The organism is Caballeronia mineralivorans PML1(12) (genome assembly GCF_001028175.1).
Classification (GTDB): domain Bacteria; phylum Pseudomonadota; class Gammaproteobacteria; order Burkholderiales; family Burkholderiaceae; genus Caballeronia; species Caballeronia mineralivorans.
In genome coordinates, this window is sequence record NZ_AEJF01000246.1 from 1 (window position 1) to 57,516 (window position 57,516).

The following is a 57,516-nucleotide window of genomic DNA, read 5'->3' on the forward strand; positions in this document are numbered from 1 at the left end:
GATCTCGACGCGGCCGAATGGCATATTCCCGGTGAACGCATGAAGATGCGGCATGACCACATCGTTCCACTTCCCCGGCAAGCGCTGATTGTTCTGCACAAACTAAAAACAATAACGGGCGATAGTGCCTATGTTTTTCCGTCTCCGGCCAAACAGAAAACACCGCATCTACACCGTGACGCCCTCAGCAAGGCGCTGCGCGATATGGGATTTCAAGGCAAGCACGCAACGCACGGCTTCCGGGGCATGCTCCGCACCGTCGGCCGCGAGCGCCTGGGCATCGATATCGACGTGCTCGAAGCGCAGTTGGCCCACGCGAAACGGGGCGACGTGCAGAAGGCCTATGACCGCACGACCTTCGATGAGGACCGCCGCCGAGTCATGCAGGAGTGGGCTGATTACGTCGACAGTTGTGTACGAGGCAAAAGGTGACGAGAAACCTCACTGACTGAGTATCAATATCGCGCCGACCAATGTGGACCTTGCGAACCTGCTAGCCAATGAACTGGACCAGTTTCGAGCAGCGCATCCGGAACGCCGGGTCGCGCGAGGAGGCGGCCAATTCCCAAGGTGTTTGAGATGGCCGAGGCGATCGCGATCGGAGCACGCTGGGCATCTCGCGCCCTGTGACCGAGCAGAAGTGCGTCAGCCATTTTTGCCGGGAGCCTGGTGAGCTGGTGAGAAACTTCGTACTCCTAGACTCGATTTGTTATGAAATCGAGCCAAACAACTGCCGAAATGAAATCGTACAGACGTGGCATACCAGCCGGTATAGCAATGAACTGGCCACACGCAAAAGTATGGGGTGCACGTCTAGCCGCGGTTCCTGCTGTCTTGGGTCCCCGATAGATGGCATTGGTGGCTTTGATAAGTCGCGAAACTTGAAGGCGCATACCAGGCACAACTGGCGAATTTTGCCCGGTAAATGGCCGCGCCTCTCGCAACTGCCTCGTCAATAGTCACGTTCAATTGGATTTGCATTATCGACACGCCTCTACTCTGTGCTGTTCCATCGTTCGCGGAGGCGAGAGAGCTATGACACCGACTGATGCCAGCGAGGTTGTACAGACAATTGCGACGGAGACGAATACTTCGTCTGAAACGGTTTCCAAGCTCTACGCGGACACGTGGGCCGAGTTTGCGGAAGGTGCGAGAATTCAGGACTTTGTGCCCCTGTTTGTCGCCAAGCGTGTTCGCGCGACAATCAAGGCCGGTCTGAAACAGCCTCATTAGACGGAGACGGTTGGCGAACCCGGGTCAAAATGGCCTCTGCAGCCGACTGGCCAAGCGGTTTCAATCAACTCTGAGAAATTGAGGATGCGATAGCGATTGCGAGGGCCTCGCAAGGAGGCCCCCAGTTCTACGTATAAGGTTGGTGGTGGCACGTATTATGCTAAAGGACGAGCAGGAAAGTGAGGGTGATTTCTCTCGGTCATACTTCGGAATTCTTATCAATTATACGAAAAGAACACGGCATTTTTAGCAAAGCCTCAGCAACGGTACCGGTAACCCTTATCCGAAGCGAAGGCATTGCCCCGCGCTGATTGAGGTTAAGTGGGGAGGCCGCCGAGTGATGCTCAACAAGACGTCCTGGAGACCTTCCCGCCGTTTGCGTCGCGTTTGCGAAAAGCATTCACCGCTACTTCGTTTGATCTCATTGTCCGCCGTATAAGCTTTGTATCCGGTCCATCTCGCCGGACTGACGCGCGCGCAGATACTCTTGATACACCTGCTGTCTTGTCTTTCCAATCGGCGAACCCGCGTCACTTCTGCTCGCGTCAGAAACACCGCCTACGGAGGGCGTCGCCGATTCCTGGGAGACTGGCGACGGTTGCGGTGCCACGGTCGCATCTTGCGCCTGGGCGTGTCCGAACACGAGGACGACGGCACTGGCCGCCATGATTCGAAGCGTTTTCATTTCCGAGAACTCCATAAAAAGGATTGGCACGGCCCATTGAAAGATGGCGAAAAAGCGGTTTTACAGCGCTGTGCGCAGAAACCGAGCTGGCGTTTTATACGGAACCCTTCACGCAATGTTGCGACTGAGCTGACGGGGCCGCCATCGACGCCAGATGAAGAAATCAATAATTTTTGTGCGGCAAGACCGCGTTCGAGGAATGCGGAAATACGCGTCTGACCGAGCGCACCGGTCTGACGGTGCGATGGTGGAAGTCGCCACTCGCGAATATCGGCTGCCGCCCAACGCACAAAAGAAGTGCGCTAGCTGACGAGTTTCCTACACCGGGCAAAGGGCCACGCTGCTGCGCGCTCAGTTGACTATATTAAGAAAAAGAAAGGTCCACCTCCACCGTTTGATGGAGACGCGCAAGGAGTGAAAAAGCGCACTTTGCGAGTATTCGACGGTGATGTAAGTCCACTCGGAGTTGAACGAGTGGCCGCTTCACCAATGCGGAGACTGGGATGTACTCAGCCAACGAGGCGGCAAGGCTTATTGCATCGGCGTATGACGCGGCGCTCGAGCCGGGTCGCTGGCCCGACCTCCTCCGGCTCATCGCCGACCAAATCGGTTCGCCCGTCGCTCGGCTGTCACTAGAGAACTCAGGTCCGCGCGTCGAGCTGCTGGCCTGGCTGGGGGCCGAGGCCTCGTTCACACGCGCCTACGAAAACCACTTTGTCGAACTCGACCCCGTGATGCAGGCCGTCAGAGCCACGGTACCTGGCACCGTGGTGACCGAGGGAGCGGTATCCGGCAGCACGCTCGAGCGGAGTGAGTTCTATCAGCAGTGGGTGCGTCCACAAGGCCTGTACAAGGCCACTATGACGAAATTCTTGCACGAGGGTGATTCCCTTGGCGTGCTCGTTTGTGCGTCCCCGCAGAAGTCCGACCGGAAGACTGGCTCGGATGGACCACGCTTACTGCATCAACTCGCACCACATTTGCAGCGTGCCATGCAGGTGCACCTGCGTATTGGTCAACTCAGCAACGAGCGGCGCGCAGCTATTGAGGTGCTGGACCTGTTGACGCCCGCTCTTTTCGTGGTGGATGCATCGACGCGCATCAAATTCGCAAACCGGGCGGCTGAGGCGCTGTTAGCGCGCGCGGACGGCGTCCAATGCAGCCCTCGCGGCTTGTGTGCATTAACCCCGGCACGGACGAACAGGCTTCGTGCGCTAGTGGCTCAGGCTGCAGGCGTCGGACACGATGTTGAGGTCGGTGGCGCAATGACAATTGAACGCCCCTCCTTGAAGCGCGCATACCAGGTGCTGGTAGCGCCGCTTACCGCGAGGACAAGCTGGGCGGCCGTCGTGTCCCACGGGCCTGCGGCGGTCGTCATCGTTATCGACCCGAACTCGGCGGTGGTGAGCGCCGAGGAACAAATTAGAGCGTTCTACGGACTGACGCGCGCCGAGGCTCGAATCGCCTGCGCGGTGGGAAAAGGCGACGGTATAAGCGCGGTCGCCGAGGCGCTTGGCGTACTGCCGTCAACGGCTCGCACGCACCTGCACCACGTTTTCCTAAAGACGGGGGCGCAAGGCCAGGCCGAGCTTGTCCGGCTAGTCGACCAGACGGCATTCATTCGGCGAGGCAACGATACGGACCACATCGTGACGCAGGAAATGATGAGGAAGGAAGGCGGTTGACGTGAGTTGCGATGACTCACACGCGTTCGTCGATGTCGACGGCGGCCGCGGGTTCTGTCGCAATAAGAACGGTGGACAGAGAAATATCGATATAATAAGGAATGCTTATTTTACTAACGAGTAGAACTGCTCGGCGGGAGTCTGACCGCTACTGCTGTTTTGCATCTGCCCTTTCACAAATTTCATCAAACTCTCAGGCCCTCAGGTTGTCCCGAACATCCTAGCGCATGCTTATTGCGACACAACCTTCGGGACGGAACTGACGATCTCACACCGCGCTTGAACAGCAACTTTCAATGTCGGGTGGGCTCAACTGAAACTGGAAACACCAGCACGCTGCGCAACTATGACGACCGCAGGCGGAAACGATGACTGTGATAAAGCCGTTTGCATTCTTCATTGCGGCGATTTACTTGGCCATCTCAGCAACGTGCCGACGCCCCGCTAATGCCCCGGCATCAGCGTGTCCACACATTGAGCGTAGACAACGATCACTTGCGGTGACGCGAAGTTGATCTGCATATCGCTGGTGAAGAACCCGAGGACATCCCGCCGGCCGTGCGCGATGTCGTCGGCCTTCACGAGTCGGCACGCGAGATCGGCGGCCATTCGACTTAATTTTATCCGTAGGTGCCAGTCGGCGTGATGATCGTGGCGGCGTAGCCAGGTCCTCGTGCTCTCGACAAGATGGTCGACCCGCAACCATGCTCCACCGGTGCGAAAGGCGACGATCTCAGATAACGTGAGGAAGCAGAGCAGCTCTGCTTTCAGCTCCAGGCGGTGCATTTCACAACTCGTAGTATCGTGCGAGCCTGGCGATCGTGCATAGTCGCGCACAGCCGAAGACGTGTCATTTACCTGCATGTTGCAAACGAAACAGCCTGAAGGAGTAGCGGGCAGCCTGCGTGCTGTACGAACCAGCGACGACTTGCCCGCCGGATCGCGTCATGGACTTGAAACGGGTGTACTTCAGGCCGTTTTTCGACGTGGGCGCACACCAACGGCGCTCTTTGTCTTGTAGGTGACACCGTGCTGCTCAAGGTATTCGCGAATCAGTTGCCGCACCACCTGTGAGGGCGTCAAATCCTGCGCGGCGCACAGTTTTTCGAACGCTTCCTTCTTCACAGGATCGATCAGAATCGTGAGTCGAGCGCTTTTTGTTTCCATGACAGGGGGCGAAGTCCAGATATGTTAATTGAATTATAATACATCGTGTAACTCGAGTCATCTTCGTGGCGCCAGCAGCGCACAGCGGTGACCAATCCCGTGCGCTTGCTGCGCTCAGCCGTCGATCTGCTGGCTCAAACAACGCGTGGCGACGGCACCCTAAAGCTCTGCCCCCGCATGCAGAAAATCCTGTCCAGCCAGGGTAATCGAGACACCGCCTCGTCCTGGTCTCGGGACGGATACCAATCCTGCCTTAAGCAGGTCCTGAGCGACCGACCAGTTCAGGGAGGGGGCGTCGCGGCCGTATCGCTGATGGGCCAGACGCTCAAGAGCCCAGACGGCCGAATGGGTCACGGCGCTGCTTTCGTTGTCGCTTCCTGCTGTCATCTCCTTCCTCGGGAATGCGGCTGCTCAAAAGGCCGGGAACGTGCCTGCCGACATCTGCACAAAGCAGGCGAATGCGCTCAACACGTCTGCCCATATCTGTTCCAGTTAAATCGCTTGCCGTACTCGATGCGCGTGGCCGTAGCATGAAGGTTCACTGCGTGTCCGGCTGCGAGCCCGCGCGCCCGGTCGAGCATGACTGCAAGCGAAGGAAGTCCGTCGGTGTCGCCCTTCCACGCAAAAACGGTGACATTGTGCTGACTGCCCTCCGACGGGGCCAGGGTCACCGCGTTGGCGAAGACTTCCCTGAGCGAGCGCAAGTAGCGATGGAAGTCCGGTTCATCCGTGACCAGATTGGCCACCAGCATGCCGTCATCGCTCAACCGTCGACGACAGGCTTCATAGAACGTCCTGCTGCCCAGCTCGGCGGGCAGGCCATCGGCATCGTAGCCATCGACCAGCAGAACGTCGGGCCGTTGATCCGGAACCAAAACCGTAACGTACTTCGCACCGTCCGCACAAATTACCGTAAAGCGTTCATCATCACGCGGCACATGGAACTGGTCGCGCAGCGCGATCACCTGCGGATTGATTTCGACGGCGGTAATGGTAGTGTCCGGCAAATGGCGGTAGCAGTATTTCGCGAGCGAACCGCCACCCAGACCGATCATCGAGATGCGCCGAGGGGACGGCCGGAACAGCAGGAAACCCATCATCGTGCGCGTGTACCCCAGGGCAAGGGCGTAAGGATCGTGCAGCAACATGGTGCTCTGGACCCCGCGTGCATCAAAGTACAGCGAAACAATCTGCTCGTTCTGTATGACCAACGGCTTGTTCAGAATTCTCTTTCTCTTCTTGGGCATAATTGAGCGCAAATTATTGCGGGGCCGATCGACGGATGCGCGCGTAGTGTCTTACCAGGATCAGATCAGGAGGATTCCTGTGCACGCAGAATGGCCGAAAGCGCTTCGAGCGCCACTACTTCGTCGGGACCCGTTGCCAAGATGCGCACAAGCGTGCCCGGCTTCGCCCGCAACGACATGACCGACATGACATCCTTAGCGTTGACGGACCGGCCGTTCGCCATGCAGACGATATCGCTCACAAACTGGGCGGCGGTTACGGCAAGCCTTGCTGACCCGTGTCCGTTCAATCCCGATCGCCCGCCTACCTGAATCAATGCCTCCACCAACCCGCTCCCTCGTGCGTAATCCGTGTCAGGGCTCCGAGCCCCTTCTGGTCCTGTTCAATGCATGGAACGTGCGACAACCTGGGCGAAGAAAGCGCGCAGCAATGGGTCCCACGTTTCCTCCCTCAACCCGATGTCGGCAGTATCGAGCCGTCGCATTTGCGGATCCAGATATACCGCGCGAAGCGATTTTGGGTGAGGCGGACCGCGAAAGAATTGACCGTCGTCGTCCAGAAACAGACAGGGCCTTTGCCTGCATCGCGCGCCGAATAACGAGGGTGCGTCCTGAACATGACGCACCGATTCCTTCTGATAAACGAAGATGACGTTGATCCCGCACTCTTCCAGGCAGTCGCAGATATCAGAAAACCGGTACAGCATCTGAAATCCGCGTTCGCCCGCTTTGCCCACACCGACGACAATTAGTCCACGACGGCCTATCACATCGCGTAAAAACAGGTGCGTGTAGTCGTGGGACAGTAGCGGAACACTCGTATCAATCACATCGATCTCCCCGCCAAGCGTTGGTGAACGCTCTGTTTCGCTCGATCTGATCACTCTGATTCGATGAACAGGAAGCAGACCAGTTGATTCTGGAAATTAGTATTGTAACGTAAATTAATTATGATTCTATTATCATACTATGTGTATCAAAAGCCAGTAACCCACTCCTCACCCCGACTGCGATTCCGCGCGAGCGAGGCGCGGATCGACTTCTGCGCAGCCGGTCGCGCTTGCAGCACGTGCGTGCGCGATAGATTCAATCACGTCCCGCGCCAGATCGAACTCGCTCATCTTGTCGAAGAAATAGTTGGCTCCGGCCGACAAACAGGCTTCGCGGACCATCGCGCTCGAATAGTTGGTTAGCACTATCGTGATGACCGGCTGCCTGCTTCGCGCGAGGCCTGCGAGGACGTCCGAGCCGCTGCCGCGAGTCAATCGCAGATCCAAAATAACAACATCTGCGTCCGTGGATGCAATGCCGCTCAGGGCATTGCCCGCCTCCTGTGCCTCTCCGACGATCTCAACTCCCTTGATGGCCCCGATAAGCGCCGCGATCCGCTGTCGAACCAGGGGCGAGTCCTCAACCAGAAAGATTTTCAGCATGGCACAGGGCCGTGCGCGTTCATGCATCTAAGTTCCTTCGTTCACACGTCGTTACAACTGTCGTACTAGCGGTCAAGCCGGTAGATCTGGCCGCGCAGATCATCAATCAACGGCACGATCGCCAGCACGATTAACAGTCCTGCCAGGGGAATCGTTGCCGCGTATCCAATGTGCTTGAATCCCATCGCCCCCGTGACGCCACCGATGAAGAACACGGTCAGCATCGTCCCGTGTACTTTCAGCTTCGCCCGATTCGCGAGCACGAACGGCTCGGCGGCGTCGACCCTGGAGGAATTCCAGTAGAGGAGCTTGCCGAGCTCGATGCCGATATCCGTCACGATGCCCGTCATGTGGGTGGTACGAATTTCCGCATCGGATAGCTTCGTGATCATCGCGTTTTGCAGCCCCATGATGAAGCAGAGGAGCACGACCGTTGTCGGCACGAACAGGGGCTCCCACAAGGCCAGATGGCTGCCGAGCAGACCGAAACACAGGAGCAGGCCAGCTTCGATCAACAAGGGTGAAGCGTACTGACTGTTCAGTCGCCTGCGTCGCCCCCAATTGACGAGCACTGCGGAACAGGCGGCGCCAAGCAGGAACGAGATCAGCGATCCGGCGCCCGCAAGGACGAGCGCAACGTCTCCCAGTGCGGTCTGGTCCGCAATCGCAGATACCACGCCGCTCATATGGGACGTGTATTGCTTCACCGCGAGAAATCCGCCGGCGTTGGTCGCACCTGCCACGAACGCGAGCGAAAAGCCAAGCTGCCTGTTGGCCTCAGTGCTGCGATCCTTTCCCGTCAAGGTCCGGAAATAGTGTGCTGGCATCAAGTATCGACTCGTGTGTTCGCGGGCTCGAAGCGCTCGGGCGTAAGCAGGGACCGGTGCAGCAAGCTGGTTTTCCGAAATTCCACACGCAGGGTGAAACCCTGCATTCCCGACGCCCCGAACGAACCCGATGGGTTCTTCGCGAATGCCGACGGATCATCACGTGTGGAATCAGGTCAATAAAGCTGCTAGGATGATAACGCAATTATCATCAACTGGTAACTTGATACCCCTAGCGAAGAACTCCCTCCAGGAGGTGAGTAATGCACGGGGATGCTGCGGTTGCGCAGGCAGCGGCAACAATGCGGGGTCGGCTTGTTTCGTCCCGGTAACCCATGGGACGTCAGTCGCCAGTCGCGCCATATTGAGGAGAAGTGCCATGCCGTTTGACGACACGCTTGAAGAGCACCGGATCGCGGGCGTCTCGTTGCGCAATGGGATGCATACGGCGATGCACGCGGGGATGCACGCGCGCGTGAGGCTGGTCACGTCGGCATTTGCCAACGAGCGGTGTTGCGCGCTCGGACGCTGGATTCATGAAGATGGCGAACGGTGGGACGATGCTCCCGAGCTTTTGCAACTGAAACTGGCGCACGCAAGCTTCCATACCGTGGCGCTGGTGATCGCAATCTCCATCACTCAAGGGCGTCTCGCCGAAGCGGCCATCATGCTCGAGCCGGACGCACTGTTCGAAAACGCAGTGCGTATGCTCGCTCACGCAGTGTCGCGTTTCGAAAATCGCCTGGTAACGGGGGCGCCTCCCACGACCGTCCTGCACGGGCAAATCCACTAAGGCTGCCGCGACTTATCGGTCGCGGCACCACTCCGGTCCAGGGCAACCGGTCTGCGTAGTTTCAGGAGAACATTGGATTGTCAGCCGATCACAATCAACTCAGGCATGCCCTGGCCGAGCAGTGGGGAGAGACGTTTGGAAAACCCGTGGTACACGATGAACTGTGCACGCGGTCGCTGTGTTTCGACGCTTTCAGCATACAAAGCTCAATGCGCAGAGGTGATCCGCTAGAACTCGATCTCGCCTATACGCGGGCCATGATGTCATTCCAGCTCTTTCAGCACGATCCCAAGGACATCCTGATCGTGGGTCTGGGCGGGGGATCACTGTCCAAATACTGCTTCCATAAGTTTCCGTCGGCACGGGTGACTACCGTCGAAATCGACGAGAGAGTGATTGCGTTACGCGAACGCTTTTTCATTCCACCTGATTCAGAAAGATTCCAGATCGTGCACGCCGACGCGGTCGAGTATCTCTCGGACAAAGTTGGCGTCGCGGATGTGATCCTCCTTGACGGCTTCGACGCGTTTGGCTTACCCGCCAGCCTGTCGAGCCAGTACTTTTACGATTCCTGCTATGTCGCGCTGCGTAACGAAGGAGTCCTCGTGGCCAACCTGCTGAACAACGACCCGCGGCTCACCACCTACCTCGGTCGGATACGCGGTGCGTGCAACGGAAAGCTGTTTCGCACCATGGCGCGACGCGAAGGCAACACCATCGCCATAGGCGTCAAGCAGGAAAAGGTGCCGGGATGGCTCGACCTTTATGCCCGTGCGGAAGCCATCACGACATCGATGGGGCTTGACCTGTACCGGTATGTCAAAAAAATGGAACGCCACCACCGGGGTGAACCGGCTTCGAGATACCCTTCATCCGACAAGCTAGCTGTTGAACAAGACATTTGACGGCACCGGAGACAACACTGATGGAACACTTCCTGGTCATCCATTACGTGCTGCTGGTGGTCGCGGGCTGGCTGGTCGTTGGGGTGCTAGGGCTGGCCAATCTGCGCCGCACACGTGTGGTGGCGCATGGCCTGTTTCCTGTCGGTGCGGTATTCGGCCTGCTTCTGTGCATACTGGGCGTGACTGGCGTTTTTGCCGGTCCCCAGGAGGCCATCCTGCCGCTCGGGTTGCCGAACCTGCCGTTTCATCTGAGGCTTGACGGCCTGTCGGCGTATTTCGTGGCGGTACTAGGCGTGGTGAGCACAGGCGTGAGCGCGTTCTCCGCCGGCTATTTCCGTAAGGGCGAGGGCACTCCGCCCGGCTTGCTGTGTTTCGAGTATCACGTGTGCCTCGCGAGTTTGGCGGTCGTGCTACTGGCAGACGATGCGTATTGCTTCATGGTTGCGTGGGAGACGATGACGCTGTCGGCCACCTTCCTGGTGATGACCAATCACCGCATCGCCGAGATTCGCCGGGCAGCTTATCTCTATTTCCTGATTTCCCACGTTGGCGCGCTGGCGCTCCTGCTGTGTTTCGGCCTGCTGCAGGCCAATACGGGCGACTACACGTTCGCCAACATGCGGCTCCAGCATCTGGACGTGTTCTGGGCTTCCGTCGCATTCCTGCTGGCACTGTTCGGCTTCGGCGCGAAGGCGGGGATTTTCCCGCTACATGTCTGGTTGCCCGAGGCGCATCCCGCTGCGCCATCGCCGGTATCGGCCCTTATGAGCGGCTTCGTTCTGAAGGCCGGTCTCTACGGCCTGCTTCGCACGGTGTTTGATTTGCTGCACGTCCAACTATGGTGGTGGGGCGCGTTGATGCTGGCGCTCGGCCTCTTCACCGCCCTGTTCGGGGTCGTGTTCAGCACCGTCCAGACGGACATGAAGCGGCTGCTCGCCTACTCGTCCATCGACAACATCGGTCTGATGTTCGTCAGCATGGGACTCGCGATCCTGTTTCGCGCGTATGGCATGAACGCGCTAGCAGCCCTGTCGTTGACGGCGCTGCTGTATCAGATCGCCAGCCACGCGACGTTCAAGAGCCTGCTGTTCCTCGGGACCGGTTCAGTGCTCCACGCAACAGGCGAGCGCAATCTCGGGCGCCTGGGCGGCCTGATTCGCTTCATGCCGTGGACCGCGTGGGCGGCCCTCGTGGGTGTGTTTGCCAGTGCGGGCCTGCCGCCATTGAGCGGTTTCGTGTCCGAATGGCTATTGCTGCAAAGCTTTCTGTTCACGCCGGGGTTACCGAACTCGTTCCTGAACATGGTAGTTCCGCTCGTTGCCGCGCTGATCGCGCTGGTGGCTGCGCTCGCGGGTTACACGATGGTCAAGTTCTTCGGCATCATCTTTCTCGGCCAGCCCCGCGAGGCGAAGCTCAGTGACGCACGGGATGCGAGCCCGTGGGAGCGGGTGGGCTTCGTGTGGCTCGCGGCAGTATGCGTGCTGCTCGGCCTATTGCCGGTGCAGTTCGTGATCGTTCTGGATCGAGTCACTCAGATGTTGGTCGGTGCTGGCATCGGACAAGCTGTCGCGAGAAATGGCTGGCTGCTGCTGGCACCCACTAGCGTAGACCGGGCCAGTTACATGCCGGCGGTGTTCCTGCTGTTCTTCTTCGCCTGTTGTGGGCTCGCGTGGCTGCTGGTCCGCCGTCTCTACCATGGGCGCCTGCGGCGTGCCATACCCTGGGCGTGTGGCTACCCATTCGTGAACGCGCGCATGCAGGATACGGCCGAAGGATTCGGCCAGCCGATCCGCGAGATCTTCACGCCTTTGTTCAAGATCGATCGGCAACTTCCCTCTCCATTCGACAAACACCCGGTCTATAGCGTCACCGTGACAGATCGTGCGTGGACCCTGATCTATGCACCGCTGGAGCGGCTGGTCAAGCGCGTCGCGGCACTCGCCGGGTTGCTCCAGGCGGGCCGCATCGCGGTCTATCTGATGCATAGCTTCCTCGTGCTGATTGTCCTGTTGATGCTGGTGAGACGATGATCACTCTCTCCGGATTACTCTCCCAGGGACTGGAGATCCTGCTTGCACTCGCGGCCGCGCCCTTGCTGACGGGTTGGGTCAACATGTGTCGCGCCCGGTTGCAAAACCGACGGGCGCCGAGCATCTGGCAGCCTTACCGGATGCTCCATAAGCTATTCAACAAGGAGTCGGTCGTCGCCGACCATGCCAGTCCCGTGTTCCGCGGGGCGCCCTACGTCGTCTGGGCGTGCATGACGCTCGCGTGCGCGATCGTACCGACGCTTTCAACCGACCTGCCCCTGTCGCCTGCCGCCGACGCGATCGCCCTGGTGGGTCTCTTCGCACTCGCCCGCGTGACAATCTCGCTGGCTGCGATGGACATCGGCACTGCGTTCGGCACGCTCGGCGCGCGCCGCGAGATGCTGCTCGGTTTCCTGGCGGAACCTGCGTTGCTGATGGTGCTGTTCTCGGCATCCTTGATCACGCAGTCCACCTTGCTGACCAGTATCGTGGCCACGCTCAGTCATCGCGAACTGGCGATCTATCCGAGCCTCGCGTTCGCGGGGATCGCCTTCACGATGGTGTCCCTTGCCGAGAACGCGCGCCTGCCCGTCGACAACCCGGCCACGCATCTCGAACTGACGATGATCCACGAAGCGCTGATTCTTGAGTACTCGGGCAGGCACCTCGCGCTGCTGGAGTGGGCCGCGAGCCTCAAATTGTTCGCCTACTCCTGTATCGGCCTTGCGTTGTTCATCCCATGGGGAATTGCTGAAGCCGGCAACCCGATGGCGCTGCTGTTCGCCATACCGGCGTTGTTCGTCAAGTTGCTGGTGGGTGGCGCCGCGCTCGCGGTAGTTGAGACGACCAATGCGAAGATGCGTATTTTCCGCGTGCCGGAGTTTCTTGCGATGGCCTTCCTGCTCGCCGTCATCGGAATGCTCGTTCACTTTCTGCTGGGGGCGTGAATGCACGGGTTCGCCACGCAGATCATTAACTTCCTGGCCGCCATCCTGCTGCTGCTGTCGTTTGCGATGCTCAGCCAGCGCCGGATCCTATCGTTGATTCACCTCTATACGCTGCAGGGCCTGACGCTTGTGTCAGCCAATCTGGTATTGGGATTTGTTACGGCCGATACGCACCTCTATATCTCCGCTGTGCTGACCCTGCTCCTCAAGGTCGGCCTGATTCCCTGGATTCTTTACCGGCTGGTGCATCGGCTCAACGTGAAAACGGACGTCGAACCGCTCCTCAATATTCCCGCCACCCTGCTGATAGGCATCGTGCTCGTCATCATTGCGTTCAACGTGGCGTCGCCCATCAGCCAGCTCGCCTCGTCGGTCGCGCGCGGCACACTCGGCATTGCACTCGCCTGCGTGTTGTTGTCGTTCATGATGATGATTACACGCGCCAAGGCGATCCCCCAGGTGATCGGTTTCCTGTCGATGGAAAACGGCCTGTTTTTTGCCGCTGCTGCGGCGACGAACGGCATGCCGATGATCGTCGAACTCGGCATCGGGCTCGATGTGTTGGTCGGCATCCTGATCCTGGGCGTCTTCATGTTCCAGATTCGCGAGCAGTTCGACAGCCTGGACATTCATCACCTTGAAAAACTCAAAGATGACTGATGCCTATGTCCTGCTGCTGGTTCTCGGCATCCCGCTGCTTGCAGGCGGATGTCTCGCGCTCGCGGGACAGCACCATTTCGCGCCGAACCTCAACGTCGGGTTCAGTCTCCTGACATTTGCCGCCGCCATGCTGCTCGCCGCGCAAACCGTGGCGCACGGGCCGGCCTTCGCGCTGGGCAAGCTCTTCTTCGTCGATCCGCTCAATGTGTTCCTGGTCGCGCTGACCGCCTTCGTCGGTTGGACCACCTCGATTTTTTCAAGGCCGTACATGCGCACCGAGCGTGACCGCGGCAAGATGACCGGCCCTCGCATGCGCCTTTACCACAGCATGTACCAGTTGTTCATCTTTGCGATGCTGCTCGCGCTGCTCACCAACAACATGGGGATCCTCTGGGTTGCCATGGAAGCAGCAACGCTCGCAACCGTGCTGCTGGTCAGCGTGTACCGAACCGCAGCAAGCCTCGAAGCCGCGTGGAAATACTTCATCCTGTGCGGCGTCGGTATCGCGCAGGCGCTGTTCGGCACGATTCTTCTCTACCTCGCCGCGAGCCGGCAACTCGGCGGCGGCGATGCGCTGCTCTGGACCAGTCTGAACGCGGTCAAGGGGAGTCTCGACCCGACCATCATGTCACTCGCATTCGTGTTCCTGCTGATCGGCTATGGCACCAAGGTCGGTCTGGTGCCGATGCACAACTGGCTGCCCGATGCACATGCCGAAGGTCCCACGCCCATCTCGGCCGTGCTGTCGGGTTTGCTGCTCAACGTTGCGCTCTATGCGGTGTTGCGCTGCAAGGTGCTGGCGGATGGCGCACTTCAGAACGGTTTGCCGGGACACCTGCTGATCGGCTTCGGGCTGGTTTCGGTGCTGGTCGCGACCTTTTCGATGTTCCGGCAGAAAGACGTCAAGCGGCTCTTTTCGTATTCGTCGATCGAACACATGGGCCTGATGACGTTCGCCTTTGGGCTGGGCGGGCCCACCGCGACCTTCGCGGGTCTGCTGCACATGACGGTTCATTCGCTCGTCAAGTCGGCCATCTTCTTCACCGTCGGACACGCGGTCCAAAAGGCCGGTACCCAGACAATCGACGACATCCGCGGTTTGTTGCGCGTGAGCCCAACCGTTGGGTGGGGCATGATGCTGGGTGCGCTCGCCATTTTGGGCATGCCGCCATTCGGCGTGTTCGCGAGTGAGTTCCTCATCCTGACCACCGCGATGAGCACACTCCCGTGGGCCACGCCCTTCTTGCTGCTCGCGCTTGCCGTGGCGTTCGCGGCCATCTTCGTGCGCGTGCAGGGTATGGTGTTTGGGGACACGACGGCCAAGGCTCTTGAACATCCGCCGGCATTGCTGCCGGTGTTCGTCCATCTCGGCATCGGGCTGATACTGGGACTCTACATTCCGCCGTATCTTGCGACGTGGTATCGGCAAGCGGCGGCTATGATCGCGGGGTAACACATGCGCATCGAGGCATTCGGGTTTCCCAATCAAGTCCGCCTGTCTGCGTTTGCGGACAAGTCTTCGGCTTTTCTGGCGCGAATCGATTCCGACACGTGGACTCGCACCGCCGAGACCGTGCGCGAGGCAGGCGGACGACTGATCTCCCTGTGGGGTGCCGAACAGGCCGCAGGCACATTCATGATCTCTGCCGCTTACGCGCTGGAAGACGGCATCCTGTGGCTTCAACTGCCAGTGGGCGACGGGGATGGAAACGCGCACGAAGCCGGATACCCGGATCTGTCGACAGTCTTTTCGTGCGCGACGCGCATGCAACGGGCCATCTACGATCTGCTAGGGCTGCGGGCGATCGGCGCCGAGGATACCCGGCCGTGGCTGAACCATGGCAACTGGCCGGCCGACTACTATCCGCTGCAAAAATTGTCCTCCGGTACCGAACGGTTTGAGTCGCAGGAAGCGGACTACCCGTTCGTGCCGGTCGCCGGAGACGGTGTCCACGAGATTGCAGTGGGGCCGATCCACGCAGGCGTGATCGAACCGGGACACTTCCGCTTCTCGGTCGTCGGCGAGAAAGTGCTGCGACTTGAGGAGCGGTTGGGCTATGCGCACCGGGGCATCGAACGACTGTTCGAGCGCACACCCCTGCTGCTCGGGCATCGTCTGGCGGGACGGGTCGCCGGAGACACCGCGGTCGCCTTCTCATGGGCGTACTGCATGGCGGTGGAGCAAGCGTTGGACGTACGCATTGCTCCGCGCGCGCAGTGGCTGCGTGCGCTGTTGCTCGAGCGCGAACGCGTCGCCAATCATCTGGGCGATCTCGGGGCGCTTGGCAACGACGCCGGGTTTGCGTACGGCCTGGCACAGTTTTCCCGCCTGAAGGAAGACTGGCTGCGCCTGAACGACCGGGCTTTTGGACACCGCTATCTGATGGATCGAATCGTTCCCGGGGGTGTCGCAACGGACATCGATCCGCGCTTCATCACCGCGATGTCGACGCAGTGTGACCAGATTGACGCGCAGGTTCGTGTGATGCAAAACATTTACGACGATCAGTCTGGCCTGCAGGATCGCTTCGCAGGCACCGGTCTTCTCTGCGCGAAGGTGGTGGAGCACTTCGGTGTGTGCGGGCTGGTCGGGCGGGCAAGCGGCCGGAAAATCGATGTACGCGTCGATCACCCGTACGCGCCATACCACGAGGTTCAGGTGCAGATGGTCAGCGATGATCGGGGTGATGTGGCAGCCCGGGTCGCTGTGCGCTTCAACGAGATCTACGAGTCCATCCGGTTGATCCGGATCCTCCTGAGCGATCTACCAGGCGGCGACATCATGAAGCAGATCGAACACGGCCGGCCGCCATCCTACGGAGTGGGCTGGATCGAAGGCTGGCGCGGCGATGTGTTCGTCGGACTCGAAACCGGGGTCGATGGGACCATTTCGCGCTGCCATTGCCATGACCCGTCGTGGCAGAACTGGCCAGCCCTGGAGCACGCGGTCATCGGAAATATCGTTCCCGATTTTCCGCTGATCAACAAGTCGTTCAATCTGAACTACGCCGGACACGACCTGTAATGTGGCAACTTCTCAAACAGATCGCCAAGACCGGCACGCCAACTCAGCGCCTGCCCGAGGGCGATGACGCATGGCGTACCGAAGGCCAGCGGATCCAGCAGGAAGTACTCGACGTGCTCGGCCGAGCGCTGTGCATTCGCGCGATCGATGGAGGCTCTTGCAACGGCTGCGAATTAGAGATCCACGCGCTCAACAATCCGTACTACAACATCGAAGGTCTGGGTATCAAGTTCGTCGCGAGTCCCCGCCATGCCGACATGCTGCTGGTCACTGGCCCGCTTACACTGAACATGAAGGAAGCGGTATGGCGAGCGTACGAGGCGACGCCACATCCGAAGCTGGTCGTCGCGCTCGGCGAGTGCGCGTGTACAGGCGGCATCTTCAGGGAAAGCTACGCCGTGAGCGGGCCGCTCTCGAATCTGCTTCCCGTCGACGTCACCATACCGGGCTGCCCACCGCCCCCCATCGATATCCTGAGGGGCATTCTCACCGCGCTTCGTGTGAAACACGCAATCCCTCCGCCATGATCTGCGCCAGCGATATGCGCTGACGGCGGGCATGGGCATGAGCTTCGCGCCGGATCGATGCATGATGACCATCCCATGTGCCATGGTGATGCTTTTGAGGATAACGAACGATGAGCAAGCAATTGAGCAATCTGAAAGCGATCAGCAGTGCTCTGATGCGCAGGGCATGGCCACAGGTGCTGACGATAATCGTCTTCATGGTGGCGATCAGCCTGCGCTTTCCGTTGTGGTTTGTGATGCTCTCGGCCGCCGTCAACGGTGCGGCGGTGGCATACCTCGCCCAATGCTCGGCTTCCCGGCCGTCCGGCCCGGCTTATGACCCGTTCCTCGGCGCCGTTCTGATCGGTAGTGGACTGGCGTCGGTTGCCTTGACACTCAAGTGGTGGTTCGTGGAACAACAAATGAAACTCGCGCCGGGCGTGCTTCTGCGTCTCGCCGGCCATACCGAGGCGGCTTCAAACCCGACTTTGGCGTGGTCAAGCGTCTTAACCCAATGGGGTTCTTGTTCGATCTTTCTGGTGATCGTAGCAGCGTGGGGGCTGGGCAGTGGGCGCGTCGAATGAACACCGAATGCGATGGGCACAGTCAGCCTCGTACTCCGCGCGCAGGCAAAGGCATTTTGCGCCTGCACGCGGAAAATGAATGCGAACGGTCACCGTTGCTAGCGTTCAGGGGGTGCCGGGGACGCGGTCTAGACACGCACCGGACTGACAGCCAGCGAAGCGCGACCGATGATAAACGGTTGGGGCCGAGAAGGTTTTGATTCAGTTGACAGCGTACCGGATCCCACTGCGCGACCAACGCCGGTTGACGTCGACGGCCGGACGACGAGGACCGGGATCTGGCTGTGCGTCAGCACCTTCTGGGTCTCACTGCCGAGCAACAACGCTCGCAGACCGCCTCGGCCGTGCGACGCCATGACAATAAGATCACAGTTTCGTTGCTCTGCAACGCTGATAATCGCCTCATACGGGTGATCGCGATTCCTGGCAACCGTATCGCACTCGACACCGGCCTGCGTGGCCGCTTTCATGACCTCCCCGAGATAATCATCCGCATGCTCTCGGGTGACCTGTAAGAATCGCTCCTCGGACTCCGCGAGCATTTCAGTGCCATACGCGAGAACATGGAATTCCGCGATGACATGGAGCCCTGTGACTTTGGCTCCGCTTTCGCTAGCGAGCGTCACCGCCATCTGAATGGCGGCGTCGGAGAGTGCCGACCCGTCGGTCGGCACCAGCAGATGCTTGAACATACGTTTCTCCCCGCGGACAGACTTGTTCGCCTTGACGTCCTGTTCGGAGCCGACCGCTTGAGCCAGTGCGCCTGAACCAGAGCGACTTCTTCCAGTATAGTCAGCGTGACGAAAATTTGGCAGGTTGCTATATCCGCGACAACGTGCCGCGCGCGGCGCCAACCGAAGACGGGTATAGTCATCCAGCGCTGCGTGCAGTTTCAGGTTCGCTCAAGATGCACGCGGCGCACGGTCTGCGGCTTGTCGCAGGCCACCTCCCCGTTCGGCCAATGAGTGCCGATATCTTGCACAAAATCATACGTCGGGCCAGACACGTTCGCGCATCGAGCGTCTTCACGAAAACCTGTAATGACGCCCGTTAAGTTCATTCTCCGCTACACCGCAGTGCCGTTGATGGCGATTATTGCCGTTGTGCTCTGGGCCTCGCTTCACGCATCCGTCGAAATCGATGCACGACAGTACGCATCACTGTCGGAGGCCTATGCGAGCTTCCCCGTGGATCTCAGGCGCGACATTGCGGATGCGATGAAATCTGGGAAGCTGAGCAAATGGGACTATTCTTCGCTTGTCCGACATTCGCTTGACGATGGAATTGTTCTCGACTGGCCACCGGAAGACAAGGCGGACGTTACACGTGAACGGGCAAGACTGGTCGCGCTCGTGAACGCAGACAGGCTTTAAGCCACGCTGCACACTGGGTTTTCAATATTGGCCTGCTGACGGTCATCATCGAATCTGGTTCGGACGGCTTCGGCAGCTACTTCAACGCCGCAAAACTGGCAACCTACATTAGCAAAGTGGAGCAAACAACTTTGACTTTAATAACCCTTGTTCTGGCTTTCCTTTTGCTCCTTGGCGAGCGCAGACTCCCACATGCTTGAGAATTCTTCGTTGTTATTCTCGGTGTAAGTCAGGATTTCACTGAAAGCGCCCTTTACGTCAGAGTCAGAACGGGAGGTGACGACTTCCATCGTCTCGGGAAATTGCGCACCGTCGCGTTGCACGGTGAATAGTGAGGTAATTTTGCCGTGTTCGGATTTCATGTCGCAACCACCGTCGTCGAAAGTTGTAGCTCTTACTGTATAGGCGTCCGCGTGCACTTCTTTTACGGAACCATGGCAACCGCCTAGCGTGGTGGCGACTATCGCGTTCTGCACATCATCTTTTGAGACGAGGAAATGCTCTGCGTTTGAATTGCTCGAAAAGAGCATCAGAGCGGGGATTATTAGAAAGTTTTTCATCGTCAGATTGAGCTAAGGGGTTCCCGGACAAACGGCCTGGGTGCGAATTTAAGCTCGGCAGACTTACTCGATACTGACTAAATATGATACTTACAGTTTACCCGCTTCCTGAGACCACCGGAATGAATGGCTTGCCTTCCCCTTCAGTGGGCGAATTAGCGTTCTTCGCGGCACGATTGACGCGATCTCCGAGAGGATAGCCGCATCCCTTCTCGGAAATGCGGCGCGCCCCCGAAGAACGCAGCACGCGACTTTCACCGCACTGCGCTCGCGTGCAGCATTAAGCGCCGTACCGACGCCGGCCACAACACGATGCGCCGCCTGAATCCGGAAATGCCCTTCAGACCAAAACGCCGCCGCCATCGATCACGATCGTCTGCCCGGTGGCAAACGCGTTGTTCATCAGATAGACGTACGTCTGAGCGATATCGTCGGCCTTCCCCCGTACGCCCGACCGGTAACGTCGAGCCGACGTGCAGGTGCATCGCTTCGCGATCGTTCTCGGGGATGGCCGACCACAACGGCGTGCGCACCATACCTGGGCTGACGATATTTACCCGGATCGGCGCAAGCTCGATGGCGAGCGCCCGCGTCAAGCCTTCCATCGCGCTGCAAATGCTCGCAATGACTGTATAGCCTTTATGCGGCCGTGTGCCCGCGGTTCCGCTGGTGAGCACGATTGATCCACCCGGCAGGATATTAGGCGCTGCAGCCTTGATCGCGGCGATTGCGCCAAACACGCGCAGGTCGAAGGCCTTGCGGACCGCGCTCATCTCCGTGCTCGCGAGGTCGCCGAGTTGCAGGCTTTCGCCGGCCGTATAGACCAAGTGATCGAAGCTGCCGATCCCGGCAATCAATTTGCTCACCGAACCGGGATCGTTCAAGTCCGCGACATAGCCATCGGCACCCGAACCGAGTTCGATGACAGCCGCCCTGACCTTGTCTTGCCGCGAGGACGATACAACAACCGTCGCGCCTTGTGCCAGCGCTGCGCGTGCGGTGGCGAGCCCAATCCCGGACGTGCCGCCCAGTATCACGACCTTCTTGTTTTGCAGATTCATGCTGATCCCCTATCGATTGCGCCACACGGCGTGATTCGAATTGTCATTGCATCGATGAACCCAATAAACGATGATCTGCTTTTCTCACTCGTAACCAGCGCTTCTGAATGGATTGTTTCGTCAGCATGTCGGTCTTCGTGCGCGTCGTCGAGCGCGGCGGCTTTGCTGCCGCTGCAGAAGACAGCGGCATGACAGCGACAATGGTCGGCAACCACATCCGCGCGGTCGCCTGCGCGTGAGCGTGCCGGTGATGTATGCCACCTTTGAACTTGCGCCCGCGATGAGCGACTATCTCGAGTCCAACCCGGACGTTCGTGTCGAGTTGGCGCTGACCGACCGGTTCGTCGATCTCGCCGATGAGGGCTTCGAAGTGGCGATCCGCGTCGGCGCCCTGCGGGATTCGAATCTGATTGCGCGACCGCTGGCACCCTCGCGACTCATTGTCTGCGCGTCGCCCGCGTATCTTTCACGGCACGGAACGCCAGCAACGCCTAAGGATCTGGAGAGGCATCACTGCCTCGCGATCGGATTTGCCGGCGGCCCGGAACGCAATTGGCGCTTCACCCTCGCCGACGGCTCGCAACAGACTGTGCGTGTACCAGGCCGCCTCGATATCAGCGGCGGCGGCATGGCCCTGGGTGAAGCGGCGCTCGCCGGTCTCGGCATCATTCTCCAGCCGGAGTTGCTGGTAGAGCAGGATATTGCCGCCGGAAGACTGATCCGATTGCTTGCCGACACGCCTGCGCCGGTATATCCGGTGCATCTTGTCTACCTGCCGGAACGCAAGCTGACGGCCAAGCTTGCCAGTTTCATCGCCTTCGTGGTTGCCCGATTCGGTCCAGGAACTGAGTAGTCCCGAGTCACCTGGGAGTTGCGATGTTTGTTCAATAATGCGCGGGCCGGCTTCGCCAAGAACAAGGGCACGGCCTCCCAACCAATATCGACATCAAAGGAAACCCCTTGGAACTACGCCAACTTCGTTACTTTGTTCGCGTGATCGAACACGGCAGCATGGGCCGTGCAGCGATGGAACTTGGCGTGGTGACCTCGACGCTGAGCCAGCAGATCAGCCGCCTCGAAAGCGAGTTGTCCACCCGCCTGCTGCAACGCACCGCGAACGGCGTGCGCCCGACCGACGCGGGCCTCGCGTTCTGGCGCCAGGCGCAATTGGCGCTGCGGCACGTCGACGACGCTGCGCACGCGGCGCAGCACGCACGCCTGTCCGGCCACGTCAGCGTCGGTATGGCACCGAGCACGACGGGTGTGCTCGGCCTCGCCTTCATGCGCGCCATGCGCGAGCGATATCCCGATGTCCGCTTGCGCATGGTGGAGAGCCTTTCGGGCCACCTGTCGGGCATGCTCAGCGCGCGTCAGATCGACCTGGCTATCCTGTTCCAGAGCGACAACATCAAACGCTTTAGTGCGACGCCCCTGCTCGACGAGAGCCTGTTCGTCATCTCGGCCGCAAGCTTCGAGTCGATGCCAAAGACCAAAAGCGCGAAGCTCACGCACATCGCGAAACTGCCGCTGATTCTCCCGAGCGGCCCGCACGGGTTGCGTTCGCTGCTAGACACGGCCTTCGCCCGCGTGAACGTCGAACCGAACATCGTCGCTGAAATCGACGGGCTTGCCATGCTGATGGATGCGGTCGGCGGCGGACTTGGCGTGACCATCCAGCCGGGCGCAGCGCTTGCTCGACGCGATGCGGCGTCGTTCCGAGCGATTCCCATAAGTGATCGCTACATGGTCCGCCCGAACCAGCTCGTCAGTCTTTCCGACGATGAACTTTCACCTGCCGGCCTCGCTGCACGCGTGGTACTGGCCGATGTCGCTCGTACGCTTGTCGCTCAACGTCAATGGGCGGGCGCGACATTGCCGCCTCTTCACGATTCGTGAACACCTGTTTCCGGTTACCCGCTGGCGGCTAAACACCTGACGTCCTACACTCCGTGTCATTGGGGAGACGTTGAACATGGTGGATGTATTAGTGATCGGCGGCGGCAATGCGGCCTTGTGCGCCGCATTGATGGCACGCGAGGCGGGCGCATCGGTATTGTTGCTCGAAGCGGCACCGCGCGAATGGCGCGGCGGTAATTCGCAGCACACCCGCAATCTGCGCTGCATGCATGATGCGCCGCAGGATGTACTTGTTGAAGCCTATCCGGAAGAAGAGTACTGGCAGGACCTGCTCAAGGTCACCGGTGGTTTGACCAACGAAACGCTCGCACGCCTCGCGATCCGCGAATCGTCGACATGCCGCGACTGGATGCACCGCCATGGCGTGCATTTTCAGCCACCGCTCTCCGGCGCGCTGCATGTCGCGCGCACCAACGCATTTTTCATGGGTGGCGGCAAGGCCCTCGTCAACGCCTACTTCCGCAGCGCGCAAGCGCTGGGGGTGCAGGTTCGCTACAACGCGCCAGTAGACGCTATCGAGCTCGACGGCGATCGCTTTATCGCCGCGCACATCGGCCACGAACGCATTGAAGCGCGCGCCTGCGTGCTCGCATCCGGTGGCTTCGAATCCAATCGCGAATGGCTGCGTGAAGCGTGGGGCCAAATCAACGGTGAATGGGTGGCAGACAATTTCCTGATCCGCGGCACGCGCTTCAACATGGGGGTGCTGCTCAAATACATGATCGATGCAGGCGCGGATTCGATTGGAGACCCTTCCCAGTCGCATTGCGTGGCCATCGACGCGCGTGCACCGCTTTATGACGGCGGTATCTGCACGCGCGTAGATTGCGTGTCGCTGGGTGTCGTGCTCAATCGCGACGCCATGCGTTTCTACGACGAAGGTGAAGATTTCTGGCCAAAGCGCTATGCGATCTGGGGCCGTCTTGTCGCGCAGCAACCGGGGCAGATCGCTTATTCGATCATCGATTCCAAAGCAATCGGCCGCTTCATGCCCCCGGTTTTTCCAGGCACGAAGGCGAACAGTCTTGGGGAACTGGCGCGAGCGGCGGGACTCGACGAGTCGACCTTCGTCAAGACCATCGAAACCTATAACGCCGCATGCCGCGTTGGTTCATTCGACCACGCGGTGCTCGACGACTGCCACACCGAGGGCATTGCGCCCGCCAAGACACACTGGGCGCAACCCATAGATAAACCGCCCTACTACGCCTACGCGCTTCGGCCCGGCATCACCTTTACCTATCTTGGGCTGAAGGTGAACGAACAATCGGCCGTGCATTTCGGCGGCAAGCCGAGTCCGAATCTTTACGTCGCGGGCGAGATGATGGCCGGCAACGTGCTGGGCAAGGGATATACGGCTGGCGTTGGTATGTCGATCGGCACCGCATTCGGACGCATCGCAGGAACCCAGGCCGCGCGCGCCGCTCAGCAATCGAAGGAAACCAGTCATGCAGTCGCTTGAAGCACTTACTCGGGAGGCGAGCGCGCTGGCCTCGAACGAAGCCCCGATCACCTTCGCCATGACGCCCGCCGAAGGTGAAGTCAGCCGCATCATGCAGATCTGCAATGCGTGCCGCTACTGCGAAGGCTTTTGCGCCGTATTCCCCGCAATGACCCGCCGCCTCGAGTTCGGCCGCGCCGACGTGCACTTCCTTTCGAACCTCTGTCATAACTGCGGCGCGTGCCTGCATGCTTGCCAGTACGCGCCACCTCATGAGTTCGCCGTCAACGTTCCGAAGGCGATGGCGCAAGTGCGCATGCAGACCTACGTGGACTATGCGTGGCCAGCAGGTTTTGGCGCGCTTTACAAGCGCAACGGCCTCACGCTGGCGCTTGCGTTGGCAGGCGGTCTCGCGCTTTTCCTGATTCTGACGATGGCATTCAAAGGCTCGCTGTTCCTGCCGCCGCACGCCGGTAGTTTCTATGCTGTGTTCCCGCATACTGCCCTGGCCTTGCTTTTCGGCATGGTTTTCATGCTCTCGATGATCGCACTTGGCGTAGGCGTGCGGCGCTTTTGGCGAAATCAAGATCCCGGTGCGCTGTCGGGCGTTGCCATCGGTGAGGCAACGCATAACGTGCTGAGCTTGCGTTATCTCGGCGGTGGCCATGGCGAAGGCTGCAACAACGCCGACGATGCGTTTTCGCTCGCCCGCCGCTACTTTCATCACCTGACTTTTTACGGCTTCATGCTGTGCTTCGCGTCAACATGCGTGGCGACCCTCTACCACTATCTGCTGAAAATCGAAGCGCCCTATCCTCTATCGAGCTTACCGGTGTTGCTTGGGGTCGCAGGAGGTATCGGTTTGCTGGCAGGTCCCGCCGGGCTCTGTTGGCTAAACGTCAAACGACATCCGCAACACGGCGACAGCGCGCAAAAACCGATGGACCGGGGGTTCATCGCACTCTTGTTGCTGACCAGTGCGAGCGGTCTCGCGCTGTTGATGCTGCGCGAGACATCGATGATGGCCTTGCTGCTGGCCATCCATCTCGGCATCGTGATGGCACTGTTCCTGACGCTGCCTTACGGAAAGTTCGCGCATGGGATCTACCGCAGCGCAGCACTGCTGAAATGGGCCGTCGAAAAGCGCCAGCCGAGCGAGCTGCTGGTCGAGGACTGATACCTGATCGACCGCGCTGAGCTTATGATGATCGGCATAAAGATAAATACCTAGGAGACGACATGGCAACTGAAAACGACATCCAACCGCCCACGCCCGGTGCAATCTCGCCCAGTACCTCGAAGCTCGGAGCAGTGCTGCGCGTCACCAGTGGTAATTTCCTCGAACAGTTTGATTTCTTTCTGTTCGGTTTCTACGCGACTTATATCGCCAAGACGTTTTTTCCGGCCGCCAGCGAATTCGCCTCGCTGATGCAAACCTTCGCCGTGTTCGGCGCAGGTTTCCTGATGCGCCCGCTCGGCGCCATTGTGCTTGGCGCGTATATCGACAAGGTCGGGCGCCGGCGCGGCCTGATCGTGACGTTATCCATCATGGCGAGCGGTACGCTCCTCATCGCGTGCGTTCCGGGATTTGCTACGATCGGTCTGCTTGCGCCTGCCCTCGTGCTGATCGGCCGGCTGCTGCAGGGCTTCTCAGCCGGCGCGGAACTCGGTGGCGTCTCCGTCTATCTCGCGGAGATGGCGACCCCGGGCAAGAAAGGGTTTTATACCGCGTGGCAGTCCGCTAGTCAGCAGGTCGCGATCGTCGTGGCGGCCGCGCTCGGTTACGCGCTGAACAGCTGGCTTTCGCCCGCGCAGATCGCTGGTTGGGGATGGCGCGTGCCATTTTTTATCGGCTGCCTGATCGTGCCGTTTCTCTATGTCCTGCGCCGCTCGCTGCAGGAGACCGCCGAATTCCAGGCGCGTCGCCATCACCCCGCCACGGCTGAAGTATTGCGTTCCATGCTGACGAACTGGAAAACGGTCATCGCCGGCATGCTGATGGTCGCGATGACCACCACCACTTTCTATCTGATCACCGTCTATACCCCGACGTTCGGCCGCGCCGTGCTGCATCTGAGCACGTCGGACAGCCTGATCGTCACGTTATTTGTCGGCGTATCGAACTTTATCTGGTTGCCCATCGGCGGCGTGATCTCCGATCGCATTGGACGCCGGCCCGTCTTGCTGTTCGTCTCGGCGCTCGCCATTGTGACCGCCTATCCGGCACTCTCCTGGCTCGCGCACGAGCCGAGCTTCCTGCGCATGCTGGCCGTGCTGCTTTACTTCTCGTTTTTCTTTGGCGCATACAACGGCGCCATGGTTGCTGCCCTGACCGAAGTGATGCCGGTCAATGTTCGCGTGGCCGGCTTCTCGCTGGCGTTCAGTCTCGCGACGGCCGTCTTCGGCGGATTCACGCCAGCGGTGTCGACCTATCTGATTCAGGCAACCGGCGACAAAGCCGCGCCTGCTTACTGGCTGATCTTTGCGGCGATCTGCGGATTCTTCGCGACGCTCGCTTTGTATCGTCGAGGTGGTGCGGCGGAATTACAGGCGAAACTTGGATGAGTTGGGTGAATACGCGCGGTTGCCGTTTGCCTGTTCGGCCGCGCGTCAAGCCAGTGAAGCGTGCTGCCGCGAGAAGTAGTTCGCGATAGAGCAACTTGCGCAGCGGAACTCGCTTCAGCGCGAAGTGCTAGAGGATCGGTCCGACAATCGACAAAACACCTCTGTATCGTTCGGTAACCGCCGTTGGTAGACGATCCGATCAGCTTCATCGCTGACCACTACCACACTGTTGTTCGAGTGCAGGTCGATTCCACTAAACTTGTTCATGCTGGCCTCCTGTGCGTCAAGTCGGTGGGTTTGCACCCTGATAAACTCGGACACAAGATCCGTTATACGAGTTAACCCTTATTGACCGGAAAGATCGAAATATTTTTTGAGAACCAGTAGCGAGATAAGTTTTTCCCGTCTCGTGTCGAGAAACTGCATGGCGTACTGATTGGCATTTCTAATGATCGTCATTGCCTTGTCTGTATGCTTTGCGTAATAATTTATTTTTTCCTCCAGATCCGAAAATTCATCGTTCAAGAGTACGTAGTGATAGTCAGATATTAATGATCCTTCCATAAACCAGCTTTCCACTTTCGGTTTGCGCATAAAGCAAACGGAATTTGAAAGCATGATCCATTTCAAGTTGGTTGCAACGTCATTGCCTTCCAGACTGATAACGAATTTGTACTTCAGTTGATCCGAAATGCTCATGTAGGGCCGGTGCCCAGGCTGCCCTTTTTTCAAGTCGTCCGTGTCGCCTACATCGGCCAACGGTGAAGAGTGATATTTGGCGACAAACTCTTGCCTGTGTTCCTGAAAACATGCGCCTCGAAACACAGCCATATCGAGTTTGCTATGAAATGGCCTCGTGTCTTCGACGAAATTGAAGTGCCTTATTTTGTCCAGCTTCAATATAACGGAGTTTTCATTCGCTGCAGTGAGCGGTCTTGTCTTAAGCAGTGTTGGCTCGTCTACCGTTTCCTTAATGTCGGTAAAAACATACTTAAATTTTAGCGAACGAGGGAAGTAGCGAGATATCTCCTTTAAATCATAATAGTAGGCACTGGGATTGCCCCGCAAAGGCAGTGCGCTGCTGCGGCTCGCTGTTTCGTCCAGCACAAACCGCTGTTCAAGCTTGTTATAATAATCGGCGCGCTTGCGAATATAATTCCATTGATGTTCATCCAAATTCGTGAACATGCGATCGTATCTTTTTTCAAAAATCGATGATGGTACAAGATCGAAAATGATATTTTTTGCGTAAAACTTTAATTTTCTGGCATGCATAAAGCTGACCCATTTATCCAGTTGAAGCACTAAAGTTTCAATAAAATTGCTTGAAAACATTCGCAAGCAAGTGTTCTGTCATTCTTCGAAAGCCGCATCACCTTTGGATCACACCGACATGCTCTGCTGCGGCCGCTTTGCAGCCGTTGCTCCGCGAAAAGTAATCTACAAGCGCGGCATGCCAGGCAGTATTAAATTGAGCGGGTGAAGCTGTTGTTGCATGGAGTGCAACACCGGGGCACCGCTAATGTACCCTTACCATTTTTGCGACAAAATAGTCAATCGTTTTTCGGGCCGCCTTAAAGGTTGAACCAACGCCATGTGGTTACTGATGGATGCCGGTCTGCTCCGGGCAGAGTGTTACGCAAGCGTCAACGTTTACCGGCCCGAAAAACGATTCATCAGAATGACATAATTCGCATCCTCGGGGAATCACGTTACTGGGATGATAACCAATATTCGGCCAACATTCTGAAGCACTAAGTCTTACTAATTATTTCGATCGTCGAAGAAGGGAACAAGACCGGCATTCACTTGTTAGCGGATACTTATGTGGGATCTGGTGCAAATGGATGGCGTGGCCGAGATGTTTCTTACAGATATGGATACCTTATTAATTGAACAGGAAAAAATTCCAGACGGAGGGCGCAGCGAGGTCCTCGATTGCGAGAGCAGAGAGGTCGAACTGCCACTTGCGTGGTCTGCGACGATCGTCACCCAATAGCGGGTCCGATAGACGACTCGCACCGGTCCGTTGCTCGACGAGCCATACCGGTAGGCGTTTGCAGTGGTCGCCGCAGCTGTGTGGGTGCCCGGAATATTCTTGAATATTTGATTTGATTTGATTCGGCTTGACGAAAAAATGGATGAAATGCGGGCAAGTTCCGGTCTTGTTTGTCGGATTGCTTAGCGTTTTTTTTGCTTATGCTGTAGTTCTCTCAGGTTCGGTTGGCCCCCTCGAACGACCGAACTTTAAGCCGGCGTACACGCCGGCTTTTTTTATGGTGCGCCCGGCAGGGGCGCATTCCTGGAGAGGCATGTCCTCCCGTGAGTTGTCCACAGCGAACGAAGTGAAGCGCAACTGCATGAGGTCGATAAGACGCGGAAAAGCAAGCGTGAAGCGAAACCGTGAGCCGATGGACAAGGACGGCCTATAGCGAGTTAGATTTCTGCATCACACGATCTTACCGCCCCTCCCTTCGGCGAGGTTGAGGAGCAACGAGTCAGCAAACGTGGATGCTACAACTCGCGCTGCTCATCCCGTTATGCCATCGCTCAGCTTTTCCCCGGCACGATCTCCACGCCGATGCGTTCAGCCAGATCCAGTGCCTCGGTATAGGCATCCGCATCCTCTATCAAGCTGCGGGACACTCCCTTCTGCTGTAGTGTGCTGTCCGCGATCCGGTCGCCGAACAGCACGAAGGCCCGGGCCGAGTCGTCCTGTCGGGACACCCAGGACAATCCCTGCGCCTCGGGACACTGCTGATGAATCGCCTCAGCCCACTTCCGGGTTGCTGGGTACTGGTCTTTCTCGGTGTCGATCAGTTGCAAATCCCCGGCGAGCTCGACCTCGAAATGCGCCTGACCGGCGAGCTTATTATTGTCGAAGCTCTTTGTGGGGCACGTCGTGGAACACCGTCTCCATCAGCGCGCATGGCAAGGTCGTACCAGCGCACAGCGTCGGGATCGGCTCGCCCCGGTCGTTGCGGATCGGGCTGAAGCGCGCATTGCCCTGAACGCCAGGGTTGAACTGCACAGCGGCATACTTCTCCTGGTGCACGCGCTGCACCGCCTGTCCTTTGGGAAGGGGCGTCAGAGTGACATGCAGGGTTTCAGACTTCGGCAGTGGCGTGGCGCCAGCATCCTGCACAACGGCCGGGTCCACTGGGGCCGCGGCCGACGGCTTGCTGCCGCGTCTAGCCATGGGCTACCTCTTGCACCTCATCGCGCGCAGCGGAGATCACACGCTCCGGTTCGGTCGCCAGCGAATCCTGCGGGCGCTTACCGCTCAGAAAGCCGTTGTCCGAACGGAACCAGTACGCGAGTCCCCAGCCATCCTTCTTGCCATCGAAGACTTCGATCACCTTGGCCAGGCACTTCAGGGGCCGAAAGCCCGCGTCGCGGTCCAGGCCATATCCAGGGAAGTAATCGACACCTCCATGGTGGATGGCGAAGATCTGACCTTGCTTCTTCCACTTGTTGGGCTGGGCACTTGGGTTGCGCGTACTCAGGCCAGCCAGTTGAGCGACCTCTGCGGCTGTCAGCCAATCACCGCTTTCGAGTACCGCATTGCGCGCGCACACCAGCATGGCCGTTTCCCTGAGCAGCCGAGGCGATGGCGGTGTTCGTGGCACCAGCAAGTCCGCCAGGCGCTCCAAGGCCTCCCGGTCGCGGTGCTCGACAAAGACACCCAGCATGGAGGCCATGTTGGCAAAGGCCTCGGTCACGGCATCCAGGTGCACGGGCTTCATGTGCTCGAACGCGACCACCAGCACACACTGCGCGTGGGAATGGCTGAGACGGTTGCGGACTTCCTGGGGCGTCCCCACCAAGGTCGAAACGCCCGGATGTTCGTTGACGACACTCATGGATACTCTCCAATGGATTATCAAAAATATCATATCGCCTATAACCTTCAAGCGTTTCTGTAACCTCTCCTCACCTCGACGCGCCCACACTTGCCAAGCGCCACACATGGGCAAAGGAGCCCGGCAATGCAGCCTCGGACGCTTTACCTAATCGGCAATGGATTCGGCCTGTGGCATGGCATCCCATCGAGCCTCGGCGAGTTCAAGCCCGATGCGCGGCAGCATGAGCGCGACCTGCACTGTGAGGTGGACGAGTACTTGCCCGCGAACGAGGACTGGAGCGACTTGGAGACGGCCCTGGCCTCGATGGATGTCGATATCCGCCAAGCACGGCTGGAAATCAGAAGCCTGTGGTATGCCGCCGTTCGCGCAATCGCTTTGCGATCAGGAAGTCGCGGTTGTGGTCACTTTTGTGCGGCGTTCGTGGGGCAACAACAACCGTTGCTTGGCCCGGCGTTGCAGATGCTTCATGTCCTCACGCGCGCGGGTCAGATCGCGCCGCGCCTCCTGTGCCTCATCTGGAATCCACACGGGGCTCAACATTCGCGTTTCAGCCTCGGAGATCTACTCAAACTGAAAGCGCAGATCGACGGCATCAAACGGGACGCTGTACGATCCCGCTTCGACCGTGTCGAAGCCGACCTTGCGCGGCTAAAGTCAATCGCGCCGAAGGAGCACCAAAGGAGAATCGCCGAACTCGAAGCGTTACCGTCAGCCAGGCGATTCTTCACTCCAGTTGAAGGCGTCGCCGTTTGATTGGCAGGGCTAGCCGGAAAGTCGTGCCTTTCCCGACTTTACTTTCGACTTCCAAGGTTCCGTCATGCTTTTGTACGATGCCGTACGATAGCGATAGCCCGAGCCCCGTTCCTTTACCCACCGGCTTCGTCGTGTAAAACGGATCGAAGATACGGGACAGGTTTTCCTTCTCGATGCCACAACCTGTATCCGAAATTTCGATCGATACGGTCTCATGTTCTGCGCGCGTACGGATTGTGATCCTGCCTCGCTCCTCCCCCAACGCATGCGCTGCATTGACGAGCAGGTTCATGATCACCTGGTTGATTTCGGATGGCAAGCACTCGACCTCAGGTATCTGACCGTACTCCCTGATCACATCTGCTTTGTATTTGATCTCGCTGCTGATAATGTTCAATGTGGCATCGATTCCCTGGTGCAGATCTGCGAATTGCCACTCCAGCTTGCCCCCTATACGCGAAAAATCGGTAAGTGCCTGGACAATCTTTCGCACTCGAGTGATTCCGTCCTTGGTCTCTGCCATCAACACCGGTATGTCATCTTTTAGGAACGGCAAGTCAACCCGCTCGCTCAGCACTTTTAATTTATCCGTCGTTGCTTTCGAATCAATGAAATGTTCCGCCTCCTTGTAGGCGGCGAGCATGGCCAGCAATTTCTCCACATATCCATCCAGGGCGGTGAAATTCGAGAAGATGAACCCGATCGGATTGTTTATTTCATGTGCGACGCCCGCAGCAAGCTGGCCGATAGAAGCCAGCTTCTCGGATTGCACAAGTTGAGCCTGGGCTTGAGAAAGCCTGGCGTTCAGTTCCAGCAGTTCAGCATTGCGCGAGACCAGTTCCATTTCGGTTCTCTTGCGTTCGGTGATGTTGTAGTTGACACCGACAATGCCGATCACTTTTCCCTCGTCATCGCGCAGAGGAACCTTCGTTGTCAACATCCACGCCACGTCATTGGTCAACAGATAATTAACTTCTTCTTCGTGATGCATCAACGGCTGACCGGATTGCATGATCGCCTGTTCTTCTCGATAGTAACGAGTTGCGCACGCCGCGGGATAAAAGCCGAAATCCGTTTTTCCCAGCAATTCATCAGGGCTCGCGACACCCATGCCTTGCGCCACAGCCATATTGCCGAAAATAAAACGGGTCTGAGTATCCTTGGCATAAATGCGGTGCGGAAAAGTTTCGGCTAAAGTCCGCAGCAAATTGCGCTGAAACACCAATTCGCTCTGCACTGCATTGAGCCGATCGTTTTCTTTTGCCAGGTGTTCGCAATATCGGACATTCTCCAGCGAAATGGCTGCCTGAGCGACCAGCGCGTTCAGGAGCATGACACGCTCTTCTGTGAACACACCGGCCTGGAGATCGTGCTCCAGATAGACAAGTCCGAGCAAATCGCCTTGTCCGATCATGGGCAAGCATGCAACAGACCTGACACCCTGCTTGCGCAGATAGGGATCGTTCGAAAAAGAGCCCGCCTCTGCCGCGTCAGCGAGAACCACTTGGACATGCCCAAGCTGCACGGCAGTAACAATGGATTCGGGTAAGCCGGAACACGAGGGACCTTGAAGATTCGTGCGAACGTCCACGCGCTGGTCTTCCGTCTTTCCTTGCGCGACTATCCGTAACGCCCCGTCCTCCACGAGCAGCAAACAGGCCCTGCACGCTCCCGAACTCTCTATCACTGCACGAACCAGGGTACTGAACAACTCGTCCGGTACGCGTGTAGTGGTGATTGCCCGCAACATGTCCAGCGTGCAAGAGAGTTCGGACGTCCGTGTGCGATTGTCGAGATACATGGTGGTCCTGGTAGCACTCTCCTTTCAGAAGATGAAAAAGAGATGTTTAAACTGGGGCGGCCGCAACGTCTGTCAAAGTGGGTGTTGCATTTGAAGCCACGGGGCTTCGATCCTCAGCTCTAAGCGACTTGCACGGGGACGCTATTCTTTCGCGCGATGGGAAGCCATACGGTGAAGCGGGAGCCTACCCCGGGTGCGCTATCGACAACGATCCGGCCACGATGCCTTTCGATGATGCCATATGAAACCGACAGCCCCAATCCGGTACCTTGCCCAACGGGTTTGGTCGTATAAAACGGGTCGAAAATCCTTGCTTTTACATCGGCCGACATTCCTATGCCCGTATCGGCAATCGTGATCGACACGCCATCGTCTTCTCGACGCGTACGGATCGTGATGATGCCCCGTACGGGGATCGCTTGTGCAGCGTTCACAAGCAGATTCATCAACACCTGATTCAACTGCGACGCCATGCATTCGATGAGCGGCAACTCGCCATAATCCTTGACTATATCCGCCTTGTATTTGATTTCATTGCGTACGACATTCAGTGTGGCTTCCAGGCCCGTATGGATGTCAACGACGCTCCAGTCCTCGTTTCCCGCGCGTGAAAAATCACGCAGATCCTGCACAATGCGCCGGACGCGCGACGCACCCTCTATCGACTCATCGATCAGCGGTCCGATGTCCTCGCGAAGGTAGTCAAGATCGGCTTCTTTACGCGCTGCGTCGACGCGAGCTCGCGTGGCGGGCTCGCACTCGCCAAACATCGCGTCTTGCTGCGCCATTGCGTCGAGCAGTTGCTGAACCCACTTTTTCAGTGTTCTCAGATTGGAATCAACAAAACCAATCGGGTTGTTGATTTCATGCGCTACGCCAGCAGCAAGCTGACCGATCGACGCGAGTTTCTCGGATTGCAGCAGCTTGACGTGCGTTTCCGCCAGTTCGTCGATCAAACGCCGCTGCGCCTCCTTTTCCCGCTCCAGATCCGCCTGCGCCCGCTTGCGCTCCTCAATCTCCTCCTTCATCAGGCGCTGCGTGCGCTCGAGCGCGTGGGTGATTTTCTTGTTCTCACTTAATGCGTCCTGCAGTTCGCGGGTCCGGTGGCGAATCTGGTCTTCAAGCGTGACCGCCATCTGGAACAGGCTGAAGTCAGATCCGCTGACGATCGTACTGCGCTCCGCGCGATCCATCAGCGACCGGACGATCTTGTTCAAGCGTGCGATTTCCGCTTGCAGCGAAACCGGATCGCTCGGTGCGGTGACAGCCGATAGCGTTTCAGCCACGTGCGTTCTCTCCGACGGAACCGAACGCGATCCCGACCAGCGTCTGATTCACGTGTACACCGCTATATTGCTCGCCATAGGTGCTGAAACCCGCCGCGCGGTTAGCCCGAAACAACTCGCCGGCGATGTCCCGTGTGCCCCGCTGCAATATTTCGAGGTGGCGCAAGATGCAGTCGCAGGCAAGCACCAGCTGCAGTTCGCCCAGATCATTGCGAAGCGCGGCGAATGTGGCGTGCAGATTCTCTGCGAGATCGAGACCCCGGGCAACACGCAGCACCAGCCCCTCCTCGATTGCGCAGTAGAACGTGAGACTGCCGTCCGGATTCAACTTCTGAATCGAGCGCACGTAGTCGGTCCCATCGATCAGCACGACGACAGGAGCGGCCGCGAAGTGCCCTGGGCTGAGATCTTCGACGCGGGCGCCGATCAGGCGCGCGTACTCCTGAGCGGCCGGCAAGCCATTGATTTCGCTCACGGTGCGCCGCTCGGCGTGCGCGCCAGTCACAACGAGCCGCTCGTTGCCAGAGCGAAAATGCTGCGTCTTGAAAGTCTTGAACGGCAATGTTGTCGAGGCGATGACGAGCACCGCACAGTCGCTTCGAAAGCGTCCCTCATGAAAAACGAAGGTTCGCTCGAAACGCAAATCGTCCGCGGCCGATCCGCCGATCAGAGGCATCTTACCCAACGCGCTTTGCAGCGTACGCGTCACGGTCTCCTCTCGCATCGACAGGCCGTCGATCAGGAGCAGCGCGAAAGGATTCGTGTCGCGCGCAACAGGCGACTTCCTCTCCAGCTCGTGCAGCACGTCAAGCGCGCGCACTTGTCCGCTTGCGAGCGTGAAGCAATGGAGATCATCCAGTCGCCCCGTCACTGCCGCGAATGAAGCGCGGGGCAGCGCCACGGCGACGAGACTGTGGTCACGATAACCTGCCGGTCCAATTTCCCCGGCCGTCGTACAGCCGACTAGCTCCGTGCCGTCAAATCGCTTGCCCAGCTCATCGGCAAGCGCATCGAGATCGAAATGACTGGAGCAGAAGAACAAAACCAATTCGCTATCGCACTCTCGCAGCGCCGCGTGCACTTCCTGCACGGCTTCGCGCGCGTCGGGATTCGTCGACTGTGTAACCACCGGGGTCGATGACAGTGAGGTCACGATATGTCTCCTTCTACTGTGCGTGAACCCGTGCCGGTTTCCGAAAGCACCGGTACCGGGCAGAGTTCGTGCGGTTTCCACGACGCGAGGAACCGCGCAATTTCTTGTTCCGGACGCGGGTGGCTAAAAAGATATCCCTGCGCCTCGTCGCACCCGGCCCGTGACAGGAAGTCGAGCTGCGCCCCCGTCTCCACGCCCTCCGCCGTGCAGACGATGCCAAGACTCGCGCATATGCCCGTCACGGCACGGATCACAGCCGCCGCTTCGGGGCGTTCGTTAATCCCTCTCGTGAACGATTGGTCGATCTTGATGCGATCGAACGGAAACATCGTCAAATAGCTCAACGACGAGTAGCCCGTGCCGAAATCGTCCATCGCGATGCTGACACCGATCCGCCGAAGCCGATGGAGCATCGACAGCACGGCTTCCGTGTTGTCGAGCATCATCGACTCCGTGATCTCAAGTTCGAGCCGATGCGGCGCGAGCCCGGACTCCCTCAATGCCGACGCAACAACGTCTACAAGACCATTGCCGTGAAACTGAGCCGTGGAGAGATTGACTGATACGCGAATAGGCTCCGGCCAGCGCGTTGCTCGCCAGCAAGCATGGCGGAGTACCCATTCGCCGATAGGGACGATCAGGCCCAGCTCTTCTGCAAGCGGCACGAATTCGCCTGCTGCGACAATACCCCGCTTCGGATTGCGCCATCTCAACAGGGCTTCGAAGCCGTTCACGCGTTGCGGATGCAGATTGACGAGCGGCTGGTAGCACAGTTCGAATTCATGCCGGCCAATCGCTTGATGCAGTTCGAGTGCGAGTGCTCTTTGAGCCTGCATCGAACGCTCCATCTCGACTTCGAAGAAGCGGTAACATCCGCGCCCGGCTGACTTCGCTTCGTACAGCGCGAGGTCCGCATGCTTGGCCAGCGCGGCCCATTCGTCTCCGTCCTCCGGCGCGATCGCGATGCCAACACTCGTGCCGATCACGATGTCATGCCCCTCCAGGGCGTAAGGGTCGCTCACGCTGCAAATTAGCTGCTCGGCAAGCGTCGCGACTTGGTCGCGTTCAATACCGTCTCGCATCAGCACGGCGAATTCGTCGCCGCCGATCCTCGCAACCATGGCGCCGTTCGGCAACTGCTGTGTGAGCCGTGCCGCGACCCGCTGCAACAGTGCATCGCCGATCGCGTGCCCAAGGGTGTCATTCACGTTCTTGAACCGGTCCAGATCGATATACAGCAGTGCACAACCCGCAGGATCGCCGTGCGGCAACGCCTCCTCGATGCGCTGCCGCAGCAGCGCCCGATTTGGCAAGTCGGTCAACGCATCGTGCATCGCCATATGCGCAATGCGCGCGTCGGCCTGGCGTAGCTCCGTGATGTCGTCGAAAGTTTCAATGAAGCCGCCTGTCGCCAACGGCTGATGCGTGATCGACATGACGCGATCGTCGAACCATAGCTGTTGCACATTCGCAGGACTCCTCGACCAGACGATCTCGAAATATTCAGTGGCGTAAGGACGCGCTTGGCGCTCGACGTGGCCCCCGAACACTGGGCTGTGCGACAGGACATCGATAAAAGTCTTACCGTTGTCGAAAGCGTCGGCCGGAAGCTGAAGCATATGAAGGAAATGCGCATTGCATACAGTGAGATGGCCCCTCTCGTCGACCATGCAAATGCCCTGTGGCATGTTCTCCAGTGCGGCTTTCAATTGGTCGCGCTGAACCGCCAATTCGCGGACCAGGTGTTTGCGCGCGCGTGTTGGCTCGGTGAGTTCCCGAGTGCGCGTCAAACGACTATAAGGCGTGTTCATCTATGCCTCTCTTTGAGCCGCCTCGTTGTGGCAGTGTCTCGACATGAGCCCGAGCGTCACGACGCGATCAATATCGAAACAAGCCAGAATCTGGATGCGGCGTGCATTTCAAGTGCTGTAGCTAAAGCGCCTTGATTCGACGCCGGCGTTGCACAACGTCGGGACTTCTTATAACGACCACCGCTTTGTGCCAGTGCGATCAGCAGTGCACAGGTTCGGGCTGGCTCTGCGCAGCGGCGTGGACCAGTATGGCAAAGGGCGCCTCGTCCTGCGCCTGAAAACGCTTCACCTGCGCGATCTGATGAGCTGACACGACACCGTCTTTCGCCAGCAGCAGCACGCCCCGGCTGGTGCGCAAGTCATCGGCGAGCCGCATGCCTTCGCGCAACTGCGATGCGTCGATTTGCGTAACCGGCGTATCCCCGCTCAACGCGAACGGGTCCTTCATCAACTCCACGAAACAATCGACGATCTGCGGATCGTAGCGCGTCCCAGCCTGCGACTTGAGCATCACGATCGCCTGCTCGAGCGAGGCCGCCTGCTTCACGATGCCGCCACTGCGTAGACCCTCGAAGTCGCGCGCCACGGCCAGAATCCGCGATCCAAACGCAATGTCCGATCCCGCCAAACCGTCTGGCGTGCCTCGGCCGTTGAACCGCTCATACTGATGCCGGATGATGTGCGCAACGTGATCCAGCTGCGCCACCGGCGTCAACACCATTTGTGCACGCAGCGGATGCTGGTAAAAAAACTGGATCTCCTCGGGCAAGAGTCGATCGAGCGATTTGCGCAGCAATTCGTCCGGCAGCGACAACTTGCCGATGCCATGCAGCAGACCGGCAAAGAACAGGTCCTGTGCCTGCAAACCACTCATGCCGAACGCCAGCGCCAAACGCCGGCCCACTTCGCCGATACGCAGAGACTGGCCCCCGAGCACGCCGCAGCGCAACTCGATCATGCTTGCGCAGACCTGTACCATCGTCGAGAAATTACGCTTCAGATCGCGTTGCGCATCTTCAAGGAACATCACGGTCTGGCGGATTTCCTCCGTGCGAGCGAGTACTTGCGTCTCAAGTCCGGCATTGAAACGCCGCAGCTCGTCATTTTGCTTGTGTGCCAGCTCGGTCAACCGGGCGGTTTCCTTGACAAGCCGCCGTTGCTCCAGCGCTTGTGCCACCGTCAGGAGCAAGTCCTGGTCGTCCCATGGCTTGTTCAGATAGCGGTAGACCCCACCCTCGTTGATCGCGCGCACAACCGATTCGATCTCCGAGTACCCGGTCAACAGAATCCGCATCGTATCGGGATAAAGCGCTTGTGCCTGAGCAAGAAATTCAGCTCCGCTCATATAAGGCATGCGCATGTCCGAGATGATCAGATCAACCTTGGTGGACGTGAGCAGGTCCAGCGCCGCCGCGCCGCTTTCCGCCGTGAGCACCTGGTACCGAGTCGGCCTGAGCAGACGTTTGAGTGATGACAAGACACTCGGCTCATCGTCGACCAGCAGCACCACCGGCACGGACGTGCCATCCTCGCCCGCAGTGGATGCCGCCGAATGCGTGCCCCCCTGGCCGGCCTCTCGCACGCCGTCCAGCCCGGAAATACCCAGCCCTTCTTCTGGATCCACCATGACGCTCCCCATTTTGATTGTTCGAGGTTCATCTTAGATATCGGCATATCGTACGCATCGCGTATTAGGGAAAACATCACGACTCGACTAATAAGAGGGATGGCGTCGCCCCCGGGCGATTGATTGAACACAACGTTCTCTCCACTCTGGTTGATGAGTCATTCACGACACTGTCGACCACAAACGAAGGATTGCCGGGGTTCGCCCGCAATGGAAAACCCCGATGTGCCCTGCCAACAGGCTTGCCGTTAAGCTGGCAACGGGCAGCGCTGACGCCCACTCATCGGGTCTTCCGCATGGATCTCGCTAAAACGGACTCACTCACGACCGACATTGCCGACCTCGTCAACGTCGGTGTCTTCGTGGTGGACGCCGATATGCGCTTGCTGATATGGAACCGTTTCATGGAGTTGCACAGCGGGCGCGACAAGAGCGAGGTAGTCGGCTGCACGTTATTCGACGCGTTCCCTGACCTGCCGGTGAAGTGGCTGACGCGCAAATTTGAATCGGTGTTCCTTCTTGGTTCTTTTGCGTTCAGTTCGTGGGAACATCGTCCGTACCTGTTTCGCTTCGAGCATACGCGACCCATCACGGGTGGCCCGGACGCGATGCGGCAAAACTGCACGTTCATCCCGATCGTGGCCGACGGCAACGTGACGGCCGTATGCGTGACAATCAGCGACGTGACCGACACCTGCATTGCGTACCAGGAATTGCAAAAAAGACAGCAGGCGGTCGCCGACGCGCTCGCACAACTGACCGTGCGCAACAACGAACTATCGCAAGCTAACGGAAAGCTCGCGCAAGCGCATCAGCAGCTCGTACAGTCAGAAAAACTCGCCGCCATCGGGCAGCTCGCCGCCGGCGTAGCGCATGAGATCAACAATCCGGTTGGCTTCGTGCTGTCGAACTTCAACGCGCTGGATCAATACATAAACGATCTATTCGGCGTCTTGTCCGCGTATGAGCGTGCTGAAGCCGACGTCAACGAGGAGGCGCGATCCCGCCTGCAGGCGTGCCGCGCATCGTCCGATCTGGACTATATGCGGGAGGACGCGCCGATGCTGCTGCGCGAGTCGAAGGAAGGACTGATGCGCGTGCGCGATATCGTCGTGGATCTACGCGATTTCTCGCGAGTCGACAGCGCTCATACATGGGAGTTGATCGACCTGCATCGGTGCATCGAATCGACGCTGAACATTGTCAGCAACGAGGTGAAATACCATGCCGACCTCGTGCGCTGCTATGGCGAGATTCCGTCGGTCCGATGCGTTGCATCGCAGATCAATCAGGTAGTGGTTAATCTGGTGATCAATGCCGCGCATGCCTGTTCGCATCTGCCGGATGGCGCACGCGGCACGATAAGGGTTCGCACCGGTCGCTCCGATACCACGCACGCGGCGGTCTGGTTCGAAGTCGAGGATACAGGTTGCGGGATATCTCGCGAGAACCTCGCGCGCATTTTCGAACCGTTCTTCACGACCAAGCCAGTGGGCCAGGGCACGGGCCTTGGTCTCTCGGTCACCTACGGCATCGTGCAGGCCCATCGGGGCAACATTCACGTCGATAGCGAACCCGGGCGCGGTACGACGTTTCGCGTCACTCTGCCGATTGAGCACGACTCCCACGAGACCGCACCAAACAGCACGGCGGCTTCGCAAAAAAATGGCGCGGCCAGCCCATCGCACCCTATCCAGTGAGGTCTGAAAGCATGCCACTCTCTCTACTTGTCGTCGACGATTCCGCGTTGGCTCGCAAGATCCTCATCAACGCGCTGCCGCCAGACTGGGACGTGGAAATCACACAGGCGACCAATGGCGTCGAAGCGCTCCGGTTGTATCACGAGGGCAAGGCTTCGGTGATGTTCCTTGACCTGACGATGCCTGAAATGGACGGTTTCCAGGTCCTTGCCCAGCTACGGCAAGAGGGCCTCGATGTGTTCGTGGTTGTCGTGTCCGCGGATGTTCAAGCGGGCGCGATTGAACGCGCGAAGGCACTCGGCGCAATGGCATTCATTCAAAAACCGGTCAATCCCGCCAAGCTTGTGCCCGTGCTGAAGGAGTATGGCCTTTATGAATAACCAGAGCCTCACGGAATTGCAGCGCGACGCGTTGCAAGAGATCACGAATGTTGGCATGGGCAAGGCCGGTGCCGCGCTCGCGCAACTTCTTGGGACCTTCGTCACGTTATCGGTGCCGCGCATCGTGCTTGTCAGCGTGGAGGAACTCATCGCCGTGCTGCGTGACGCGGACCAAGTGGGCAGCGGGACACCACTGGTGCGACAGGCGTTTCAGTCGGATATTTCAGGCGAGGCCGTGGTGTTCTTCGGGCCCGATGGCCGCTCCGAGCTGCGTGAACTGATGGGCTACGACGATCCGGCAATCGGGCTGGAACACGAAATGTTGTCCGACGTTGCGAACCTGCTGGTTGGGGCCTGCGTGAGCAGCGTATTCGAACAACTCGGACGCTCATTGAGTTTCTCGGCGCCCACTTTCGTCGACGCGAGCGCGTGGTTCGACTCACCGGAAATCATGGAGACGGCGCGCTGGAAGATCGCACTGCTGCTGCACGTCCATTTCGGACTCGAAAACGGCGACTTCGTTGCACAACTGGCGATGCTGCTGCCCGACAACGCGATCACGCGAATGACGGCTGCGCTGAATACGGTGCTTGACACACTATAAGGAGCTACCCGTGTCTGACAATCGCGATGCGGGCGGGCGTGTCCATGTGACCGGCAGTGCAGAAACTGCACCGCTCCAGGCACGCCCTTAGCTTACTGCGAGCGCTTCGCTTTTGATTGAACCCCAGATGGCAGTTGCAACTGCGTTCGCGCCAGGGCATGCATTCTCGCGGGATCCGCCAGCACGGTGACTGCCGAGGCAATGTCGTTGAATATTGAAAACACGTCGAAGTTGACAGATCAACAAACATGCAAATGTTCGATCTCCGTGCGTAGCGTGTCCTTTTCGTCTTCGCCGTCATCTTGCTCTGCCGTCTCAACATCTCGAAACGGAAAGGCCCGCTACGCCTAAAAGGCATCCTTCCCGGCCGTTTCGGCGCCAGCGCTACGGTATCGCTCTCCGTCAAATTCCATGACTCAAGCCACGACTCGGCTTCCCGCTGTGGTCTCGGCTGACTGAACAGGTAGCCCTGCACTTCGTCGCAGTGCTCAGACAGGCCCTTAATGAGCGCGGAGCCGTCCGTTTACAGTCCATCGGATAACACAAACACGGCCGCGAGATCATCCGCCATCAACTGCGTGCCAATCTGGACGTCGCACGCGAATGACTGCTCCTCTGTATCGATCGGCGCTGCCGCCAGTCGAACGCGGGTCGACGCAAAGTTCAGCGCAACACCTATTGCGCCGTCATCCCGTACGCTCAGGCCCTGAACATGAGTTCCTGTGCTGCAGCCCAGAATCTGGGCGAGGGGAAACCGCACCCGCAGCTGTGCGTATAGTGCGGCGTCCTTCAGTGTCTCAGTCGCTTCGAAGTACAGCACCTGGGCAATCCGCGCCGAGGGCGGAACGCAGTGACGCCAGCCTCGGATCGTGCTTCAGTCAAGATCGTAGGTCTTCATGGCAATACATTCTCGTATCGGTTGCAGCTATCCCTTCTACAGCCCGCTTGCCTGCTTCAGGTCGAATCCGTGTGGCGACGGCACGCACCTAGCGCGCCGCGGATTCGACAACACCGATGTCCGCGGAGGACACCAGCGCCTCGATGTCGACCAAAATCAGCATCTGCTCCCGGCCATCGATGATGGTTGAGCCAATGCCCGTGATGAATCGTGTCTCCAACGCCGCACTGAACGCCGGTGCGGGCCTGATTTGCGCGTCTTCAAGTTCGAGCACATCACTCACCGCGTCCACAACTACACCGACCGTGCGGCGCGCCACGTTTAATACAATAACGACTGTCGAATCGTTGTACTCGGCCGAGCGCAAGGCCAACTTCAGCCGCAGGTCCACGATCGGAATAATCACACCGCGCAGGTTGATTACTCCTTTGATGAAGTCAGGCGCATTGGCGATTCGTGTAGGCGCCTCATATGAGCGGATCTCCTGCACCCTCAGGATGTCGGCCCCGTAGGCCTCCTCACCCAGGCGAAAAATCAGGAATTCTCCCGCCGCCTGTGTGGTATCGCCCGTTCGTGCCAGCGAATTCGCCGCGCCTGCGGGCGCGCCTTGCTCGTTCGTAACGTGAGTTTCTTCTTGCAACGTCTTCATGACTGACTCCCCGTATTGCCGCTGTGTATCAAATTCAGAACGCTTCCCAGCTCGAATCCCGGGCGGTATTTCCGCCGGCACGCGCGAACGCCGGGGCGGCCTTCGGTGGCGTAGCGGTCGCCTTGCCGGGTTTCGCGGGGATGGACCGGCGTCGCTCGGGCGCCGCCCGATGCGATGCGAGTGCAGGCTGCTGCGGCGCTACCGTGGAGTCCAGCCGGAAGAACGCCACGGCCTGGTTCATTTGCCGGCCCTGTTCTTCCAGCGATTGAGAAGCGGCCGCTGCTTCCTCCACGAGCGCCGCGTTCTGCTGCGTGACTTCGTCCATCTGCGTGATGGCCTGATTGACCTGCTCGATCCCGCGACTTTGCTCGGTCGACGCCGCCGCGATCTCGCCCATAATGTCCGTGACACGCGCGACTGCCTGCGTAACTTCGGACATCGTCTTACCCGCCTCTGCAGCCAGCGAAGAACCATCCCGAATCTTTTGCACTGACGCCGTAATCAGGTCCTTGATCTCCTTCGCCGCACTCGACGAGCGTTGCGCCAGGCTACGCACTTCACTCGCCACCACGGCGAACCCTCGCCCTTGCTCGCCTGCGCGGGCTGCCTCGACTGCCGCATTCAGCGCGAGGATGTTCGTCTGGAACGCGATACCCTCAATGATTCCGGTAATCTCCGCGATCTTGGTCGAGCTACCGCTGATATCGCCCATCGTGTCGACGACCTGGCTGACTACGACGCTGCCTTTCTGAGCCACGTCCGACGCATCGGCAGCAAGCGCGCTTGCCTGCTGAGCGTTTTCAGCGTTCTGTTTGACGGTGGACGTCAGCTCTTCCATGCTCGACGCCGTTTCCTGCAGCGACGCCGCTTGCTGTTCGGTACGGGAGGAAAGATCAACATTGCCCGCTGCGATCTGGCTCGAACCGGTGGCAATACTGTCCGCCGAGGTCCGGACCTGACCGATCAATCGCACCAGACTTCCCTGCATCTCCCCCATCGACGCGAGCACGCTGCCGGGAGGTGCATGCTGGGCACCGGGTACCGGGTTCAGGTCACCGGCAGCCACGCGTCGCGTGACTTCGCTCAGGACTCCTGGCTCCGCACCGAGCGCGCGTGTCAATCCTCGTGTGATCACGAAGGCAGCCCCCACGGCGGCGCACAACGCCACCAGGCAGATCATCATCAGCAACGTGCGCTGGTTCACATAGTGCTCCGTGGACTCCTGCACCATCTGCTCGGCTCGACTACGGGTGTAGTTGCTATAGGCGTTCGTCGCTTTGATGAGCGCGGCCAGCAGTGGCCGGCATTCGTCGTTCATCTTCGCAATCGCCTCGTCATGCCTGTTGTTCAATGCAGCACTGACGATCGCCAGTGCGACGGGGCCGTATGCCCTCTCGACGCGGTCGATATCGTCCACCAGGCTGCGGGCCTTTTCCGATGTATCCGTCGCGCTGGCGATCATTTCCTTGAGCTTCCTGAGCCTCGCCTGAACGTCTTCATGGGCTTGCGTTACCGCCGCCTTTTCCGTCTCCAGGTCCGCGGGTTTCGTCACGAGCACCAGATTGCGGGCGGCAATCGCGCGTCGATCCACTGCTGTTCGAACCTGCTCGGCAATCTCCGCGCGTGCGCTGATACCGGTCACGTAACTCGAGAATCGCTCGTTCGAATCGCTCAACGCCTTCAGCGACAGGCCGGATACAACCAGAACAATCGTTGCCATTGCGCCAAAGCCCACTGCGAGCTTGGCTTTGACGGTCATCTGTTGGAAATTCATCTCTTTACCTACTCTGTTAATAAAACGTCGATTCCGGTCCGATTGCAAATGCGGCAGCCGGAATACCGATGAAAAACATGCAGTCTGCCTTTGCCGGAGGTGGGGAAACGCGAGCCTCCTTGTCATCCGACGCGCGTTACAACAGTAATATCGACTGTGAGTACGCGATGCTTGAATGCCTCACACCGTGCGCAAACGTTTTGTCGGGTTTTGGAGAGATGGGACTTTCCCCTAAGGTCGTTTTTCCACTATTTGTCTGCGCGCAGAGGATGACGTGATGCATCGTTCGATACCATTAAATAGGATTCCAAAGTTATCAGAATTCGACTGTAGATTTTTTTTGAATACTTACTTACTGTTTTGACGACTTTATAGGGACGGGATTCGCGACGCGGAGTAACCGAAAGCCTGGCCAAACGCCCTCGCAATTCAGTGTTTTATGTAGCTCGCAAGAGCCACAACTTGTCTTTAGCTGACACCTGTGGACACGAGACAAGATGATGTCGCGCTTCCGGCAAGTAGCTCCGAAGTGAATGACGTTAGCGGGGGTGCGATCGCTGTCCTTGATTCTCATACCCACGGTAATCAACCTCCCGGAAACCCTTGATCGAACCGCCCTAACCGGTCGCATCTAACCGCAATCAAATGAACGCGCAACGGGTTCCAAGGGCCGTCAACAGCCGCGGCCATTCGTCCACGGCGCCTTCATCGTGTATCTCTTCGAGTTCAGGCAACAAGTCAAGGGTCAGCTCGTCGTAGACAAGCAGGTATTTCAGACTTACCGTCTCGCTTGTACAGCTAACCTTAGAGTCGATGTCGGTTCCTCACTACTCGGTGCAGCCGATATAGATCAAGGAAATGCTGGTCAGCCTGAACCGACTTCTTGTGGATTATGGATCTAGTCTATGGTTGGCGTTGCAATATGCGCGATCGGCTCAGAAGCGATGCGTGCGAGCAAACGGGGCCATGGTTGCGTGTTTGTCGCTCGAATTGCGAGTGTGGACGAATCGCGGCGCCAGAGCGGCGAGCGCTATCAAGATTCTGATCGCCGCGAACGTCAATCGGGTCAAACGACTCCCCAATTAGTGGCGACGCAAGAAGTACGACGGATGTCTGCTTCAGGGGCCTTACGCGAGCGCCTGAGCTTGTCCCCACACTTGTCAACAAAGTCCACGAGCGATTGACAAACACGAGGCCGAACGTAAGAACGATAATGCATAGGATGCCTCGGTGCGTGTCGGCCATCATCCCGTTGATCAGGAATGCTTAGCCGCCGATCGCTTGCCAAAGAATGGGCAATGAGCCGAAGCAAAGTTGTAATTGTTTGAGAGATTGGACGCTTTGAATCGCCAGCATGATCGCGCTGCTCTCGTCACGTGGAGTCGCTCACTGAGCACTGGCCGGATTTTTCATTGAGATCTCCCCCCTCAGGAAGTAGCAAGCCGCAACTCGATCGATTGGTTAGCGTTGAGATAATCCCGATCTTCTGCCCGGTCGACAAGAACGACTAGCCGCTGGCAAGCGACGCACTGCGGCCGTTGCTTGGGGACGTGGCACTGAGACGGAAAAAGGCCACGGACTCGGTCAAATGCCGACCCTGCTCTTCCAGCGATTGAGAGGCTGCCGCCGCCTCCTCGACCAACGCGGCATTTTGCTGCGTAACTTCGTCCATCTGCGTAATCGCCTGATTGACCTGCTCAATCCCGCGGCTCTGCTCCCCGGAGGCCGCGGCTATCTCGCCCATGATATCGGTGACACGCGAGATAGCCTGCGTGACGTCCGACATGGTCTTGCCCGCGTCTGCGGCCAGCGCGGAACCGTCCTTGACCTTTTTTACCGACGTGGCGATCAGATCCTTGATTTCCTTTGCCGCGCTCGACGAACGTTGCGCGAGGCTACGTACCTCGCTGGCAACAACCGCGAAGCCACGCCCCTGCTCGCCAGCACGGGCAGCTTCGACCGCCGCGTTCAGCGCGAGGATGTTGGTCTGGAAGGCAATCCCTTCGATGATCCCCGTGATGTCCGCGATCTTCGTCGAACTTTGGCTGATTTCACCCATCGTATCGACTACCTGGTTCACGACCGCATTGCCTTTCTGAGCCACTTCGGACGCGTTTGCGGCCAGCCCACTGGCCTGCTGCGCGTTCTCCGCGTTTTGTTTCACCGTGGAGGTGAGCTCCTCCATGCTGGATGCCGTTTCCTGTAGCGACGAGGCTTGCTGTTCGGTCCGTGAGGACAAGTCCAGGTTGCCCGATGCAATCTGGCTTGACCCGGTGGCAATGCCCTCAGCCGCGCTCCTAACCTGACTGATCAACCTGACGAGGCTGATCTGCATCTCTCCCATGGAGGCGAGCACGCTGCCTGCCAGTGCGCGCTGCGCGCCCGGCACGGGACTCAGATCCCCACCGGCTATCCGTTGAGTGACCTCACCCAACGCGGCAGGCTCCGCACCCAACTGTTTCAACAAACTTCGGGTGATGACTAGCGCCGCCGCAACGCCGATCAGCGCAGCAATCGCGCCCAGCCCCACCATTAAATTGCGCCCATAAGCATATTCTTCCCCAGCGCGTACGCTAGCGGTTCCTATCGCTGCTTTCTGATATTCGATGAACTTAGCAAGCTCAGCGATATACGCCAGTTGTTCGGGCCGGGCCTTTTCGAGCAATACGGCCTTAGCGGTCACGATCTGCCCTGCCGCGATGAGCTTCAGATATTCGTCTTCGTGCGGCGTGTACCGGGCGCGGGCATCGATGACAGCCTGAAGTAACGCGCTTTCCTTGCCCGAATCGACCGTTTTTTGAAGCTGCTCCATGTATTCCCGGCGCGCTTTCTTATCGTTGTATACGCCTTCTATTTCCTTCTGGATCGCGGCCTTGTCGTCCAAGATCAACATGTTGCGTGTGTGCCGTGCGGTTTCCAGAACGCGCACAATCCAGTCGTTGGCAATAACGATTTTCGGTATGTGTTCACTGGTCAATTGACGGACAGTATCATCGAACGTCGATAGCCTTCCCACGCCTATGCCGACGATCGTGATGAGAAGGAGCAACACCGTGCCAAACCCGGTGGAGAGTCGCGTCACAACTCGTGTATCTGAAAGCTTCATGTCGCCCGCCTGGATAACAATTTATGTTTGACTCTCGCGCCGGAACGTGTGCGGCAACGAATTCAATCGTGCCGATCGCGGCACGCGAAAACAACTTGCTCTGTACTACTTAGACATCGTTAAATGAGATAGCCGACCCAATGGACGCGCAAAATCATTGAAAGCGTACTTCTACGCCCGATTAGCACGTGCGGCAGACCTACGCTCAGCTCTCTTCGCACCGGATGGTGCGCCGCTGCCTGCCTTTGTTTACGGCATCGGGTAGCCTCTTCTGCAGAGGAACAAACCCTTACCGAATATTCGACATCCGTTTTCAGCGCGGCTATTGGTTCGCGTTTTGTACGTGGTTGGCATGTTAGCGCCGTAAACAACCCTGTGCCGATGCACCCGTGCCGATGGTCGATCGTTCGACACCGCGACAGCGCTCCGGAAGGCGAAGTTTCGTTTGTATTTTCTTACGGATACTGTCCACGTTGCTAAAGTGCCGAGTGGCCACTCAATCGCGTTTTTTTGATCCAGATCATTTATTTGCTAGATTTTTATCCTGGGTCGCCGCGAGAGCGGACCGACGCCCGAGACCGCACTGCCCGCAGCATTGGCAATTTCGCAGTGATTGAGTCACATTTTTCCAAGCGGTTTTTCGCTTCGTCGTACCACGTATTGACGGGCGAGGTTCAAACGAATCTGGCGCGCACGTCACTCAGCAACGACGTTGAACCGCCATGCGGCGTCGCAGAACAAGCCTTCTCGCCTAGCCCCATTTTGCAGTTAGCCCGCCTCACCCCGCCAAACTCCTTCGCGATAATTGACTTCAGTTATCGAGCTTGGCGGAAATCGTTTCCCTCAAGAGATTGATCTGCAGATCCGGACGGTGAACGCTTCTGTCGCAGCCATCGTCCTGCTAAGGCGTTGCGCGTGTGGCCAGATAATCAAGGTCTTACAGCAACAGTATTCAAGGTGCAGCGCAACACTGACGTAAACAACTGAACATTGATACCAAGTTAATTCCCGGCACTTTAGCTTTAGTTCCGAGCCGACGCTTATTCATTATCCGGATGCTATATGGCCCTTTTAAAGCAATTGCAGCGTGTTTTAGCGCGCCGTGTTCCATCGTCGTCCGGCCGCATACTCGCCACCACCGGGCTTGCGATGGCGCTCTCGTTAGTGCCTGCCTTGGTATTCTGGGGCGCCCTCGAAAATTATCATGCAGGAGTTGCGTCAAAAAAGGCCAACGAAGCGAGCGATGCGTACCAGCAAGCGCGGTACAACGTCGGCGCTGAAGAGTCGCTTGAACGTAAATACCGTCTCGAGCCTGGACAAGAGATTAGGGACAAGCACGCCCAGGCCGCCGCCGATCTGGTTTCGTGGCTCACAAAAGCGCGCTCTCTTGAGCAGGCGGAAAACATCGTTGCGATCGACGATGTCCTTGTTAAACACACCGCGTACCTGCTGGCCGTCGACAGGATGTTCGCCGCGGTTGACACGAACGACACCGCACGCGTGAACGCGATAGACGTCGGCGAAACCGATCCTCTATTTGATGCCATAGAACACGAGGTTTCCGGGAGTGCAGCCCGGCACCGGCTGGAGGCGATTCGACAGCTGAACCGGCTTGCCGATACCCAGCAACTGGTTCTGATCGCAACACCGCTTATTTTCGCGATGGGACTGGCGCTCGCCGCTTTCTTCGCGAACGTGCTTCGGCGCTTACGGGCGGAAACTGTGCTTGCTGGAATCGCCGCAACGCGGCGCAGCGAACAGCGATTCAAGTCGCTTGTGCGCCATGCCGCAGACCTGATTTTGATTTGTGATACATCCGGCACCATTATCTATCGAGCGCCCACGGCGGAGACCGCGTGGGCCTTCAGCCGCGAGCATTCGCCCGACGAGATGCTTTCGCGCTGGATTCACCCCGATGACCAAGCCGCCCTCCATGAGATATGGCAACAGGTGGCGGCCGGACCAGGCGTATCAAATACGCTGGAATTGCGTAGCCGAGACAGTCAGGATGGGTGGCGAAACGGCGAGTTCACCTTGACGAATTTGTCGCAGGAGCTCGAGGTTGGCGGCATCGTTGTGAATGTGCACGATGTGACTGAGCGCAAACTCTTCGAGCAACAACTCATCACGCAGGCCTTTTATGACTCGCTCACGTCGCTACCCAACCGGGCGCTCTTGCTGGATCGTATTGAGCAGGCGCTAGTTCGCGTCCGTCGGCGCAACGGCACCGTCGGCCTGGTGTTCTTTGACATTGATAATTTCAAAAGGGTCAACGATGGTCTTGGCCATCAGACGGGCGACGTATTGCTCGTCGCCGCAGCGAAACGTCTGGCGGCTTGCGTTCGCCCCTCAGACACTGTCGCTCGCCTGGGAGGCGATGAGTTCGTCATCCTGTTGGAGCAGCTAACGAGCGATCCCGTGGCTGAGGTAACTCAGATCGCACAACGAATCATCAAGGAGTTCCGCAAGCCCTTCCTTTTAGACGGTAAGGATTACGTCGTCTCTGGCAGTCTTGGCATAGCCCTTGCTGACACGGCAACGAAAGCGACCGACGGAGCCTCGCTTTTACGTAACGCCGACGTCGCGATGTACCGCGCGAAGTCGGATGGCAAGAGTCGCTATGCGATTTTCGACGCGAATATGCACACGGACATCGTTTCGCGCGTTGAGCTTGAGGCCGACCTGCGCCGTGCACTGGAAAGACAAGAGTTGCGGGTGCACTATCAACCTATTCTGCACCTGGAATCCGAGACTTGCATCGAGGTCGAAGCACTTGTGCGCTGGCAACATCCGACCCGAGGACTGATCGCTCCACTTGAGTTCATTCCAATCGCAGAAGAAACCGGGCTTATCATTCCGCTGGGTCTTTGGGTTCTCGAAGAGGCCTGTCGTCACGCTGCTGCATGGCAGTTACTGTATCCCTCTATGCCTCCGCTGCAGGTTAGCGTCAACCTCTCGCCGCGGCAGTTTGAACACGCTGACCTGCTCACCGATGTACAGCGGGCCCTCGAGCAGGCAGGCCTTTCGCCGGCGAGCTTAAGGCTCGAGGTCACCGAGGGCGTCATCATGCGCGACACCGAATCGAGTATCCGTACGCTGCAGAAGCTCAAGAATCTCGGCATCCGGTTGGCAATCGATGACTTCGGTACCGGCTATTCATCACTCAGTTATCTCAAGATGCTGCCGCTTGACGTGTTGAAAATTGACCGGTCATTTGTACGTGGCATCGGACAGAATGCGGAAGACGACGCGATCGTCCAGGCGATTATCTCGCTGGCAAAATCACTCGGGCTCGCGGTGACCGCCGAAGGCATCGAAACCACTCAGCAGGCTGAACTGCTGCGGCAATGGTCCTGCGAAAAAGGCCAGGGATTTCTGTTCGCCCGCCCGCTAGAAGCTATGCAAATCTCCGCGCTGCTAGATGCCCCTCAAAACGCTCTTCTAGGTCGCTCAATCTCGTAACGCCGCAGCGCGGGTGATGGACAATGAAGTTACCCGATGGTGAGCATTTCGTTCAACGGCACGGCGGGAAAAGTATCGTGCTGGCTCGTTTCTTCGCGCCCGTGCACGCAATCGTCCCGCTTTCCTTACTGCGCCCCAATGATCTCATCATTCGGGCCTGGCTCGGCCATGTGTCTCTCGATACCACGAACATCTGTGCAGCAGCAGATCTGGAGATGAAGGTAAACGCGCTGGCCCACTGTGATCTGCCGCCACCAGCTAAGCGTGAAAAAAAGCGCCGCCGCCTCAGCGAACACCTCGATGTAACAGCTGTGCGGGGAAGACCGCGGATTCAGGATGTCCGCGAGGCGCCACCTGGCTTGCGAATCCATGGAACTATCGGTGTAGCCATGAGAGCCTTCCTTGCGCGTTAGCGCTCGACGGCAGGGCCCCACTCCCCGGGCTTCGGACTATGATCGGACGCTGAGCGCTCTGGAGCCTCGCGCGGTGCGGTGTGCGAACGTCCCGCGTCGGGTCTGTCCTGCTGAACGGGCATTGCCCACACGAAATTCACGACCTCAATCGCCATCTGCCGGTCCTCAAGCGAGTGCGACCCAGCCATCGCGCGCGCCACCTCGCGCCACGCGGCAAACACGCTGCTCTGCGCTTGCCACCCGGCACGCCGCTGCGTGTCGTTCGCTGCGGCACGCCAGTAGCGAGGTGTCTCCCCATGCGCGACCATATGCACAACTGCCTGCGTCGGGTACCGCTGGGTCGCGCCCCGTGTGAGCCGTGATGTCGCGTTCGCCTCCACGCCGTGCGCGCGCAACTGTTCGGCAAACTGCTCCCGCCAGCGCTGCAGATCGCGCTTGCGCGGGTTCAACCGCCGGCCATCCGGTCCCCTGACCTGCACGCTCAGATGCACGTGCGGGTGTGCCTCGTCATCATGCGCGGCAAACACGTAGGCACGGCCATCGCCAAACTCCAGGCACGCGAAATCCCTCGCCGCATCACGCACGGCCTGACGGTCCGTACCCGGTGGCATGGACAGCAGGATATTGAAGACCTCGCGTCGCACACTCTTCTCCGGGACGCCCCAACCGCCCAGTTGCCACGCATCGGTAAGATCACGCAATGCATCCGCGCCGACGATGACCAGTCCGTCCTGGTCCTCAAGCTCAACTTGGCCGCTGCGCGAGATGTAGCGCAAGTGCCGGCGCACCGCCCCCATGCCCTGCGCGCTCGACGCCTTGTTGGCGATCTTGACCATGACTTCCGGCGCTCGCTTGAGCGTGCGTGCGAGCTGCGCGCGCATACGCGCGGCCTCATCATCCAGTCGCGCGCGAGACAACCGCGGCGCACTGACGTGCTTCAGCGACGCATGAAAGAGGCGATCACCCCAGTTAAGAAGCATCGCATCGATGTAGACTTTCGGATAAGGCACGCTATCGGCTCCAGCGATCGAGGTTGGCACGCACGAGCGCGGCCACTGCACGTAGATGGGCATCGAGCTCTTTCTTCATTGCTGCAAGCTGCTGCGGGTCGATGAGCTCGGTGTGTGCAGCCACCCGCGCACCGTCCCGGGCGATGCAACCCAGCAGCCTGCCGATCGACGCGAGTTGCCGGTTCGATGTTGCGAGCAGCATCATCTCCTGTTCGCCGAACTGCGGCTCGCCTGTCAGATGCGCACGAATTAGCGCGACGATCCACCGGTTTGCATTGAATCCCAACGCAGCGGCACGCTGTTTCACTGCCGTCAACTCGGTCGAGGTCAACCGGATTGCGACGTGCTTCCGATGTTCCCCAACGACCGTCCACGGCATAGGGGATTCTGGCGCCGCGTCAGGCTGAGCGGCGTCATCCAGTACGGCGTCAAGAATCAGTTGCCGCACGCCCTCCGCAGGCGTCAGACCCTGCCTCGCGCACCACTGATCCCAGCGAGGCTTCACCTCTCCCAGCTCGATGCACAGACGCGCGCGGGCTCTCACGGCTTACCCTCACAGCGGCGGCGCAGTCGGCTCAGACGGTGCGCGCTCAATCTCACGGTTTGCAGCGCGATCCGGTGCGCACGGGGCATGGCGGCCCCGTGCGCACGGAGCTTTGGGATCAAAAACCTTGGGCGTCGGGAGCCGAACGCCTTCGGCGTGAAATGCATCGATCATCCGGCCAGCGTGTTGCTCCACACGGCAAATCGACCGGTCGCCAAACGCTTGTGCACGCATCGCCGCGACGATCACCGCCAGTTGCATCGCGCGCTGCGCGGCCACCGACTCCTCACGTCTGCTGTGCCGCGGTGTGAGCGTCGGCGCGCGGGGTGCCTCTGACACGATCTCCCCCGGCGCCCTGTCAACAGCCCCGTTGCGGGACATCGATTGCACCGATCGAGTGTGTTCTGGACGCTCGACATCTATCTGCCAGGTGCTGCGGTAGACCTCTTTTTCTTCCTGACCGATCACCCGGCCCGAGGCGTCAACCACCGGCGCCTCGACGCTCACCCAGCGCATGCCGAGGTTCTCCAGCGTGATGCGTTCTCCGAGCCTCGCCGCGGACTGCGCGAGCGCGCGTTCAAGATCCTTGCCCCATACCACATGGTCCGCACCGACGTGATCCCGATACACGACATCGTAGGGCTCGCCTGGTGCCGGATTGTGCTGGTACGGGGCACCACCGTGCTCGACCAACTCGCCGCTCTCCCGTGGCGAGTCGGGCACATCATCGCGCGCGCGGCCGGAATCACCGACCTGCGGGGCAGGCGGTATGGGCGGTATGGGCGGTATGGGCGGTATGGGCGGTATGGGCGGTATGGGCGGTATGGGCGGCATGTGCGGCATGTGAGATAAGGGCTGCTGGGGCGCGACCACGCCATCCGCCCGGCCGCTGCTACTGGCATCCGGCAGCTCCGCACTGCCTTCGATACGGTTGTTCAGATGTTCGCGACGCGCTTCGCTCAGTCGCGCGAGCTCTGCTGTCTTCGGCTCATAGCCGCTCACCCGGATACCGAGGAGCGTCGCCTGCAACCACGTCTCGCGGCAAAACGCTTCATGACCCGACACGCGAATGCGCTGCCACGATTTCGCCTGCACCATGTCGACCATCGACTCCACCACGTCGGACCGATGGTGCTCGGTGACGAGGCAGGGCCCGAGATCCTCGAAGGCGAGCTGGTACGGTGCGTCCTTCAGAAAGTACTGGTTGCCCGCGCACAGGTAGCGCTTGCGCACCCTCTGCGGTGCGTCACCGAGTGGAGCCCACGCAGCATCCACTGCGTGGGCCTGCTTCTGGTGCGCCGATGTCGCCTGCGGGCCGCTGCGCGGCGGCCGTGCCGGATCATCGCTCATGGCCTGCTCGCGCAACCGGGCACGCGCTGCATCGAACTCACGTCGTCGGCGAGCCGCCACGGCATCTCGTGCCGCCTCGTCAAGATTGCCAACGCGCTCGCGGCTGCCAGATGAAGCGCCCGCGTCATTGGGCACGGGTGGATCCTGCTCGATGACGTTGATCACCGGATTGATCACCGGATCCTGCTGCGCAGCAGTTGCGGAAGTGGATGAAGCGCTCTCAGTCATGGTACGGCCTCGTACTGGTTTAGCCCCGGATTGTCCCGTTGTCCGCCCAGAATCCTTATCTGTCAGGCTCATTCTTCAGTTCGCGGGCAGCCCGTTCCTTCGACTGCGCAAGCGCGCTTGCACGTGCCTGCCGTATCCGTGTCCACGAGTTCGCCTGCAACTGGTCGAGGGTGCCGTCGAAGTCCGCGCCAAAACCAACGTCGCGCGCCGATTTCTTCAGCGACGCCACGGTGCGTTCGAGCTGGTCACGCACGCGGTCCCATGGGTACACCTTCGCACGATCGCCGTCGTAGCCGATCTGCACTTCGGCCCCGTTCATCCTCAGGTTCTCGTCCATCCATTTCAGACGGTCCGAAACGAATTCCATCCGCTCCTTCGCGTGAAAGACGACACTGCGTGTAGCCACCTCCTGAATCAGGTAGTGCTCCGTGTTGAAGACCTCGCCCCGGTACGGACCGCCATTCTCACGTGGCGTCGCCATACGGATCTGCGCGCCAAAGCGGTGCCGCGCGAGCGTCTTCATCTCCGGCGGAACGTCATCAAGCCCGTATAGCGCTTCGCCGATCTCCCGGCGAGTCCACGCCGCCGACGGTGGATCCGTCGGCGAGCTCCCCGCAGATGCCTGTGGGACCTGCCCGTCCTGCGAGATCGGCGTCACCAGGGACTCCTCCACCGCTTGCGGCGCGACCTTCTTCGGCGCCGCCTTGCGACGTTTCGTGCTGCCAGCGTCGTTCGCCATTTCCTCTTTCACGTGGCCCATTTCACTACCCTCCTTTGGTTTATCCGCTCTTGCTTCGGCGCAAGGGATCGGCTCTGGTTCGGGCGTCACGTGCGCGCTCACCACCTCGCGAAACGCCACGTCCCGCAACAAACGACGTACGGCATCCGAGCCGCACAGCACAGCCATGTCGTTGAAGTCGGTCGGCCGGGAACCATCGATCAGCGCGTGCGGTGCAAACACAGGAAGGGCAAGCTGCGCTGTAACGTGCCCGGCCGCTTGACGCGCAGACTCCTCACCATGGCCGAGATCACCGAGCACGATCAGCCCGGCATCGGGAAACCGTTCGCGCAGGACGCCGGCAACCTCGCTGAGATTGCCGCTCGACAGGGCTGCCGCCGCGAGCCATCCGGTTGCCCGGTGTGCCGACAGCACCGTCGCCACCCCTTCACCGATCAGCATTGGAGACGCGATTTCGCCGGTCACTGGTTCAGGCCGCGTCATCCAGTACCCGCCCTTCTTCGCGCCTCCGGCAAGCGACGATTTACGCCCGTGTTCATCGATAAGCTCAAGCGTCGACAGGAGCTCGCCCCTCCATACCGGCACGATCAACACGCGGCCCGTGAGGATCTCTTCCTCGCTCGACGCCTCATAGCCGAGAAGTGTGCGCAGTTCGACGGCTTCCAGTTCTCGCAACGTCTCTGTCGGTTTGAGCTGCTTGCGCGTGAGATACGGATGCTGCGGTCCGACAGGCCGCGCCCATTGCCAGATGGACGCGGCCTCACGGGCAACTGCGGCGTGGCGGGTACGCACCTTGCGTTCTTCTCGTTGAGCCTCCTGCGCGCGACGCTCCAGCGTCTGCCGGTCGGGACCCGCCACCCTGTGCACGACGGCACCCGCGACTCTCGAGCCTTGCAGATCGAAGCCGTGGCGCTCAGCCAGCCAGAAAAGCGACGCAAGCGTCTTGCCTCCCGATGCGCTGGCCGAGCGCCACGTCACACGTGCAGCACGCTCGCTGTAGTTGTGCGCGCTACGGCTCCACTCGTCCCAGATGTCAAAGCCCGCATCACCGAATCCCTGCTTCACCGCGAACGCCATATCGACCCACGTCGAGTAGTCTTGCGCAGGAATCACGGCGAGTGCGGCCCGCGCGCGAGCGCGCTCATCAACGAACTGCGGGCTCATCGATGCTCTCCGCGTATTGGCGCAACTATGGGTGCGACGTCTGAGTGCCCGGACGGGTCAACCGCGCGAGCGGCGCGCGCATCCTTTCCGACGCGCGCCTTGCCGGCCGCTGCTTTTGTCTCCCCTGACTTGCTGCTTGCCCGGCGGTTTCGTGAGCCTGCCGCCAGCCCGAGTTGCGCCACGTCCGGATCCGCCAGCGACTGCCTTCGTCTTGCCTGCCCGATCTGCTCAACCGGAACGCCAAGCAACATGAAGTGCCGCTCCACGTATGCGCTCGCCTCGTCCTCGCTAATGTCGGCAAGCCGCGAAGGCAGATCTCGCGGATCCCATACCTGCAACACCTCCAGATTCTCGGCCGGCACGTGGATCCGTCCCGAGGCATGCGCATCGATTTCGCCCACCCTGAGTTCACGCACGCGCTGCTCGAGCTGTGCACTAAAGCAGGCAAGATCGATCGCCGGCACGCGAGGCGCGGCGGCAAGCCGTGACGTGAAGGCGGGCTCGCGCCAGTAGCAGATCTTCTCGGCGAGGATCGGCTTGGTGTTCTCGAGCAG

At 59.1% G+C, this 57,516-nt stretch carries 54 protein-coding genes and 4 pseudogenes (1 of these 58 only partly in view); 27 read left to right on the forward strand and 31 right to left on the reverse strand.

Annotation, left to right across the window (positions count from 1 at the left end; translation table 11 throughout):
* A partial coding sequence (locus EOS_RS40160; RefSeq protein WP_047897801.1) for a tyrosine-type recombinase/integrase occupies window positions 1-432 on the forward strand: 432 nt, incomplete at its 5' end.
* Window positions 433-1,035: 603 nt separating this feature from the next.
* A complete protein-coding gene (locus EOS_RS40165) occupies window positions 1,036-1,233 on the forward strand; it encodes a DUF3562 domain-containing protein (RefSeq protein WP_047897802.1) in 198 nt (65 codons plus the stop codon).
* A gap of 421 nt (window positions 1,234-1,654) precedes the next feature.
* On the opposite strand, the gene EOS_RS40170 is transcribed toward EOS_RS40165, so the two are convergent.
* Complete coding sequence (locus tag EOS_RS40170) at window positions 1,655-1,918, reverse strand: hypothetical protein (RefSeq protein WP_047897803.1); 264 nt, start codon at window positions 1,916-1,918, stop codon at window positions 1,655-1,657.
* Between the two features lie 503 nt (window positions 1,919-2,421).
* Here EOS_RS40170 and EOS_RS40175 point away from each other — a divergent pair.
* A complete protein-coding gene (locus EOS_RS40175) occupies window positions 2,422-3,603 on the forward strand; it encodes a helix-turn-helix transcriptional regulator (RefSeq protein WP_047897804.1) in 1,182 nt (393 codons plus the stop codon).
* Window positions 3,604-4,047: 444 nt separating this feature from the next.
* Here the strand turns inward: EOS_RS40175 and EOS_RS40180 are convergent, their stop codons facing one another.
* The 8 genes from EOS_RS40180 to EOS_RS40210 form a co-directional block, all read right to left on the reverse strand.
* Window positions 4,048-4,389 (reverse strand): hypothetical protein, encoded by a 342-nt coding sequence (locus EOS_RS40180; protein ID WP_047897805.1) that lies wholly within the window; start codon window positions 4,387-4,389, stop codon window positions 4,048-4,050.
* Between the two features lie 183 nt (window positions 4,390-4,572).
* A complete protein-coding gene (locus EOS_RS40185) occupies window positions 4,573-4,770 on the reverse strand; it encodes a ribbon-helix-helix protein, CopG family (RefSeq protein ID WP_047897806.1) in 198 nt (65 codons plus the stop codon).
* 159 nt (window positions 4,771-4,929) lie between these two features.
* Window positions 4,930-5,157, reverse strand: a complete 228-nt coding sequence (locus tag EOS_RS48555; RefSeq protein WP_075645481.1) for a hypothetical protein — start codon at window positions 5,155-5,157, stop codon at window positions 4,930-4,932.
* A gap of 77 nt (window positions 5,158-5,234) precedes the next feature.
* Window positions 5,235-6,017 (reverse strand): fused MFS/spermidine synthase, encoded by a 783-nt coding sequence (locus tag EOS_RS40190; RefSeq protein WP_047897807.1) that lies wholly within the window; start codon window positions 6,015-6,017, stop codon window positions 5,235-5,237.
* 65 nt (window positions 6,018-6,082) lie between these two features.
* Window positions 6,083-6,346, reverse strand: coding sequence for an HPr family phosphocarrier protein (locus EOS_RS40195; protein WP_047897808.1), 264 nt, complete (start codon window positions 6,344-6,346; stop codon window positions 6,083-6,085).
* 54 nt (window positions 6,347-6,400) lie between these two features.
* Complete coding sequence (locus EOS_RS40200; protein WP_047897841.1) at window positions 6,401-6,847, reverse strand: hypothetical protein; 447 nt, start codon at window positions 6,845-6,847, stop codon at window positions 6,401-6,403.
* Window positions 6,848-7,015: 168 nt separating this feature from the next.
* Complete coding sequence (locus tag EOS_RS40205; RefSeq protein WP_063177473.1) at window positions 7,016-7,477, reverse strand: response regulator; 462 nt, start codon at window positions 7,475-7,477, stop codon at window positions 7,016-7,018.
* Window positions 7,478-7,515: 38 nt separating this feature from the next.
* A complete protein-coding gene (locus EOS_RS40210) occupies window positions 7,516-8,277 on the reverse strand; it encodes a YoaK family protein (protein ID WP_047897809.1) in 762 nt (253 codons plus the stop codon).
* Between the two features lie 379 nt (window positions 8,278-8,656).
* Here EOS_RS40210 and EOS_RS40215 point away from each other — a divergent pair, with 379 nt between their 5' ends.
* From EOS_RS40215 to EOS_RS40255, 9 genes are all read left to right on the forward strand, one after another.
* Window positions 8,657-9,070 carry a CZB domain-containing protein gene (locus EOS_RS40215; protein ID WP_053064225.1) on the forward strand — a complete coding sequence of 138 codons (414 nt, stop codon included), beginning with the start codon at window positions 8,657-8,659 and terminating at the stop codon, window positions 9,068-9,070.
* Window positions 9,071-9,147: 77 nt separating this feature from the next.
* Entirely contained in the window at window positions 9,148-9,975 is an 828-nt protein-coding gene (locus EOS_RS40220) for a fused MFS/spermidine synthase (protein WP_075645482.1), read from the forward strand.
* 20 nt (window positions 9,976-9,995) lie between these two features.
* Complete coding sequence (hyfB, locus tag EOS_RS40225; RefSeq protein ID WP_047897810.1) at window positions 9,996-12,005, forward strand: hydrogenase 4 subunit B; 2,010 nt, start codon at window positions 9,996-9,998, stop codon at window positions 12,003-12,005.
* Window positions 12,002-12,952, forward strand: a complete 951-nt coding sequence (locus tag EOS_RS40230) for a respiratory chain complex I subunit 1 family protein (protein ID WP_047897811.1) — start codon at window positions 12,002-12,004, stop codon at window positions 12,950-12,952. Before hyfB ends, EOS_RS40230 begins: the two co-directional genes overlap by 4 nt.
* Window positions 12,953-13,612: a formate hydrogenlyase gene (locus tag EOS_RS40235; protein WP_047897812.1), complete on the forward strand. Its 660-nt coding sequence runs from the start codon at window positions 12,953-12,955 to the stop codon at window positions 13,610-13,612. It abuts the gene before it with no gap.
* Entirely contained in the window at window positions 13,605-15,065 is a 1,461-nt protein-coding gene (locus tag EOS_RS40240) for a hydrogenase 4 subunit F (RefSeq protein WP_047897813.1), read from the forward strand. Before EOS_RS40235 ends, EOS_RS40240 begins: the two co-directional genes overlap by 8 nt.
* Before the next feature lie 3 nt (window positions 15,066-15,068).
* Complete coding sequence (locus EOS_RS40245; RefSeq protein WP_047897814.1) at window positions 15,069-16,637, forward strand: hydrogenase large subunit; 1,569 nt, start codon at window positions 15,069-15,071, stop codon at window positions 16,635-16,637.
* The gene (locus tag EOS_RS40250) at window positions 16,637-17,164 is read left to right on the forward strand and encodes an NADH-quinone oxidoreductase subunit B family protein (protein WP_047897815.1); all 528 of its coding nucleotides are present in this window, start codon (window positions 16,637-16,639) and stop codon (window positions 17,162-17,164) included. The genes EOS_RS40245 and EOS_RS40250 overlap by 1 nt, the downstream gene beginning before the upstream one ends.
* Window positions 17,165-17,274: 110 nt before the next feature.
* Window positions 17,275-17,727, forward strand: a complete 453-nt coding sequence (locus EOS_RS40255; RefSeq protein ID WP_047897816.1) for a hypothetical protein — start codon at window positions 17,275-17,277, stop codon at window positions 17,725-17,727.
* Between the two features lie 128 nt (window positions 17,728-17,855).
* Here EOS_RS40255 and EOS_RS40260 read toward each other — a convergent pair whose 3' ends face one another.
* Window positions 17,856-18,419, reverse strand: coding sequence for a universal stress protein (locus tag EOS_RS40260; RefSeq protein ID WP_047897817.1), 564 nt, complete (start codon window positions 18,417-18,419; stop codon window positions 17,856-17,858).
* Between the two features lie 348 nt (window positions 18,420-18,767).
* Here EOS_RS40260 and EOS_RS40265 point away from each other — a divergent pair, with 348 nt between their 5' ends.
* Window positions 18,768-19,100 (forward strand): hypothetical protein, encoded by a 333-nt coding sequence (locus EOS_RS40265; protein ID WP_047897818.1) that lies wholly within the window; start codon window positions 18,768-18,770, stop codon window positions 19,098-19,100.
* A 137-nt stretch (window positions 19,101-19,237) separates the two neighbouring features.
* Here the strand turns inward: EOS_RS40265 and EOS_RS40270 are convergent, their stop codons facing one another.
* Window positions 19,238-19,660: a hypothetical protein gene (locus EOS_RS40270; protein WP_047897819.1), complete on the reverse strand. Its 423-nt coding sequence runs from the start codon at window positions 19,658-19,660 to the stop codon at window positions 19,238-19,240.
* Window positions 19,661-19,914: 254 nt separating this feature from the next.
* A complete protein-coding gene (locus EOS_RS40275; protein WP_235443116.1) occupies window positions 19,915-20,721 on the reverse strand; it encodes an SDR family oxidoreductase in 807 nt (268 codons plus the stop codon).
* 125 nt (window positions 20,722-20,846) lie between these two features.
* Between EOS_RS40275 and EOS_RS49090 the strand changes: the two genes are divergently transcribed.
* From EOS_RS49090 to tcuC, 6 genes are all read left to right on the forward strand, one after another.
* Complete coding sequence (locus EOS_RS49090; RefSeq protein WP_326972978.1) at window positions 20,847-20,960, forward strand: helix-turn-helix domain-containing protein; 114 nt, start codon at window positions 20,847-20,849, stop codon at window positions 20,958-20,960.
* Complete coding sequence (locus EOS_RS40280; RefSeq protein ID WP_326972979.1) at window positions 20,957-21,574, forward strand: LysR substrate-binding domain-containing protein; 618 nt, start codon at window positions 20,957-20,959, stop codon at window positions 21,572-21,574. Before EOS_RS49090 ends, EOS_RS40280 begins: the two co-directional genes overlap by 4 nt.
* Before the next feature lie 107 nt (window positions 21,575-21,681).
* A complete protein-coding gene (locus EOS_RS40285; protein ID WP_047897820.1) occupies window positions 21,682-22,617 on the forward strand; it encodes a LysR family transcriptional regulator in 936 nt (311 codons plus the stop codon).
* A 76-nt stretch (window positions 22,618-22,693) separates the two neighbouring features.
* Entirely contained in the window at window positions 22,694-24,100 is a 1,407-nt protein-coding gene (tcuA, locus tag EOS_RS40290) for an FAD-dependent tricarballylate dehydrogenase TcuA (RefSeq protein WP_047897821.1), read from the forward strand.
* Window positions 24,087-25,256 carry a tricarballylate utilization 4Fe-4S protein TcuB gene (tcuB, locus tag EOS_RS40295; RefSeq protein ID WP_047897822.1) on the forward strand — a complete coding sequence of 390 codons (1,170 nt, stop codon included), beginning with the start codon at window positions 24,087-24,089 and terminating at the stop codon, window positions 25,254-25,256. The genes tcuA and tcuB overlap by 14 nt, the downstream gene beginning before the upstream one ends.
* A gap of 62 nt (window positions 25,257-25,318) precedes the next feature.
* Window positions 25,319-26,644, forward strand: coding sequence for an MFS transporter (gene tcuC / locus EOS_RS40300; RefSeq protein ID WP_047897823.1), 1,326 nt, complete (start codon window positions 25,319-25,321; stop codon window positions 26,642-26,644).
* 165 nt (window positions 26,645-26,809) lie between these two features.
* Here the strand turns inward: tcuC and EOS_RS49095 are convergent.
* Window positions 26,810-26,911 (reverse strand): annotated as a pseudogene (locus EOS_RS49095) (IS110 family transposase); the annotation flags it as partial.
* 78 nt (window positions 26,912-26,989) lie between these two features.
* A complete protein-coding gene (locus EOS_RS40305) occupies window positions 26,990-27,949 on the reverse strand; it encodes a glycosyl transferase family 90 (RefSeq protein WP_053064227.1) in 960 nt (319 codons plus the stop codon).
* 520 nt (window positions 27,950-28,469) lie between these two features.
* Between EOS_RS40305 and EOS_RS47340 the strand changes: the two genes are divergently transcribed.
* Window positions 28,470-28,643 carry a hypothetical protein gene (locus tag EOS_RS47340; protein ID WP_160312577.1) on the forward strand — a complete coding sequence of 58 codons (174 nt, stop codon included), beginning with the start codon at window positions 28,470-28,472 and terminating at the stop codon, window positions 28,641-28,643.
* A gap of 551 nt (window positions 28,644-29,194) precedes the next feature.
* On the opposite strand, the gene EOS_RS48855 is transcribed toward EOS_RS47340, so the two are convergent.
* From EOS_RS48855 to EOS_RS40315, 3 genes are read right to left on the reverse strand one after another with little or no spacing between them, the layout of a single operon-like run.
* Window positions 29,195-29,470, reverse strand: coding sequence for an RES domain-containing protein (locus tag EOS_RS48855; protein ID WP_268760397.1), 276 nt, complete (start codon window positions 29,468-29,470; stop codon window positions 29,195-29,197).
* A 46-nt stretch (window positions 29,471-29,516) separates the two neighbouring features.
* On the reverse strand, window positions 29,517-29,843 hold the full coding sequence (locus tag EOS_RS48860; protein WP_268760398.1) for an RES domain-containing protein: 327 nt from the start codon (window positions 29,841-29,843) through the stop codon (window positions 29,517-29,519).
* A complete protein-coding gene (locus EOS_RS40315) occupies window positions 29,836-30,507 on the reverse strand; it encodes a hypothetical protein (protein WP_047897824.1) in 672 nt (223 codons plus the stop codon). The genes EOS_RS48860 and EOS_RS40315 overlap by 8 nt, the downstream gene beginning before the upstream one ends.
* Before the next feature lie 126 nt (window positions 30,508-30,633).
* Here EOS_RS40315 and EOS_RS48560 point away from each other — a divergent pair.
* Both EOS_RS48560 and EOS_RS49470 read left to right on the forward strand, forming a co-directional pair.
* A pseudogene (locus EOS_RS48560) lies at window positions 30,634-30,765 on the forward strand (bacteriophage abortive infection AbiH family protein); the annotation flags it as partial.
* Window positions 30,766-30,824: 59 nt separating this feature from the next.
* A pseudogene (locus EOS_RS49470) lies at window positions 30,825-30,943 on the forward strand (c-type cytochrome); the annotation flags it as partial.
* A gap of 291 nt (window positions 30,944-31,234) precedes the next feature.
* Here EOS_RS49470 and EOS_RS49100 read toward each other — a convergent pair.
* From EOS_RS49100 to EOS_RS40345, 5 genes are all read right to left on the reverse strand, one after another.
* Entirely contained in the window at window positions 31,235-33,064 is a 1,830-nt protein-coding gene (locus EOS_RS49100; protein ID WP_152693266.1) for an ATP-binding protein, read from the reverse strand.
* 119 nt (window positions 33,065-33,183) lie between these two features.
* A complete protein-coding gene (locus tag EOS_RS40330) occupies window positions 33,184-34,257 on the reverse strand; it encodes a histidine kinase (RefSeq protein ID WP_087882067.1) in 1,074 nt (357 codons plus the stop codon).
* An 85-nt stretch (window positions 34,258-34,342) separates the two neighbouring features.
* Window positions 34,343-35,503, reverse strand: a complete 1,161-nt coding sequence (nosP, locus tag EOS_RS40335) for a nitric oxide-sensing protein NosP (RefSeq protein ID WP_047897826.1) — start codon at window positions 35,501-35,503, stop codon at window positions 34,343-34,345.
* A complete protein-coding gene (locus EOS_RS40340; RefSeq protein WP_053064229.1) occupies window positions 35,500-37,314 on the reverse strand; it encodes a putative bifunctional diguanylate cyclase/phosphodiesterase in 1,815 nt (604 codons plus the stop codon). The genes nosP and EOS_RS40340 overlap by 4 nt, the downstream gene beginning before the upstream one ends.
* Before the next feature lie 199 nt (window positions 37,315-37,513).
* Complete coding sequence (locus tag EOS_RS40345) at window positions 37,514-38,941, reverse strand: HD domain-containing phosphohydrolase (RefSeq protein ID WP_082163718.1); 1,428 nt, start codon at window positions 38,939-38,941, stop codon at window positions 37,514-37,516.
* A 296-nt stretch (window positions 38,942-39,237) separates the two neighbouring features.
* Between EOS_RS40345 and EOS_RS40350 the strand changes: the two genes are divergently transcribed.
* From EOS_RS40350 to EOS_RS40360, 3 genes are read left to right on the forward strand one after another with little or no spacing between them, the layout of a single operon-like run.
* Window positions 39,238-40,641, forward strand: a complete 1,404-nt coding sequence (locus EOS_RS40350) for an ATP-binding protein (protein WP_047897827.1) — start codon at window positions 39,238-39,240, stop codon at window positions 40,639-40,641.
* A gap of 11 nt (window positions 40,642-40,652) precedes the next feature.
* Complete coding sequence (locus tag EOS_RS40355) at window positions 40,653-41,021, forward strand: response regulator (protein WP_047897828.1); 369 nt, start codon at window positions 40,653-40,655, stop codon at window positions 41,019-41,021.
* The gene (locus EOS_RS40360) at window positions 41,014-41,625 is read left to right on the forward strand and encodes a chemotaxis protein CheC (RefSeq protein ID WP_047897829.1); all 612 of its coding nucleotides are present in this window, start codon (window positions 41,014-41,016) and stop codon (window positions 41,623-41,625) included. The genes EOS_RS40355 and EOS_RS40360 overlap by 8 nt, the downstream gene beginning before the upstream one ends.
* A 523-nt stretch (window positions 41,626-42,148) precedes the next feature.
* Here EOS_RS40360 and EOS_RS40365 read toward each other — a convergent pair.
* The 4 genes and pseudogenes from EOS_RS40365 to EOS_RS40380 all read right to left on the reverse strand — a co-directional run.
* Complete coding sequence (locus EOS_RS40365) at window positions 42,149-42,445, reverse strand: FIST N-terminal domain-containing protein (protein WP_047897830.1); 297 nt, start codon at window positions 42,443-42,445, stop codon at window positions 42,149-42,151.
* A 166-nt stretch (window positions 42,446-42,611) separates the two neighbouring features.
* Window positions 42,612-43,172, reverse strand: coding sequence for a chemotaxis protein CheW (locus EOS_RS40370; protein ID WP_082163710.1), 561 nt, complete (start codon window positions 43,170-43,172; stop codon window positions 42,612-42,614).
* 34 nt (window positions 43,173-43,206) lie between these two features.
* A complete protein-coding gene (locus EOS_RS40375; RefSeq protein WP_047897831.1) occupies window positions 43,207-44,946 on the reverse strand; it encodes a methyl-accepting chemotaxis protein in 1,740 nt (579 codons plus the stop codon).
* A gap of 1,546 nt (window positions 44,947-46,492) precedes the next feature.
* Window positions 46,493-48,052: pseudogene (locus EOS_RS40380) on the reverse strand (methyl-accepting chemotaxis protein); the annotation flags it as partial.
* Between the two features lie 1,062 nt (window positions 48,053-49,114).
* On the opposite strand from EOS_RS40380, the gene EOS_RS40385 reads away from it, so the two are divergent.
* Both EOS_RS40385 and EOS_RS49475 read left to right on the forward strand, forming a co-directional pair.
* A complete protein-coding gene (locus EOS_RS40385) occupies window positions 49,115-51,514 on the forward strand; it encodes a putative bifunctional diguanylate cyclase/phosphodiesterase (protein ID WP_053064230.1) in 2,400 nt (799 codons plus the stop codon).
* A 23-nt stretch (window positions 51,515-51,537) separates the two neighbouring features.
* The gene (locus EOS_RS49475) at window positions 51,538-51,927 is read left to right on the forward strand and encodes a hypothetical protein (protein ID WP_082163711.1); all 390 of its coding nucleotides are present in this window, start codon (window positions 51,538-51,540) and stop codon (window positions 51,925-51,927) included.
* On the opposite strand, the gene EOS_RS40395 is transcribed toward EOS_RS49475, so the two are convergent.
* The 5 genes in view from EOS_RS40395 to EOS_RS40415 are tightly spaced (at most 55 nt apart) and all read right to left on the reverse strand, a layout consistent with a single transcriptional unit that may run on beyond the window.
* On the reverse strand, window positions 51,924-52,937 hold the full coding sequence (locus tag EOS_RS40395; RefSeq protein ID WP_047897834.1) for a relaxase/mobilization nuclease domain-containing protein: 1,014 nt from the start codon (window positions 52,935-52,937) through the stop codon (window positions 51,924-51,926). The two genes, EOS_RS49475 and EOS_RS40395, sit on opposite strands and share 4 nt — an antisense overlap.
* 1 nt (window position 52,938) lies before the next feature.
* Window positions 52,939-53,481 carry a plasmid stabilization protein gene (locus EOS_RS40400; protein WP_047897835.1) on the reverse strand — a complete coding sequence of 181 codons (543 nt, stop codon included), beginning with the start codon at window positions 53,479-53,481 and terminating at the stop codon, window positions 52,939-52,941.
* Between the two features lie 9 nt (window positions 53,482-53,490).
* Complete coding sequence (locus EOS_RS47345; RefSeq protein ID WP_047897836.1) at window positions 53,491-55,059, reverse strand: LPD7 domain-containing protein; 1,569 nt, start codon at window positions 55,057-55,059, stop codon at window positions 53,491-53,493.
* 55 nt (window positions 55,060-55,114) lie between these two features.
* Entirely contained in the window at window positions 55,115-56,962 is a 1,848-nt protein-coding gene (locus EOS_RS40410; RefSeq protein WP_047897837.1) for a PriCT-2 domain-containing protein, read from the reverse strand.
* A protein-coding gene (locus EOS_RS40415) for a type IV secretory system conjugative DNA transfer family protein (protein WP_082163715.1) crosses the window boundary here: on the reverse strand, window positions 56,959-57,516 show its final stretch. It continues 1,266 nt past the right edge of the window; the window shows 558 of its 1,824 coding nt (coding positions 1,267-1,824); the start codon falls outside the window, past its right edge; its stop codon occupies window positions 56,959-56,961. The genes EOS_RS40410 and EOS_RS40415 overlap by 4 nt, the downstream gene beginning before the upstream one ends.

Bases quoted from the DNA above. Each gene is read 5' to 3' on its own strand.
- EOS_RS40165 (WP_047897802.1), top strand. From the start codon at position 1,036: ATGACACCGACTGATGCCAGCGAGGTTGTACAGACAATTGCGACGGAG.
- EOS_RS40170 (WP_047897803.1), bottom strand. From the start codon at position 1,918: ATGAAAACGCTTCGAATCATGGCGGCCAGTGCCGTCGTCCTCGTGTTC.
- EOS_RS40175 (WP_047897804.1), top strand. From the start codon at position 2,422: ATGTACTCAGCCAACGAGGCGGCAAGGCTTATTGCATCGGCGTATGAC.
- EOS_RS40180 (WP_047897805.1), bottom strand. From the start codon at position 4,389: ATGCACCGCCTGGAGCTGAAAGCAGAGCTGCTCTGCTTCCTCACGTTA.
- EOS_RS40185 (WP_047897806.1), bottom strand. From the start codon at position 4,770: ATGGAAACAAAAAGCGCTCGACTCACGATTCTGATCGATCCTGTGAAG.
- EOS_RS48555 (WP_075645481.1), bottom strand. From the start codon at position 5,157: ATGACAGCAGGAAGCGACAACGAAAGCAGCGCCGTGACCCATTCGGCC.
- EOS_RS40190 (WP_047897807.1), bottom strand. From the start codon at position 6,017: ATGCCCAAGAAGAGAAAGAGAATTCTGAACAAGCCGTTGGTCATACAG.
- EOS_RS40205 (WP_063177473.1), bottom strand. From the start codon at position 7,477: ATGCATGAACGCGCACGGCCCTGTGCCATGCTGAAAATCTTTCTGGTT.
- EOS_RS40210 (WP_047897809.1), bottom strand. From the start codon at position 8,277: ATGCCAGCACACTATTTCCGGACCTTGACGGGAAAGGATCGCAGCACT.
- EOS_RS40215 (WP_053064225.1), top strand. From the start codon at position 8,657: ATGCCGTTTGACGACACGCTTGAAGAGCACCGGATCGCGGGCGTCTCG.
- hyfB (WP_047897810.1), top strand. From the start codon at position 9,996: ATGGAACACTTCCTGGTCATCCATTACGTGCTGCTGGTGGTCGCGGGC.
- EOS_RS40230 (WP_047897811.1), top strand. From the start codon at position 12,002: ATGATCACTCTCTCCGGATTACTCTCCCAGGGACTGGAGATCCTGCTT.
- EOS_RS40235 (WP_047897812.1), top strand. From the start codon at position 12,953: ATGCACGGGTTCGCCACGCAGATCATTAACTTCCTGGCCGCCATCCTG.
- EOS_RS40240 (WP_047897813.1), top strand. From the start codon at position 13,605: ATGACTGATGCCTATGTCCTGCTGCTGGTTCTCGGCATCCCGCTGCTT.
- EOS_RS40245 (WP_047897814.1), top strand. From the start codon at position 15,069: ATGCGCATCGAGGCATTCGGGTTTCCCAATCAAGTCCGCCTGTCTGCG.
- EOS_RS40250 (WP_047897815.1), top strand. From the start codon at position 16,637: ATGTGGCAACTTCTCAAACAGATCGCCAAGACCGGCACGCCAACTCAG.
- EOS_RS40255 (WP_047897816.1), top strand. From the start codon at position 17,275: ATGAGCAAGCAATTGAGCAATCTGAAAGCGATCAGCAGTGCTCTGATG.
- EOS_RS40260 (WP_047897817.1), bottom strand. From the start codon at position 18,419: ATGTTCAAGCATCTGCTGGTGCCGACCGACGGGTCGGCACTCTCCGAC.
- EOS_RS40265 (WP_047897818.1), top strand. From the start codon at position 18,768: ATGACGCCCGTTAAGTTCATTCTCCGCTACACCGCAGTGCCGTTGATG.
- EOS_RS40270 (WP_047897819.1), bottom strand. From the start codon at position 19,660: ATGAAAAACTTTCTAATAATCCCCGCTCTGATGCTCTTTTCGAGCAAT.
- EOS_RS40275 (WP_235443116.1), bottom strand. From the start codon at position 20,721: ATGAATCTGCAAAACAAGAAGGTCGTGATACTGGGCGGCACGTCCGGG.
- EOS_RS49090 (WP_326972978.1), top strand. From the start codon at position 20,847: ATGTCGGTCTTCGTGCGCGTCGTCGAGCGCGGCGGCTTTGCTGCCGCT.
- tcuA (WP_047897821.1), top strand. From the start codon at position 22,694: ATGGTGGATGTATTAGTGATCGGCGGCGGCAATGCGGCCTTGTGCGCC.
- tcuB (WP_047897822.1), top strand. From the start codon at position 24,087: ATGCAGTCGCTTGAAGCACTTACTCGGGAGGCGAGCGCGCTGGCCTCG.
- tcuC (WP_047897823.1), top strand. From the start codon at position 25,319: ATGGCAACTGAAAACGACATCCAACCGCCCACGCCCGGTGCAATCTCG.
- EOS_RS47340 (WP_160312577.1), top strand. From the start codon at position 28,470: ATGTGGGATCTGGTGCAAATGGATGGCGTGGCCGAGATGTTTCTTACA.
- EOS_RS48860 (WP_268760398.1), bottom strand. From the start codon at position 29,843: ATGGCTAGACGCGGCAGCAAGCCGTCGGCCGCGGCCCCAGTGGACCCG.
- EOS_RS40315 (WP_047897824.1), bottom strand. From the start codon at position 30,507: ATGAGTGTCGTCAACGAACATCCGGGCGTTTCGACCTTGGTGGGGACG.
- EOS_RS49100 (WP_152693266.1), bottom strand. From the start codon at position 33,064: ATGTATCTCGACAATCGCACACGGACGTCCGAACTCTCTTGCACGCTG.
- EOS_RS40330 (WP_087882067.1), bottom strand. From the start codon at position 34,257: ATGGATCGCGCGGAGCGCAGTACGATCGTCAGCGGATCTGACTTCAGC.
- EOS_RS40340 (WP_053064229.1), bottom strand. From the start codon at position 37,314: ATGAACACGCCTTATAGTCGTTTGACGCGCACTCGGGAACTCACCGAG.
- EOS_RS40345 (WP_082163718.1), bottom strand. From the start codon at position 38,941: ATGGTGGATCCAGAAGAAGGGCTGGGTATTTCCGGGCTGGACGGCGTG.
- EOS_RS40350 (WP_047897827.1), top strand. From the start codon at position 39,238: ATGGATCTCGCTAAAACGGACTCACTCACGACCGACATTGCCGACCTC.
- EOS_RS40355 (WP_047897828.1), top strand. From the start codon at position 40,653: ATGCCACTCTCTCTACTTGTCGTCGACGATTCCGCGTTGGCTCGCAAG.
- EOS_RS40360 (WP_047897829.1), top strand. From the start codon at position 41,014: ATGAATAACCAGAGCCTCACGGAATTGCAGCGCGACGCGTTGCAAGAG.
- EOS_RS40370 (WP_082163710.1), bottom strand. From the start codon at position 43,172: ATGAAGACGTTGCAAGAAGAAACTCACGTTACGAACGAGCAAGGCGCG.
- EOS_RS40375 (WP_047897831.1), bottom strand. From the start codon at position 44,946: ATGAATTTCCAACAGATGACCGTCAAAGCCAAGCTCGCAGTGGGCTTT.
- EOS_RS40385 (WP_053064230.1), top strand. From the start codon at position 49,115: ATGGCCCTTTTAAAGCAATTGCAGCGTGTTTTAGCGCGCCGTGTTCCA.
- EOS_RS49475 (WP_082163711.1), top strand. From the start codon at position 51,538: ATGAAGTTACCCGATGGTGAGCATTTCGTTCAACGGCACGGCGGGAAA.
- EOS_RS47345 (WP_047897836.1), bottom strand. From the start codon at position 55,059: ATGACTGAGAGCGCTTCATCCACTTCCGCAACTGCTGCGCAGCAGGAT.
- EOS_RS40410 (WP_047897837.1), bottom strand. From the start codon at position 56,962: ATGAGCCCGCAGTTCGTTGATGAGCGCGCTCGCGCGCGGGCCGCACTC.